The sequence below is a fragment of the Brevundimonas sp. genome (assembly GCF_035998205.1).
Classification (GTDB): domain Bacteria; phylum Pseudomonadota; class Alphaproteobacteria; order Caulobacterales; family Caulobacteraceae; genus Brevundimonas.
The window spans coordinates 56,632-113,620 of record NZ_DASYHT010000004.1; the positions used below are offsets into that span (position 1 = coordinate 56,632).

General features: G+C 70.4%; 50 protein-coding genes (2 of these 50 running past the window's edge). 28 read left to right on the forward strand and 22 right to left on the reverse strand.

The annotated features are described in order from the left end of the window. From VGN74_RS03065 to VGN74_RS03110, 10 genes are all read left to right on the forward strand, one after another. Positions 1–384, forward strand: the 3' portion of a protein-coding gene (locus tag VGN74_RS03065) for a 5'-methylthioadenosine/S-adenosylhomocysteine nucleosidase (RefSeq protein WP_327445884.1). 294 nt of this gene lie to the left of the window's left edge; 384 of the gene's 678 nt are visible here — the last part of the coding sequence; its start codon lies beyond the left edge, outside the window; it ends in the stop codon at positions 382–384. Continuing rightward, complete coding sequence (gene guaA / locus VGN74_RS03070; protein ID WP_327445885.1) at positions 381–1,934, forward strand: glutamine-hydrolyzing GMP synthase; 1,554 nt, start codon at positions 381–383, stop codon at positions 1,932–1,934. The genes VGN74_RS03065 and guaA overlap by 4 nt, the downstream gene beginning before the upstream one ends. A gap of 293 nt (positions 1,935–2,227) precedes the next feature. After that, on the forward strand, positions 2,228–3,196 hold the full coding sequence (locus tag VGN74_RS03075) for a YncE family protein (RefSeq protein WP_327446670.1): 969 nt from the start codon (positions 2,228–2,230) through the stop codon (positions 3,194–3,196). Positions 3,197–3,460: 264 nt separating this feature from the next. After that, positions 3,461–5,731, forward strand: coding sequence for a TonB-dependent receptor (locus VGN74_RS03080; RefSeq protein WP_327445886.1), 2,271 nt, complete (start codon positions 3,461–3,463; stop codon positions 5,729–5,731). Between the two features lie 3 nt (positions 5,732–5,734). Next, positions 5,735–7,054 carry an MFS transporter gene (locus VGN74_RS03085; protein ID WP_327445887.1) on the forward strand — a complete coding sequence of 440 codons (1,320 nt, stop codon included), beginning with the start codon at positions 5,735–5,737 and terminating at the stop codon, positions 7,052–7,054. Beyond that, complete coding sequence (locus VGN74_RS03090) at positions 7,051–8,694, forward strand: carboxylesterase/lipase family protein (protein ID WP_327445888.1); 1,644 nt, start codon at positions 7,051–7,053, stop codon at positions 8,692–8,694. Before VGN74_RS03085 ends, VGN74_RS03090 begins: the two co-directional genes overlap by 4 nt. Next, the gene (locus VGN74_RS03095) at positions 8,691–10,274 is read left to right on the forward strand and encodes an AMP-binding protein (RefSeq protein ID WP_327445889.1); all 1,584 of its coding nucleotides are present in this window, start codon (positions 8,691–8,693) and stop codon (positions 10,272–10,274) included. The genes VGN74_RS03090 and VGN74_RS03095 overlap by 4 nt, the downstream gene beginning before the upstream one ends. Next, a complete protein-coding gene (locus VGN74_RS03100) occupies positions 10,261–11,019 on the forward strand; it encodes a TetR/AcrR family transcriptional regulator (protein WP_414643519.1) in 759 nt (252 codons plus the stop codon). The genes VGN74_RS03095 and VGN74_RS03100 overlap by 14 nt, the downstream gene beginning before the upstream one ends. Next, on the forward strand, positions 11,016–11,915 hold the full coding sequence (locus VGN74_RS03105; protein ID WP_327445890.1) for an SDR family NAD(P)-dependent oxidoreductase: 900 nt from the start codon (positions 11,016–11,018) through the stop codon (positions 11,913–11,915). Before VGN74_RS03100 ends, VGN74_RS03105 begins: the two co-directional genes overlap by 4 nt. 143 nt (positions 11,916–12,058) lie before the next feature. Then, positions 12,059–13,576: a S41 family peptidase gene (locus VGN74_RS03110; protein WP_327445891.1), complete on the forward strand. Its 1,518-nt coding sequence runs from the start codon at positions 12,059–12,061 to the stop codon at positions 13,574–13,576. A gap of 46 nt (positions 13,577–13,622) precedes the next feature. Here VGN74_RS03110 and VGN74_RS03115 read toward each other — a convergent pair whose 3' ends face one another. The 9 genes from VGN74_RS03115 to cysG all read right to left on the reverse strand — a co-directional run bounded on the left by VGN74_RS03115 (position 13,623) and on the right by cysG (position 25,132). Then, positions 13,623–14,297: a redoxin domain-containing protein gene (locus tag VGN74_RS03115; protein ID WP_327445892.1), complete on the reverse strand. Its 675-nt coding sequence runs from the start codon at positions 14,295–14,297 to the stop codon at positions 13,623–13,625. A 33-nt stretch (positions 14,298–14,330) separates the two neighbouring features. Further along, on the reverse strand, positions 14,331–16,472 hold the full coding sequence (locus tag VGN74_RS03120) for a protein-disulfide reductase DsbD family protein (protein WP_327445893.1): 2,142 nt from the start codon (positions 16,470–16,472) through the stop codon (positions 14,331–14,333). 99 nt (positions 16,473–16,571) lie between these two features. Continuing rightward, complete coding sequence (locus VGN74_RS03125) at positions 16,572–18,818, reverse strand: hypothetical protein (protein WP_327445894.1); 2,247 nt, start codon at positions 18,816–18,818, stop codon at positions 16,572–16,574. Between the two features lie 129 nt (positions 18,819–18,947). Continuing rightward, the gene (locus VGN74_RS03130) at positions 18,948–19,721 is read right to left on the reverse strand and encodes a sulfite exporter TauE/SafE family protein (protein WP_327445895.1); all 774 of its coding nucleotides are present in this window, start codon (positions 19,719–19,721) and stop codon (positions 18,948–18,950) included. Then, positions 19,722–20,741, reverse strand: coding sequence for a cysteine synthase A (locus VGN74_RS03135; RefSeq protein WP_327445896.1), 1,020 nt, complete (start codon positions 20,739–20,741; stop codon positions 19,722–19,724). Between the two features lie 27 nt (positions 20,742–20,768). Continuing rightward, the gene (locus VGN74_RS03140) at positions 20,769–21,842 is read right to left on the reverse strand and encodes a phosphoadenylyl-sulfate reductase (RefSeq protein ID WP_327445897.1); all 1,074 of its coding nucleotides are present in this window, start codon (positions 21,840–21,842) and stop codon (positions 20,769–20,771) included. Beyond that, on the reverse strand, positions 21,829–23,496 hold the full coding sequence (locus tag VGN74_RS03145; protein ID WP_327445898.1) for a nitrite/sulfite reductase: 1,668 nt from the start codon (positions 23,494–23,496) through the stop codon (positions 21,829–21,831). Before VGN74_RS03145 ends, VGN74_RS03140 begins: the two co-directional genes overlap by 14 nt. Then, complete coding sequence (locus tag VGN74_RS03150) at positions 23,496–23,765, reverse strand: DUF2849 domain-containing protein (RefSeq protein ID WP_327445899.1); 270 nt, start codon at positions 23,763–23,765, stop codon at positions 23,496–23,498. Before VGN74_RS03150 ends, VGN74_RS03145 begins: the two co-directional genes overlap by 1 nt. Beyond that, entirely contained in the window at positions 23,762–25,132 is a 1,371-nt protein-coding gene (cysG, locus tag VGN74_RS03155) for a siroheme synthase CysG (RefSeq protein ID WP_327445900.1), read from the reverse strand. The genes VGN74_RS03150 and cysG overlap by 4 nt, the downstream gene beginning before the upstream one ends. A 290-nt stretch (positions 25,133–25,422) precedes the next feature. On the opposite strand from cysG, the gene VGN74_RS03160 reads away from it, so the two are divergent. Genes VGN74_RS03160 through cysC form a run of 3 tightly spaced genes read left to right on the forward strand, consistent with a single transcriptional unit; the run spans position 25,423 to position 29,064 of the window. Then, positions 25,423–26,244, forward strand: coding sequence for a ferredoxin--NADP reductase (locus VGN74_RS03160; protein ID WP_414643520.1), 822 nt, complete (start codon positions 25,423–25,425; stop codon positions 26,242–26,244). Beyond that, positions 26,234–27,202, forward strand: a complete 969-nt coding sequence (gene cysD / locus VGN74_RS03165; protein ID WP_327445901.1) for a sulfate adenylyltransferase subunit CysD — start codon at positions 26,234–26,236, stop codon at positions 27,200–27,202. Before VGN74_RS03160 ends, cysD begins: the two co-directional genes overlap by 11 nt. Beyond that, the gene (gene cysC / locus VGN74_RS03170) at positions 27,202–29,064 is read left to right on the forward strand and encodes an adenylyl-sulfate kinase (protein ID WP_327445902.1); all 1,863 of its coding nucleotides are present in this window, start codon (positions 27,202–27,204) and stop codon (positions 29,062–29,064) included. Before cysD ends, cysC begins: the two co-directional genes overlap by 1 nt. A 16-nt stretch (positions 29,065–29,080) precedes the next feature. Here the strand turns inward: cysC and VGN74_RS03175 are convergent, their stop codons facing one another. Then, the gene (locus tag VGN74_RS03175) at positions 29,081–29,518 is read right to left on the reverse strand and encodes an MAPEG family protein (protein ID WP_327445903.1); all 438 of its coding nucleotides are present in this window, start codon (positions 29,516–29,518) and stop codon (positions 29,081–29,083) included. 163 nt (positions 29,519–29,681) lie between these two features. Here VGN74_RS03175 and VGN74_RS03180 point away from each other — a divergent pair, with 163 nt between their 5' ends. From VGN74_RS03180 to VGN74_RS03190, 3 genes are all read left to right on the forward strand, one after another. Beyond that, on the forward strand, positions 29,682–30,071 hold the full coding sequence (locus VGN74_RS03180) for a vanz family protein (RefSeq protein WP_327445904.1): 390 nt from the start codon (positions 29,682–29,684) through the stop codon (positions 30,069–30,071). Between the two features lie 70 nt (positions 30,072–30,141). Continuing rightward, positions 30,142–31,464, forward strand: coding sequence for a UDP-glucose/GDP-mannose dehydrogenase family protein (locus VGN74_RS03185; RefSeq protein ID WP_327445905.1), 1,323 nt, complete (start codon positions 30,142–30,144; stop codon positions 31,462–31,464). Next, on the forward strand, positions 31,461–32,234 hold the full coding sequence (locus VGN74_RS03190; protein WP_327445907.1) for a WecB/TagA/CpsF family glycosyltransferase: 774 nt from the start codon (positions 31,461–31,463) through the stop codon (positions 32,232–32,234). The genes VGN74_RS03185 and VGN74_RS03190 overlap by 4 nt, the downstream gene beginning before the upstream one ends. A gap of 66 nt (positions 32,235–32,300) precedes the next feature. On the opposite strand, the gene VGN74_RS03195 is transcribed toward VGN74_RS03190, so the two are convergent. From VGN74_RS03195 to VGN74_RS03220, 6 genes are all read right to left on the reverse strand, one after another. Next, complete coding sequence (locus VGN74_RS03195) at positions 32,301–33,224, reverse strand: glycosyltransferase family A protein (RefSeq protein ID WP_327445908.1); 924 nt, start codon at positions 33,222–33,224, stop codon at positions 32,301–32,303. Next, positions 33,221–34,321 carry an acyltransferase family protein gene (locus VGN74_RS03200; RefSeq protein ID WP_327445909.1) on the reverse strand — a complete coding sequence of 367 codons (1,101 nt, stop codon included), beginning with the start codon at positions 34,319–34,321 and terminating at the stop codon, positions 33,221–33,223. Before VGN74_RS03200 ends, VGN74_RS03195 begins: the two co-directional genes overlap by 4 nt. Continuing rightward, on the reverse strand, positions 34,318–35,625 hold the full coding sequence (locus VGN74_RS03205) for an O-antigen ligase family protein (protein WP_327445910.1): 1,308 nt from the start codon (positions 35,623–35,625) through the stop codon (positions 34,318–34,320). The genes VGN74_RS03200 and VGN74_RS03205 overlap by 4 nt, the downstream gene beginning before the upstream one ends. Next, positions 35,622–36,656: a glycosyltransferase gene (locus VGN74_RS03210; RefSeq protein ID WP_327445911.1), complete on the reverse strand. Its 1,035-nt coding sequence runs from the start codon at positions 36,654–36,656 to the stop codon at positions 35,622–35,624. The genes VGN74_RS03205 and VGN74_RS03210 overlap by 4 nt, the downstream gene beginning before the upstream one ends. After that, positions 36,644–37,885, reverse strand: a complete 1,242-nt coding sequence (locus VGN74_RS03215; protein WP_327445912.1) for a hypothetical protein — start codon at positions 37,883–37,885, stop codon at positions 36,644–36,646. Before VGN74_RS03215 ends, VGN74_RS03210 begins: the two co-directional genes overlap by 13 nt. Before the next feature lie 381 nt (positions 37,886–38,266). Beyond that, positions 38,267–39,268: a transglutaminase-like cysteine peptidase gene (locus tag VGN74_RS03220; protein WP_327445913.1), complete on the reverse strand. Its 1,002-nt coding sequence runs from the start codon at positions 39,266–39,268 to the stop codon at positions 38,267–38,269. 184 nt (positions 39,269–39,452) lie between these two features. Between VGN74_RS03220 and VGN74_RS03225 the strand changes: the two genes are divergently transcribed. Further along, positions 39,453–40,040: a polysaccharide biosynthesis/export family protein gene (locus tag VGN74_RS03225; protein ID WP_327445914.1), complete on the forward strand. Its 588-nt coding sequence runs from the start codon at positions 39,453–39,455 to the stop codon at positions 40,038–40,040. A gap of 37 nt (positions 40,041–40,077) precedes the next feature. Continuing rightward, positions 40,078–41,223, forward strand: a complete 1,146-nt coding sequence (locus VGN74_RS03230) for a cell wall hydrolase (protein ID WP_327446673.1) — start codon at positions 40,078–40,080, stop codon at positions 41,221–41,223. A gap of 16 nt (positions 41,224–41,239) precedes the next feature. On the opposite strand, the gene VGN74_RS03235 is transcribed toward VGN74_RS03230, so the two are convergent. Continuing rightward, positions 41,240–42,031: a metallophosphoesterase family protein gene (locus tag VGN74_RS03235; protein WP_327445915.1), complete on the reverse strand. Its 792-nt coding sequence runs from the start codon at positions 42,029–42,031 to the stop codon at positions 41,240–41,242. Between the two features lie 136 nt (positions 42,032–42,167). Here VGN74_RS03235 and VGN74_RS03240 point away from each other — a divergent pair, with 136 nt between their 5' ends. The 5 genes from VGN74_RS03240 to VGN74_RS03260 all read left to right on the forward strand — a co-directional run bounded on the left by VGN74_RS03240 (position 42,168) and on the right by VGN74_RS03260 (position 48,370). Next, positions 42,168–42,722: a hypothetical protein gene (locus VGN74_RS03240; protein ID WP_327445916.1), complete on the forward strand. Its 555-nt coding sequence runs from the start codon at positions 42,168–42,170 to the stop codon at positions 42,720–42,722. Positions 42,723–42,841: 119 nt separating this feature from the next. After that, on the forward strand, positions 42,842–43,336 hold the full coding sequence (locus tag VGN74_RS03245) for a hypothetical protein (protein WP_327445917.1): 495 nt from the start codon (positions 42,842–42,844) through the stop codon (positions 43,334–43,336). A gap of 69 nt (positions 43,337–43,405) precedes the next feature. Continuing rightward, positions 43,406–44,713 carry an outer membrane beta-barrel protein gene (locus VGN74_RS03250; RefSeq protein ID WP_327445918.1) on the forward strand — a complete coding sequence of 436 codons (1,308 nt, stop codon included), beginning with the start codon at positions 43,406–43,408 and terminating at the stop codon, positions 44,711–44,713. Positions 44,714–44,744: 31 nt separating this feature from the next. After that, complete coding sequence (locus VGN74_RS03255; protein WP_327445919.1) at positions 44,745–47,000, forward strand: polysaccharide biosynthesis tyrosine autokinase; 2,256 nt, start codon at positions 44,745–44,747, stop codon at positions 46,998–47,000. After that, positions 46,997–48,370 carry an O-antigen ligase family protein gene (locus tag VGN74_RS03260; RefSeq protein ID WP_327445920.1) on the forward strand — a complete coding sequence of 458 codons (1,374 nt, stop codon included), beginning with the start codon at positions 46,997–46,999 and terminating at the stop codon, positions 48,368–48,370. The genes VGN74_RS03255 and VGN74_RS03260 overlap by 4 nt, the downstream gene beginning before the upstream one ends. 11 nt (positions 48,371–48,381) lie before the next feature. Here the strand turns inward: VGN74_RS03260 and VGN74_RS03265 are convergent, their stop codons facing one another. Further along, a complete protein-coding gene (locus tag VGN74_RS03265; RefSeq protein ID WP_327445921.1) occupies positions 48,382–48,552 on the reverse strand; it encodes a hypothetical protein in 171 nt (56 codons plus the stop codon). 196 nt (positions 48,553–48,748) lie between these two features. Here VGN74_RS03265 and VGN74_RS03270 point away from each other — a divergent pair, with 196 nt between their 5' ends. The 4 genes from VGN74_RS03270 to VGN74_RS03285 all read left to right on the forward strand — a co-directional run bounded on the left by VGN74_RS03270 (position 48,749) and on the right by VGN74_RS03285 (position 51,858). Beyond that, positions 48,749–49,432 (forward strand): sugar transferase, encoded by a 684-nt coding sequence (locus VGN74_RS03270; protein WP_327445922.1) that lies wholly within the window; start codon positions 48,749–48,751, stop codon positions 49,430–49,432. 142 nt (positions 49,433–49,574) lie between these two features. Continuing rightward, on the forward strand, positions 49,575–50,570 hold the full coding sequence (locus VGN74_RS03275; protein WP_327445923.1) for an NAD-dependent epimerase/dehydratase family protein: 996 nt from the start codon (positions 49,575–49,577) through the stop codon (positions 50,568–50,570). 168 nt (positions 50,571–50,738) lie between these two features. Further along, positions 50,739–51,446 carry a hypothetical protein gene (locus tag VGN74_RS03280; RefSeq protein ID WP_327445924.1) on the forward strand — a complete coding sequence of 236 codons (708 nt, stop codon included), beginning with the start codon at positions 50,739–50,741 and terminating at the stop codon, positions 51,444–51,446. A gap of 160 nt (positions 51,447–51,606) precedes the next feature. After that, positions 51,607–51,858, forward strand: coding sequence for a hypothetical protein (locus VGN74_RS03285; protein WP_327445925.1), 252 nt, complete (start codon positions 51,607–51,609; stop codon positions 51,856–51,858). Here VGN74_RS03285 and VGN74_RS03290 read toward each other — a convergent pair. From VGN74_RS03290 to VGN74_RS03305, 4 genes are all read right to left on the reverse strand, one after another. Further along, on the reverse strand, positions 51,855–52,091 hold the full coding sequence (locus VGN74_RS03290; protein ID WP_327445926.1) for a hypothetical protein: 237 nt from the start codon (positions 52,089–52,091) through the stop codon (positions 51,855–51,857). The genes VGN74_RS03285 and VGN74_RS03290 overlap by 4 nt on opposite strands. Positions 52,092–52,237: 146 nt before the next feature. Then, a complete protein-coding gene (locus VGN74_RS03295) occupies positions 52,238–52,435 on the reverse strand; it encodes a hypothetical protein (RefSeq protein ID WP_327445927.1) in 198 nt (65 codons plus the stop codon). A gap of 954 nt (positions 52,436–53,389) precedes the next feature. After that, a complete protein-coding gene (gene acs, locus VGN74_RS03300) occupies positions 53,390–55,339 on the reverse strand; it encodes an acetate--CoA ligase (protein WP_327445928.1) in 1,950 nt (649 codons plus the stop codon). Positions 55,340–55,349: 10 nt separating this feature from the next. Next, the gene (locus VGN74_RS03305; RefSeq protein WP_327445929.1) at positions 55,350–56,720 is read right to left on the reverse strand and encodes a DcaP family trimeric outer membrane transporter; all 1,371 of its coding nucleotides are present in this window, start codon (positions 56,718–56,720) and stop codon (positions 55,350–55,352) included. A gap of 144 nt (positions 56,721–56,864) precedes the next feature. Here VGN74_RS03305 and VGN74_RS03310 point away from each other — a divergent pair, with 144 nt between their 5' ends. Then, a protein-coding gene (locus VGN74_RS03310; protein WP_327445930.1) for a response regulator transcription factor crosses the window boundary here: on the forward strand, positions 56,865–56,989 show its 5' end (the start). 490 nt of this gene lie beyond the right edge of the window; the window shows 125 of its 615 coding nt (coding positions 1–125); its start codon is at positions 56,865–56,867; its stop codon lies off the right edge, out of view.

Sequence of the window (56,989 nt, forward strand, 5' to 3'; positions counted from 1 at the left end):
GCGCCGGGGGTGACGCCGCTGCTCGACCTGCCGGCCGTGCTGCCGCTGCCGTGCCTGATCCCGGGCTGGCCGACGGCCCGCCTGTCGACCGGCGCGGATGTGATTTCGGGCGCCCGCTACGGCGAGATCGACGCCGACATGGTCGACATGGAGACCTGGGCGCTGGCGCGCGCCGCCGCCGCCTTCGACCGGCCCCTGGTCGCCCTGCGCGGGGTCTCCGACGGCCGCAGCGAACTGACCCGGCTGGAGGACTGGACCTCGACCCTCGCCGAGGTCGACGCCAACCTCGCCGGGGCGCTCGACCGCCTGTTCGCCGTGCTGGATGCGCACGGCCCCGCCGCCCTCATCCCCGCCCTTTCTTCCGCCCCGGACGCCGCCGCATGACCGCCCACCAGAAAGTCCTCATCGTCGATTTCGGCAGCCAGGTGACGCAGCTGATCGCGCGGCGCCTGCGCGAGGCCAGCGTCTACTGCGAGATCCACCCGTTCGACAAAGCCGGGGCGGCGCTGGCGGCCATGGCCCCGCAGGCGATCATCCTGTCCGGCGGGCCGGCCTCCACGACCGAGGCGGAGAGCCCGCGCGCCGACCCGGCCCTGTTCGCCGCCGGCGTGCCGATCCTCGGCATTTGCTACGGCGAGCAGGCCATCTGCGCCCAGCTGGGCGGCAAGGTCGAGAGCGGCCACCACCGCGAGTTCGGCCGGGCCGAGATCGTCATCACCCGCGACAGCCCGCTGTTCGCCGGCATCGGCGCGGTCGATCACCGCGAACCGGTGTGGATGAGCCACGGCGACCGGGTCACCGCCATCCCCGAGGGCTTCGAGGTCATCGCCACCTCCGAGGGCGCGCCCTTCGCCGCCATCGCCGACGAGACGCGCAGGATCTACGGCGTGCAGTTCCACCCGGAGGTGATGCACACGCCGCGCGGGGCGATGATCCTGAAGAACTTCACCCAGGGGGTGGCGGGCCTGACCGGCGACTGGACCATGGCCGCCTATCGCGACGAGCAGGTGGCGAAGATTCGCGCGCAGGTGGGCGACGCCAAGGTTATCTGCGGCCTGTCCGGCGGGGTCGACAGCTCGGTGGCGGCGGTGCTGATCCACGAGGCCATCGGCGACCAGCTGACCTGCGTGTTCGTCGACACCGGCCTGCTGCGCAAGGACGAGGCGAAGCAGGTCACCACCCTGTTCCGCGAGCACTACAACATCCCGCTGGTGCATGTGGACGCCTCGGCCGAGTTCCTCGGGGCCCTGGCCGGGATCAGCGACCCGGAGACCAAGCGCAAGACCATCGGCCGGGTGTTCATCGAGGTGTTCGACCGCGAGGCGGCGAAGATCGAGGGAGCGGAATTCCTCGCCCAGGGCACCCTCTATCCCGACGTGATCGAGAGCGTCTCCGCCACCGGCGGCCCCTCGGCGGTGATCAAGAGCCACCACAATGTCGGCGGCCTGCCCGACTACATGAAGCTGAAGCTGGTCGAGCCCCTGCGCGAGCTGTTCAAGGACGAGGTCCGTGCCCTCGGCCGCGAGCTGGGCCTGACCGATGCCTTCGTCGGCCGCCATCCCTTCCCGGGGCCAGGTCTCGCCATCCGCATCCCCGGCGAGATCACCCCGGACGCCGTCGCCACCCTGCAGGAGGCCGACGCCATCTATCTGGACGAGATCCGCAAGGCCGGCCTCTACGACGACATCTGGCAGGCCTTCGCCGTGCTGCTGCCGGTCAAGACGGTCGGCGTCATGGGCGACGCCCGCACCTACGAGAAGGTGCTGGCCCTGCGCGCCGTCACCTCGACCGACGGCATGACGGCGGACTTCTATCAGTTCCCCTGGGACGTGCTGGCCCGCACCGCCACGCGCATCATCAACGAGGTCCGCGGCGTCAACCGCGTCGTCTACGACGTCACCTCCAAGCCCCCCGGCACCATCGAGTGGGAGTGAGCAGCCTGCTTCGGCTGGAAAAGGCGCGCTGAAGTCTGTGCCGACGGCTCCGAGCCTGGTGGCCGGCTTGTCCACATGGTGGGGGGCGAGGCAATATCGGCCAACGCCAGCACCGGTTGGGTCACGCCTTGAGACGACACGCCGGCTGGCGGAAGGAGGCTGCCTTGCCGTCTTGTCTTGTCCGCCGCGCAGGCGTTCCTGGACTGGTCGCCCTGGCCGGGTTGATCGTTGCGACGGCAGCCGGCGCGCAGACTGACAGGACGGGCGGCGTCGGCCCCTTGCCCATCGGGATCATGGCTACAGGTCCGGGGAACTCCGCCGATGGCCCGTTGCATGGCCTTGTTGCGTCGATCCCTGTTGGCGCGTCGCCCTCGGATGTGGCTGTCTCGCCGGACGGGAAGCGCCTCTATGTCGCCAATCTGGCCGCCGACACGATTTCGGTGGTCGATGCGGTGACCCATACGCTTGTCTCGACAGTGACCGTAGACGACCAGCCTGTCGCGGTGGCGCTTTCCCCGGACGGGACGCGCCTCTACGTCGCCCACGGCCGCACAGGCCTGCTGACGAGTATCGATACCTCGACCGACACGGCGACAGCGACGCTCGACGTCGGCCTCTATGCCATGGACGTCGCCGTATCGGTCGACGGCGCGACGGTCTATGTCGCCCTCGGGGCCGCCGGCCTGGCGGTGGTCGATGCGGCCAGCCGTCGTCTGCTGGCCACCGTCCCCACGGGCGGGTTCGCCAGCCAGGTCGCGGTCTCTCCGGACGGTGCGAGGGTCTATGTCGCGGTACGGGCTCCGGAGCCCACGGGGCCCGAAGTGCGACCTGCAGCGGACTCGGTCGGCGTCATCGACGCCCTTGCGAACACCCTCGTTGCATCGATCGCGATCAGCGGTGCGCCGGCCGGGATTTCCGGTCTGGCGGTGTCGCCGGACGGGGGCCGGGTCTATGCCGGCAGCGCAAGATCCGAGCACCTCTCGATCATCGACGCCGCCGCCCTCGTCGAAATCTCGCGGTCGAGGATCGCCGCCTTGCCCGCCGCCCTCGCGGTGTCCCCGGACGGGACACAGCTTTATGTCACCAACCGGATGATGGGGCCCGTGCTGGTCATTTCCACATCTGACCGGCGGACGGCCTTCATCAACGGGGTGACGCGAAGTTCTGGCGTCGTGGTCTCGCCTGATGGTGCGCTGGCCTATGTCGCCGTTCCGGGATCGGGTGTCGTGATGGCGTTCGATACCGCCAGCGTCGCCGACTGATCGGCTGTTTGCCCGCCTCATCCGACGCGCCGGGCGTCCCGATTGCTCCGCGCAGGGGCACTGAAAGCCTGAACGTGGCGATAGGCGCGCCGTAGGGCTGCAGCTCCATGACATGGGCGGTGCAATGCCGCCTGTGTGCGCGCGCCGCTCCGGGGCGAGTAAGATATTCACGCACGCGAGAGCGAGTGTTGACTCGCCCCGGGAGGCGTGGCTCACTCCCTCACGAGCGTCGGCGATCATGATCGACGCCAGGGAGGGTTCATCGTGAAGAAATCGAAGCTGCTGTGCTCTGCGTGCGTCCTCGTCCAGGCGACGGTTTTGGCGTCGGCTGCCCATGCCCAGGACGCTGACCGAGCCACGCGACAGGACCGCGAGGCGACGGTCGTCGAGGAGATCATCGTGACGGCGACGCGGCGGGCGGAACGCCTGCAGGACGTGCCTGTCAGCATCACGGCCCTGTCGCAGGAGGATCTGAACGCGCGGGGCATCGTCAACTACGATGGCCTGGCGACCGCGACCCCCGGCGTCGTGCTCAACCGGGCGTCGGCCAACTTCAACAACTTCACCGCCCGCGGCGTGGCGACCAACGGCTATGGGGCCAACCTGCAGAGCACGGTGGCGATCTACATCGACGAACTGCCGATCTCGTCGAACGGCAACTCCACGATCCTTGACCCCACCCTATACGACGTCGAGCGGATCGAGTTTCTGCGGGGGCCCCAGGGGACCCTGTTCGGCTCGGGGTCGCTGGCGGGGGCCTTGCGGATCCTGACGCACGACCCGGACCCGACCGGTTTCGATGCCTCGGCCCTGGTCGATCTGGGGACGATGAACGAGGGCGGCCTGCGCCAGCGTTACAACGCCATGGTCAATGTGCCGCTGGTCGATGACGAGCTGGCGCTCCGCATCGTCGGGTTCTCGCGTCACGAGGAGGGGTGGATCGACAACGTCGGCACGGGCATCGAGAACGCCAACTCCCTGGTGCAGTACGGCGGTCGGGCCATCCTCCAGTGGGAGCCGAACGACCGGTTCACCGGGCGGCTGATGTACTCGCACGAGATCAGCAACCCGCACGACGCTTCGCTGACCAATCCTAACCGCGGCGAATACGTCCGGTTGACCGACCGGCCGGACCTCTTCCAGAGCGACATGGCCAACTACAACCTGACGCTGGAGTACCAGTTCGATGGCGCACGGCTGACGAGCTCGACGACCTGGTCGGACTATACGGGCCTCTTCTATGTCGATCTGGCCGGCACCTTTGCGCAGGCGTTCCCCTTCGCTCTGGACGCCGACGCCTTCGACGAGACGCTGGTGCAGGAAACCCGGTTGGTGTCTGACCCGGGCGGCCGGGTCGACTGGTCCATCGGCGGCTTCTATTTCCGCAAGCGGCGGGACGTCGATTACAACTATCGCTCAAGCCCCCAATTCCTCGCCGCGCGAGGCATCACCGGCCTCCCCGACGAGTACTATCAACGGTTCGGGTCCCACTTCATCAGCCACGAGATCGCGGCCTTCGGCGAGCTGACCTATCGCTTCACGCCCGACCTGTGGGTCACCGGCGGTCTGCGCTACGGCAAGACCGACGCCCAGGGCTTCACCGAGGCCGGCGGCTATAATTCGAACTATCTGACCTTCGCCCTGTTCGGTCTGTCCGGTCCCCTGACCGTCACGCCGATCGCGGCGGCCGAGGGGGTGAAGGCCGAGGAGACGGGGACCTCCTACCGGCTCAGCGGCTCCTGGCGGCCGATGCCTTCGCTGACCACCTACGCCGCCATATCGACCGGCTTCCGTCCGCCTATCGTGAACGCCCGCGCCGGGGCGGCCAGCACGATCGATCCGACCGACATCATCATTCCGTACGGCGCCTCGTCGGACAAGCTGGTCAACTACGAGATCGGCGTGAAGGGGCGCTGGTTCGACGGACGTCTCTATGCGGACGCCGCCCTCTACTGGGTCGATTGGAATGACATCCAGGTCCAGGCCAACCGCGTCTCGGACTCGGTGCAGTTCGCCACCAACATCGGCGGGGCGACCAGCAAGGGTCTGGAAGTGGCGCTGACCGCCCTGCCGGCCGACGGCTGGACAGTCGCCTTCGCGGGGGCGCTGAACGAGGCCGAGGTCGATCAGCTGACGCCGCAGGAAGCAGCCTTCTCCGGCGCGGTGGTCGGGGCCCGGTTGGCCGGCCCGCGCGTGTCCGGTTCCTTGCGGGTCGACTATCGCTGGCAGCCGACGCCGGCCGTCGAGGCCAACGCTTCGGTCGCTGTCTCCCACGTGGGCAGTTTCCCGAACGCCTTCCCCAACACGCCCGGTCGTCCGCTGGTGCCGCTGCCGACCTACGACGACACCGACAGCTACACTTTTGTGAACGCCAACCTCGCCTTCGCCTTCGATCGCTTCGTGGTCGGGGGCTATGTCGAGAACCTGTTTGACGACCGGTCGGTCAACTACATCCATCCGGAGGCCTTCCTCGACGGGCGCTATGGTCGACTGCGCCCGCGCACGATCGGCGTGCGCCTTAGCTTCGAGTACTGATCGATGGCGACCTCCAACGTTGCAGCGCCGGGCGCCTCGGGCGCCCGGCCGGGCCCGGAAGCCTGGTTCGTCCTGGCGCTTCTGTGCTTCGTCTATGTGCTCAACTTCCTCGACCGCCAGCTGCTGTCGATCCTGGCCAAACCGATCCAGGATGAGCTGGGGGTGACGGATGGCCAGCTGGGTCTGATCAGCGGCCTCTACTTCGCCGTCTTCTACTGCGTGCTGGCCATTCCGGTCGGCTGGCTCGCGGACCGGACCAACCGGGTCAAGGTGCTGGCCTTCTCCTGCGGCCTCTGGAGCGCCGCCACGGCGGCCTGCGGCATTGCCGCCAACTATCCGCAGCTGGCCGCCGCGCGCATGGCCGTCGGGGTCGGCGAGGCGGGCGGCGTGCCGCCCTCCTACGCCATCATTTCGGACTACTTCCCCTCGGGAACGCGGGGCACGGCGCTCAGCCTGTTCAACCTCGGCCCGCCGATCGGTCAGGCCCTGGGGGTGGCGTTCGGCGCGTCGATCGCCGCCGCCTACAGCTGGCGTGACGCCTTCCTCTGGGTCGGGCTCATCGGCGTGGTCACGGCGGTGATCGTCTGGTTCTTTGTGCGCGAGCCGAAGAAGGGCGGCCTCGACCTGCCCGAGGCCGCCCCTGCCGTCGCGGCGTCGCCCGCCGAGCCCGCGCCGAGCTTCTGGGCCACCTGCCGCATGTACTTCGCCAATCCGGTGCTGCGGGGCATGGCCCTGGCCTGCGGTGCGACCCAGTTCGTCACCTACGCCCTGTTGAACTTCGCCACCCTGTTCCTGATGCGGGAGAAGGGCATGACGCTGCAGGAGGTGGCGCTGTGGTACGCCCTTGTCGTCGGCATTTGCGTCAGCCTCGGCATGTTCGCATCGGGACGGCTGATCGACCGGTGGGCCCGGCGGACCAAGGCGGCCTACGCCTGGCTGCCGGCGATCGGCCTGGCGCTGGCGGCGCCGTTCTTCGCCGGGTTCGTCTGGGCCCCGCGCTGGGAGTGGGCCCTGCTGCTGCTGACGATCCCGATGGCGCTCAACTATTTCTATCTCTCGCCGGCCGTGACCCTGGTTCAGGAAGAGGTGAAGCCGAACCAGCGGGTGCTGGCCGGGGCCCTCCTGCTTCTGGTCATGAACCTGATCGGGCTCGGGTTGGGGCCGACCTATCTCGGCGCCGCCAGCGACTGGTTCAGGGCCACTCACCCGGAGAATTCGCTGCAGATGGCGTTCTACACCCTGCTGCCGTTCTACGGGCTGGCGATCCTGATGTTCCTTGGACTGGCCCGCAAGATCCGGCGCCATGAGGAGGCCGGGGCATGACGAGGCCATCGACCCTCGGGCTCGCCGCAGCGCTGGCCCTGCTGGGCGCGGCCCCGGCTCTGGCGGACCCGGTGGCGACCCCGCCGGCGGGGGCGGTGCTCGGCGAGCGGCTGGAAACGGTCGATGTGTTCCGCGGCATCCCATATGCGCAGGCGCCCACCGGCTGGAGACGGTGGCGCGCCCCGGAGGCGATGCCTCCATGGCGCGAGCCGCGGGACGCCACCCGCTTCGGGCCGGCCTGTCACCAGCCGACCGCCCGGGGGCAGAGCATCTATGCGGCGGCCGAGCCTCCGCAGATGAGCGAGGACTGTCTGTCCCTGAACATCTGGTCTCCCCACGCGGCCAGCGGTGCGCCGGTCTTCGTCTGGATCCATGGCGGCGCGCTCAACACCGGTTCCGGCAGCGAGGCGATGTATGACGGGGCGCACCTCGCCGCGGACCAGGGGCTCGTGGTCGTCACGATCAACTACCGCCTCGGAGTGCTGGGCTATCTCGCCCACCCGCAGCTCAGCGCGGAATCGCCCGCCAACATCTCGGGCAACTACGGTCTGCTCGACCAGATCGCGGCGCTGCGCTGGATCCAAGCCAATATCGCGGCCTTCGGCGGCGATCCGGCCAATGTCACCATCGCCGGTGAGTCCGCCGGGGCGCTCAGTGTCATGTATCTGATGGCCTCTCCCGAGGCGCGGGGCCTGTTCCACCGGGCGATCGCCCAGAGCGCCTACATGCTGTCGACGCCGGAGCTGCGCTCGAGCCGTCATGGCGATCCGGTGGCGGAGCAGGTCGGCGTCTGGGTTCAGGCCCAGCTGGGGGCCGCGGATATCGACGACCTCCGGGCCATGGACGCCCAAACCCTGACCACGCGCGCGCTCGCCACGGGCTATGCGCCGATCGGCACGATCGACGGCCGTCTCCTACCGGAGCAGCTGGTGCAGGTCTTCGACGCGGGGCGGCAGGCTCCGGTGCCGCTGATGGCGGGGTTCAATGATGGCGAGATCCGAAGCCTGCGCTTCCTGCTGCCGGCGAATGCCCCGACGGACCCGGTCGTCTACGAACGCCTGATCCGGGAGCGTTACGGCGACCTCGCGGACGCCTTCCTGCGCCTCTATCCGGCGGGAGACCTGACCGAGAGCCTGCTCGCCACCCCGCGCGATGGCCTCTACGGCTGGACGGCGGAGCGGCTGGTGGCGCGGCAGGCGCGCACAGGCCAGCGGGGCTACCTCTACTATTTCGATCACGGCTATCCGGCGGCGGACGAGGCGGGGCTGCACGCCTTCCATGCGGCAGAGATCCCCTATGTCTTCGGCAATTTCGACCGGACGCCCCCCCGCTGGCCGGCCATTCCGGACACGCCCGCCGAACACGCCCTGTCCAGCGCCATGATGGCCTACTGGGGCAGCTTCGCTCGCACCGGCCAGCCGGTCGCGCCCGGCAGCCCCGACTGGCCCGCCCATGACGGGCGCGAGCCCTACATGACGTTCGACGGGACGCCGGTCGTGCGGCAGGACCTCATGCCCGGGATGTTCGAGCTGCACGAGGCCGTCGTCTGCCGTCGCCGGGCCGCGGGCGGCTTGCCCTGGGTGTTCAACTTCGGGGTCGCCTCGCCCCCCTTGCCGCCGCAGGGACCGGGTTGCTCATGATCGACGGCGCCATGCAGCCCTACGGGCTGACCCTCGACAAGTTCCTGACGCATGCTGCGCGCTGGTCTCCCGACACGGAGGTGGTCTCGGCGCGCCCGGGCGGACGCACCGACCGTATCGGCTACGCCGGCCTGATGACCCGCGCCCGGAAGGTGTCGACGGTGCTGGCGGACCTTGACGTCGGCCCGGGCGATCGGGTCGCCACCCTGGCCTGGAACGGCCAGGAGCATATGGAGGTCTGGTACGCCACCATGGGCATGGGCGCAGTCTGCCACACGCTCAACCCGCGCCTCACTGAGGCGCAGCTGGCGGACATGGTGCAGCAGTCCCAGGCCCGGGTGCTGATCGCCAGCGACGACCTGCTCCCGCTCGCCCGCCGTGTCGCCGATCGCGCCACGAGCGTCCGGACTGTCCTGTCGATCGGTGGCGCGGGGGAGGCCAACGGCAACGCCGCCCCGGGCGGCGAGCCGCTGGAGCCGCGGGTGGCGGCGGCTGCGCCCATGGCCTCGTGGGGCGGGTTTGGCGAGGACACGCCCTCCGGCCTGTGCTTCACGTCCGGGACGACCGGTGCGCCCAAGGGGGTGGTGTACACTCACCGCTCCAGCTTCCTGCACACGCTGCGGCTGCTGCAGGCCGATGTGATGGCGCTGACCGCCCGGGACACGGTGCTGGCGGCGGTGCCGATGTTTCATGCCAATGCCTGGGGCCTGCCGTTCGCCGCCCCGGCGGCGGGCGCGCGCCTGGTTTTGCCTGGCCGTGAGCTCGACGGGGCCAGCCTCGAGCGCCTGATCAACCAGGAGGGCGTGACCGTGGCGGTGGGCATCGCCACCGTCTGGCTGGGCCTGGTCGAACATCTTGAGAGAACCGGGGGGGGCACGCCGACCCTGCGGCGCATCCTGGTGGGCGGGGCGCCGCTGGCTCCGGCCCTGATGGCGCGGATCGAGGCGCGGCTGGGGGTCGAGATCCAGACCAGCTGGGGCATGACGGAGCTGTCGCCCCTCGGCACCTGCGCGCCGCCCTCGGACCCGGACCGGCTCGCGGAAGTGTCCGGGCGCGCCGCCTTTGGCATCGACCTGCTGCTGACCGACGCCGAGGGCCGCCCCCTGCCGGACCAGCACGGTGCGGAGGGGCACTTGCGTGTCCGGGGCCCGGCCGTGGTGGCGCGCTATCTGAACCACCCCGAGCCCGCGACCGATGCCGAGGGATGGTTCCCGACCGGCGATCTGGCCCGTATCGACGGCCGGGGGCGACTGATCATCACCGGACGCGCCAAGGACCTGATCAAGTCGGGAGGCGAATGGATCAATCCCGCGGAGATCGAGGCGGTGGTCAACGAGCATGAGTCTGTGTCGCTGGCCGCGGTGATCGGGCGTCAGGACGCCAAATGGGGCGAGCGGCCGGTGCTCGTCATCCAGACCCGAAACGAGGATGTATCTGACGAAGACATTCTCGCGCCGTTGCGCGGACGGGTCGCGCCATGGTGGATTCCGGACGCCGTGGTGCGGGTCGAGCAGATGCCGCTCGCGGCGACGGGCAAGATCGACAAGATGCGTTTGAGAGTGGACTATGGCGGTTGCTGACAAGACGGCCCCGAGAGAACCGGCGCAGTCGCGATCGGCTGAAGCTCCCCGGACGCGGGGCCGGCGGACCAAGGTCGAGCAGCGGCTCGACAAGATGGAGCAGATCCTCGACGCCGCCGAGTATCTGTTCTCCGTTCACGGTCTCTATGGCGTCACCCTCAAGGACGTGGCCAAGCGCGTGGGCGTGCACCACACGCTGCTGAACTACTACTTCACCGACAAGAAGAAGCTGTTCGACGCGGTCATTGCGCGTCGCGCCGAGGTGACCATCGCGCGGCGCATGAAGGCGCTTGACGACTACGATCTGGCGACGCGGGGCAAGCCAACTGTCGAGGGGGCCCTGCGCGCCTTCCTCGACACCGACCTCGATCTCTACGGCAATGGCGGCGAGAACTGGCGCAACTACGGGGCCCTCAGCGCCCAGGTGTCGAACACGACCTATGGCGCGGAGCTGATGGACTTCCACTTCGATCCGGTGGTCCTGCGGCTGATCGAGCTGCTGAAGAAGGCGCTCCCGGACTGCGCCGAGGAAGACATCTTCTGGGGCTATCACTTCGTCACCGGCGCCCTGATGCTGACGCTGGCGCGCACCGGCCGGATCAACCGACTTTCGGGCGGGCTGTGCGATTCCGAGGATTTTGAAGCGGTGAAGCAGCGCATGGCCGCCTTCATGGCCGCGGGCTTCATGTCGATCTGCAAGCCGGCGTCGAGCACGACTATCGATCCATCGGGGGACCTCTCATGAAGCTGCACGGACGGACGGCGATCGTCACAGGCGCCGGCGGCGGGCTGGGGCGTCAGCATGCGCTCTATCTGGCGCGGCAGGGCGCCAGCCTCATCGTCAACGACCTTTCGGGCGAGGCCGCCATGGCCGCGGCCGGGGAGATAGAGGCGGCCGGAGGGCGCGCGTTCGGCGTCGCGGGGTCAGTGACGGACGAGGCCGCGGTCGCCGCCATGGTCGAGGCGGGGCTGCGCCGCTTCGGGCGGATCGATATTCTGATCAACAACGCCGGGATCCTGCGCGACAAGAGCTTCGCCAAGATGGAGATGAGCGATTTTCGCCTCGTCACCGACGTCCACCTGATCGGCGCGGCGGTTTGCTGCAAGGCGGTCTGGGAGCCGATGCGCGAGCAGCGCCACGGTCGCATCGTGATGACGACCTCCTCCTCGGGACTCTATGGCAACTTCGGCCAGGCCAACTATGGCGCGGCCAAGATGGGGCTGGTGGGCCTGATGCAGACCCTGGCCATCGAGGGCGAGAAGTACGGCATTCGCGTCAACTGCCTCGCGCCGACGGCAGCGACCCAGATGACCGCCGGCGTCCTGCCGGATGAGAGCCTTCAGCGCCTTGATCCGGCCCTGGTCAGCCCGGCGTTGCTGCCGCTGGTGGTCGACGAGGCGCCGACGCGGGCCATCGTCTGCGCCGGGGCCGGCCATTTCGCCCGGGCCCATGTCACCCTGACCCAGGGCGTCTATCTCGGGGCCGGCGATGATGTGGGCGAGCGTCTGATCGCGGCCTGGGATCAGGTTTCCGATCCGGTGGGCCAGATCGTCCCGGAGTACGGGTTCACCCAGGCCGAGCGGGAGGTCGCCAGCGCCGCTATCCATCTGAAGCGATCGGCCGACGCGGGCCTGGTCTGAACTCGCGAGACGGCGCTCAGCCGGGCTTCATGGCGTCGATGAAGGCCCGCAGCGCCGGCGGCAGGTGGCGGCGCCCGGCGCCCGCCGATTGTCACCTCCTTCGCTGCCGCCTAACCTCCGGTCGCGAGCGGAGGGAGGGCGCGATGGGGATCCGGCGTTGGGCGGTGCTGGCGGGCGCGGCAGGGCTTTGGGCCGGTCTTGGGGCGGCGGCGGCGGCCCAGGAACCGGATCGGGCGTGGATGAGCGCGCCGCGCGACTGGTCGGCGACCCTGGCGGCGGACGTCGAGGCGGTGGCGCGGGCCCTCGAGGACACCCACCCGGGCATGTACGACCCCCGCAATCCGGCGTTCCGTCCGCAGGCCGAGGCGATGCTGGCGCAGGCCCGGGCGCGGGCGCAGGACACGACCGACGCCGGCGGCTGGTGGTGGGCGCTGCGGGGGCTCGTCGCCGGGTTTGACGACGGCCACGTCCAGATCGGGCTCGTCCCCTCGGGCGGCATGCCCTCGCGCTGGCCGGGTTTCCTGACCGTCTATCGCGGGGCGGACCAGATCGTCGCCAGCCGCGACGCCGCGGACGAGACGGCCCCGCCGCTCGGGGCCCGGCTGATCGCCTGTGACGGCGTCGCGGCCGACGCCCTCGCCGAGCAGCGGGTCGGGACCTTTCGCGGCCGCTGGTTCCTTGAGGCGCAGCGCGTCCAGCTGGGCGACTGGGTCTTCATGAACGCCACCAACCCCTGGATTGCGGAAATGTCGGCCTGCAGCTGGGACGTCGACGGCCTGGCAAGGACCTATCCGTTGACCTGGCGGGACATCCCCGCCGCCGACCTCGCCGCGCGGCGTTCGGCGTTGGCGGCGGGCGCGCCGGGCGACTTTGGTCTGAAGCGTCTCGACGACGGCGGTTACTGGCTGTCGATGCCGTCCTTCAACGGCGATCCGGACTCCGACGCCTATCGCGCCCTCACCGATCTGCTGGGGGAGGCGGGGCGTCGGCAGGACGAACTGCGGGCCGCGCCCTATCTCGTTCTCGATGTGCGCGGCAATGGCGGCGGCTCCTCGCGCTGGAGCTACGACCTGGCGCGGATCCTGTGGGGCGAGGCCTGGCTGGCGGCGCGACCGATGGCTCCGATAGAGAGCGTCGACTGGCGCGCCTCCGAGGGCAACATCGCCATGATCCAAGGGTTCCGCGACCAGCTGGCTGCGGCCGAGGGCGACCCCTCTGTGATCGCCTGGGCTGACGAGGCCATCGCCGGCATGCGCATGGCGATGGCGGCCGGCGAGCCGCTGTGGCGGGACATGGCCGCGCCGGCAGGGTCTGCGGAGACCGGGCCGGCGCCGGAGCCCGGCCGACTGCCCGGCGGCCCGGTCTATGTCCTCACCGACGCCAGCTGCGCGTCGGCCTGTCTGGATGCGGTGGACCTCTGGAAGACCCTCGACGCGGTTCAGGTCGGCCGGGAGACCAGCGCCGACACCCTCTACATGGAGCTGCGCCAGATCGACCTGCCCAGCGGCCTCGCCCGGGTGTGGCTGCCGATGAAGGTCTATCGCGGCCGGGCGCGCGGCAACAACGAGCCCCAGCGACCGGTCCATCTGTTCGCCGGGGACATGGCCGACGAGGCGGCGCTGCACGCCTGGATCCGCGCTCTCGCCGCCGGCGGGGCCTGAAGGCCGGCCTGCCCGGGTCGCCCCGGGGCGGCCGGCCCGGACCGCCTCAGGCCGCGGCGTCGGCCGGGGCGGCGTCCTGTTCGTCGGCGTACTTGATCGAGCAGCCGTAGGGCTGGGCGAAGGGGGTGGCGACCGGGCGGCCGGCGGCGTGGTCGGCCAGGGCCGCGCGGACGAAGTTGGTGGCCCCTTCCAGGTCCTCCGGCCGGTTGGTCGGGCGGTCGTCGATGCCGCCGGTGAAGATGACCCGGCCCTCCTCGTCGATCACCCGCATGTCCGGGGTGGTGACGGCGCCATAGGCGCGCCCCGTCTCGCCGGTCGGATCCAGCAGCAGGTGCGAGAAGCCAGCCGAATACTCGTCACGCCAGCCGCGGGCGTCGGCGCCCTCGACATAGCCCTGGGCGCCCGGGGCGGAGGAGATGATGGTCAGCCAGACCACGCCGTCCTCGACCGCCTCGCGCTGCAGGGCCTGCATGGCCCCGGCGCCATAGTGCTTGCGCACATAGGGGCAGTCTTCATTGGTCCATTCCAGCACCACGACCTTGCCGCGGAAGTCCGCCAGCGACACCGGCTGGCCCTCGGCGTTGGTCAGGGTGAAGGCCGGGGCGGCGTTGGCGGCGGCCACGGCCGCTTCCGTGGCGGGGGCGCCCTCGCCGGCGGGCTGGCCGCAGGCGGCGAGGGCGAGGGCCGAGGCGGCCAGCAGGGTCAGGACGCGAAGCTTCATGGTCGGGGTCTCCTCTCGTGGTCGGCGGTGGGGTCAGGCAGGCGGGGCGTCAGCCGCGGTCCGGACGGCCTCGGCGACCAGCCCGGGGGTCAGCAGCTGCGGCAGCAGGCGGGGGGCGTCCTCGCCGGGGGTGTACAGCAGATAGAGCGGCACGCCGCTGCGGCCATGGCGGGCGAGCTCGGCGGCGATGGCGTCGTCGCGCAGGGTCCAGTCGCCGACCAGATAGACGGCGTTGGCCTCCTCGAGCGCCGCCTGCACCGGCGACGTCGACAGGGCGACCCGTTCGTTGATCTTGCAGGTCACGCACCAGTCGGCGGTGAAGTTGACCAGCACCACCTTGCCGGCGGCGCGGGCCTCGGCCACGGCTTCCGGGGACCAGGCGGCGGCGGCGAGGCCGGCCCCCGCCGGCGTGTCGGCGCCGGCAGGGGCCCGCGCCGCGCCGGCGGCCAGGGCCGTCAGCCCCAGCGTCAGGACAAGGGCGAGGCCCGCGGCCGCGCCCGGCAGGCGGGCGGTGCGGCCGGCGGCGTGCGCCTGCTGGGCCCAGCCCCACAGCTGAAGGCCGAGCGCCAGGGCCACCGCCGCCGCCAGCAGCAGGGCGAGGGCGTCTGCGCCCGCCTGACGGGCGAACACCCAGCCGAGCCAGCCGGCGGCGCCGTACATCGGAAAGGCCAGCAGCGCCTTGAACCGGCTCATCCACGGGCCAGGCCGCGGCAGGCGCCTGAGCAGGGCCGGCGACAGGCTGACCAGCAGATAGGGCAGGGCCAGCCCCAGCCCCAGCATCAGGAACACCCCGACCGCCAGAGGGGCCGGCATGACCAGGGCCGCGCCGAGGGCGGCGGCCATGAAGGGGGCGGTGCAGGGCGCGGCCACGACCACGGCCAGCACTCCGGTGAAGAAGGCCCCCGCCCCGCCGGGCAGGCGCGTCAGGCGGCTGCCGGCGCCCTGGGCCGACAGGCCGATCTCGAACAGGCCCGAGAGGTTGAGCCCCACCGCCAGCATCAGCAGGGCGAGGGCGGCGATCACCGGCGGCGCCTGCAGCTGGAAGCCCCAGCCGAGCGCCTGCCCGGCGGCGCGCAGCGCGATCAGGACCAGCGCGAGGACGAGGAAGGTGGTCAGCACGCCGGCGAGGAAGGCCAGCCCGTCGCGGCGCGCCTCGGCCCGGTCGTGCGCCGAGGCCGACAGGGCCGCCGCCTTGATCGCCAGCACCGGGAAGACACACGGCATCAGGTTCAGGATCAGCCCGCCCAGCAGGGCGAACAGCGCCGCCTGCGCCACGGCGGCAAGGCTTGGTCCCGAGGCGGCGCCGGAGGCGCCCGGCAAGGGCTCGCCGATCTCCGCCGTGATCTCCCACGCGCCGTCCGGCGTCGCCAGCACCCCGGCCAGGGGCGCGTTCAGGCCGCCGGTGAGGACGGCGCGGCCGGCCGGCAGCACCAGCGTCAGGCCGTCAGGTCCCCGCGACAGGACCTGCTCGCCCGGATGGTCGATGACCCCGCCGGTGAACGGGAAGAAATACACGTCATCCCCGGCGCGCCCGGCCCCCTCTAATCCGGCGACCTCGGGCCCCGTCACGGTCAGGCGCAGGGTCTCGCCCTCGCGCGTCACCCGCGCCACCAGGGCGGCTGGCCGCGGGGCGCTTGTCAGGACCCGTTCGATCGCCGCGCCATGGCTGGGGTCGAGCGGCGCTGCGCCGGCGGCGACGGGCAGGTCGAGCCGCAGGGTCAGCTCGTCCGGCACGCACATCTCGTCGCTGCACACCATGAACAGCCCCTCGACCGCGAGCGGCATGACGTCGCCGGGGCGGGCGCTGGCCGGGACCTCGATCGGCACGGGCAGATAGACCTCGTCCGAATAGCCGTAGTTCATCAGCCCCTGCAGGCGCTGGCGTTCGGGCAGGGGCCAGACGATGTCCCCGGCGCTGACGCCGGAGGGGAGGGTCCATGACAGGGTCGTGGCGCCGCCGGAGTCGCCGGGATTGCGCCAGTAGGTATGCCAGCCGGCGGCGATGTCCTGGCGCACCGCGACCACGGCGGTGGAGCCGGGTGAGGCCCAGGCCGACATCGGGACCAGCTCGGCGGCGATGCGCTCGGTGCGCTGCACCTGCGCATCCGCGCGCCCGGCCCACAGGCCGGCCGTGGCCAGGACCAGAAGCAGCGCCAGCCGCAGGACCGAACTCACAGGCGTCTTCCCCCTCCGCCGAGGGGCGGACCGTAACCGCTCGTTGCGCGGGAACAAGCGGAGCCTTAGCAGCTGCGACGTTCGGCCCGGTCGCGCCGCCTAGCCCGGGACGGTGGTGGTGCGCCGCCGCGCCTGGCGACAGGCGGCGTCCAGCGGGCCGTCGGCCTCGCAGTCCGCCACCATGAAGCGGGACGGCGCGCCGTCGTGGGGGCCAAAGTCCGCATCGATATCGAAGCGACCGAGATGCAGACGCCAGTCCCAGCGCTTGGACCAGACCTTCAGATCGAAGGTGACATACAGCTCCATGAAGGGCGCCAGTCCGACGGTGAGATCGAGGCGCGGGTCCGTCAGCCGGACCGAGGCGTCGCGGCCGGCGTCGGGGATGACGCGCAGACGCATGGGGTCGGCGGTCTCCCGGGCGAACAGCAGCCGGCACTCGCCGGGGCCGACGGGCGTGTTGGCCTGCATCTGCGCCATGCCCTGACACGAGCCTGGCCCGGAGGGGGTGAACTCCCCCGACACGGCTTCGGCCAGCAGGCTCAGCCGGGTGTCGATGGCCAGCGCCTCGATGCCCGGATCCGCGCCGGCGCGCAGGAAGCCGGCGTTGAGCTCGAGCCCATGGATCGAGGCCGGGATGGTGATATCGCCCATGCTCCACGGTCGGGCCTGCAGCCGGGGCGTGAAGTTCTCGCAGAACGGACTGTTGCGGCAGTCGTCCGGGCTGGGCGAACAGCCTTCCGGACCGCACCCGCGGGGGATGCTGAAGCTCGGGCAACGGACGCCGAAGCTGCCGGCGATCGGAACGCGACCGTAGAGCCGGCAGCCGGCGTAGGCGGCCAGGAACATCTCGGCGTCCCCGGCATGCAGCCGCGCCGGAAGGCCGGCGTCGGCATAGGGAGACCGGCCGTCTCGGGTGCGGGCGATCCCGGCCACGGCGACCTCAACGTCCAGCGCTTCGGTGAACAGCGGCGTGTCGGTGCGCCCGGTGACCGTCGCGCCGCTGCGGAACGTCTCGCGGCTGGAGGTCGCCAGTTCGAACGGGAAGCGCAGGCCATAGCCATAGCCCGCCCACCACTCGAAGCCGACGTGCCAACGGCCGTTCCGACCGAACGAGACCCGGTAGTCGTCCCCGAAATGCTGCAGCACCGTACGGCCCATCAGCAGGGTGCGGTAGCGCTCGTCCAGCACCTCTCCTGTGCGCCGCCGCGCCTCCATCTGTGGCAGGGGCCTCGCGCCGCTCTCCAGCCCGCCGGCGGGGCGGCCGGGGTTGGTGAGCGGATTGTCCGGGGCCTCGAGGGTCCGCCCCATCAGCCCCAGCTGCGCGGGGGTGAGGCGGGTCTGGATGCGGGCGTCATACGCCGCGAGGCGCGGCGACGGCTGGATCAGGTACTGCCGAAGCTGCGACGACAGGGGCGCAGGGGGTGGGGACGTGCGGGCGATATCGGGCGCGACGGAGACGACGAACTGTCCCAGCGGCCCGGCGCTGGCCGGGCTGTTCGCGGCGGGCGCGACGACGCGCGGCCCATAGGGCAGCACGCTGGTCTGGACGATCAGCCGGGGCGACCCGTTCAGCTCGGCCTCGAGCAGGGCCTCGTCCGACAGGCCGCGGGCCGTCCTGACGGTGACGCCGGGCAGCCATTCCGCGTCGGCGGGGGCCGCCGCGAGCTCCGACCGGATGGCGGCGATCTCCGCCTCGAAGGCGTCCTCGACCTCGATCGTCTGGACCACCGCCCCCGCATCCGCTCCGCCATCGGGGCGGAACACGCGGTCTGGTCCCGGCGCCACCCGCGCGGCGCGCCAGGTCTCGCGCGGCGACAGCCCGAAACACTCCTGGGCGAGGAACTGGCGCAGGGACGGGCGGAAGGCCCGGCCGGGACGCTGCCGGCAGGTGCGGGGCGAGAACGGCACCCGTGCTTCACGGACGACGACGAGCCGATCCTCCAGCGCGAAGATCGCCGTCTCGAAGGTCGGCAAGGCGCCGAGGACCGAGCGGGCGACGGCCGGATCCAGCGCCTCGAGGCCGGTGGAGCGCTCCAGACTGGTTTCCCGCACCAGCGCGGACAGGTTGACCCGGACCTCGCTCGACAGGGCGACGACGACGTCCTGTCCGGCCTCGGCGACGGCGCGGGCGTCGATCTCCGCCAGATAGAGCGGGGAGCGCCGGATCTCGTTGCGGACATCGGCGATGCGGGGCGTCGCCGTGGGGCCGAGGAGGCGCATCTGCGGCGGCGCGCCGATGGCCTGGGCGCCCTGCAGCGGCGGCGCCTGCACGCCCTGCGCGGCGGCGGCGGACCCCAGCAAGGCGCCGAGCGCCGCAGCCAGCCCGATGATCCTGAACGACCGCATCCGTCCCTCCCCCGAAGGCCCGTTTGCCCGACAGTGTTCGGCCAACCGGGCTGCGCGCAAGCGAAAACGCATCGCCGGGCGAGCGACATTGACGCGGACGGGGCTGCAGGTGGGCGCGAGCCCGGCCGGTCAGCCCCGCAGCAGCGCGTAGAGCTGCAGGCCGGCGAGGATCAGGATCAGCAGGCCGATCAGCCACGCGAAGCGGCGCACCGGCAGGATGCGCGTGAAGAAGGCGGCCAGCGGGGCGGCCAGCACGCCGCCGGCGATCAGGCCGGCGACCGAGGCGGCGTACTGTTTCAGGTCTGTGACGTCCTGCCAGTGGCCGGTCAGCAGGGCGGTGATGAAGGTGGTCGACACGGCGATCGCGACGACCGCCTCGGCGGCGTTGCCGGAACCGACAGCCTGTCGCGGCGCCTCGCCGGCGCTCACGAGGGTGGTGGTGACGGTGGGCCCCCAGCCGCCGCCGCCGAGGGCGTCGAGGAAGCCGCCGACCACGCCCAGCGGCGCGGCGCCTCCCATGGGCACCTTGCGCAGCCGGACCTCGCGGGTGGCGCGCACGAGGATGACGACGCCCATGACGGCGAGACCGCCCAGCACCCAGGGCTTGATCAGGTCGCCATCAATGCTGGTCAGCAGCAGACCGCCCGGCATGCCGCCGATGACGCCGCCGACCGCCAGCGGCCAGAACAGCCTCGGCCGGATGTTGCCGTGCGCCAGATGGGACACCGCCGAGGCCGTCCCGGTGAAGACCTTGGCCGCGTGGACGCTGGCGGAGGCCACGGCCGGGGGTGTGCCCATGCCCAGCAGAAGGGTCGAGGCGATCACCCCGAACGCCATCCCCAGCGTGCCGTCCACCAGCTGGGCGGCGAAGCCGACCGCCGCGAACAGCAGGAACTCCTCCATTCAGGCGGCCGCCGGGCCGGGGGCCAGCCACGGCGGGACCGGCAGGCCGCGGGCCGTCAGGAACTCCGGGTTGAACAGGCGCGAGGCGTAGCGGCTGCCGGGGTCGCACAGGAAGGTGACGATGGTCTTGCCGGGGCCCAGCTCGCGCGCCAGCCGCACCGCCCCGATCAGGTTCACGCCGCTGGAGCCGCCCAGCGACAGCCCTTCCTCGCGCACGAGGTCGAACAGGGTCGGCAGGAACTCGGCGTCCTCGATGCGGAAGGCGTGGTCGGGGGTGAAGCCCTCGAGGTTGCCGGTGATGCGGCCGACGCCGATCCCTTCGGTGATGGACGAGCCCTCGGCCTTCATCTCGCCGCGGGTGAACCAGCTGTAAAGCGAGGCGCCCGCCGGGTCGGCCAGCGCCACCTGGATGTCGGGGTTGCGTTCTTTCAGGAAAGCGCTGACGCCGGTCAGGGTGCCGCCCGAGCCGACCACGCTGACAAAGCCGTCGATCCGGCCCTCGGTCTGGGCCCAGATCTCGGGACCGGTGCCGTCATAGTGGGCGAGGCGGTTGGACAGGTTGTCGAACTGGTTGGCCCAGAAGGCGCCGTTGGGCAGCTCGGCGTCGAGCTCGCGCGCCAGCCGGGCCGAATGGTGCACGAAGTGGCCGGGGCTGGAGAAGGGGGCGGCGTCGACCTCGACCAGCCGGGCCCCGAGGGCGCGCACCGCCAGCTTCTTCTCCTCCGACTGGGTGCGCGGCATCACCACAACGACCGGGTGGCCCAGCGCCGCGCCGACGAGGCTGAGGCCGATGCCGGTGTTGCCGGCCGTGCCCTCGACGATGGTCCCGCCGGGGCGCAGCTCGCCGGAGGCGCGGGCGCGCCGGATGATCGACAGGGCCGCCCGGTCCTTGATCGACTGGCCGGGGTTGAGGAACTCGGCCTTGCCGAGGATCTCGCAGCCGGTCGCCTCGGACAGGCGGTTCAGGCGGATCAGGGGCGTGTTGCCGATCAGGTCGATGACGGAGCGTCGGGCGGTCAAGGCGGTCTCGCGCAAGGAGAGGGGAGGTCAGAGGGCCGGGGCGACCCGGCGGCCAAGATGGATGCCGCACTCGGTCTTGTCGACGCCGGCCCAGCGACCGTCGCGCGCATCGGCGTCGGGCGCCACGGCCCGGGTGCAGGGCCAGCAGCCGATCGAGCGGTAGCCCTGGTCGGCGAGGGGATGGGGCGGAAGCCCGCGCCCGGCCGCCGCCGCCTGCACCTGCGCCTCGCTCCAGTCGTGCAGCGGATTGACCCGCACCCGCCCTTCGAACACCTCGAACGGCTGCAGGGCCTGCCGGTCGGGGGTCTGGTGGCGCTTGCGGCCGGTGACGACGAGGTCGATACCGCTCAGGGCGCGAGCCAGCGGCCTCACCTTGCGCAGGTCGCAGCAGGCGTCAGGGTCCGTCTGCCACAGGGCGCCCGCGGCGTCCTCGGCGGCAAGGTCATCGGGCGCAGGCGTGATCAACCGCACGTCCTGCAGGCCCAGCCGCTCCGTGAGCGTGCGGCGGTAGGCGAGGGTCTGCAGGAAGTGCATGCCGGTGTCGAGGAACAGCACCGGGGTGGCCGGCGCGACGTCCGCCACCAGCGCCAGCAGGACGGCGGACTCCGCTCCGAACGACGACAGCACCGCGGGCCGGGCGCCGAGCGCAGGATCGAGCGCCGCCCGCAGGATGCCTTCGGCGTCCGCCTCGCCGGCGACGGCCTCTAGCTGCGCCGCCAGCGTCTCCGGGGGCCGGCGTGCCGCCCGGCGGCGCCAGACCGGCGCCTCGGCGTCGGCGCCGGGCTGGTAGACGGCGCTGAAGGCGGCCGCCATCCGGCGCCAGGCGTCCGCATCTGCGTCCTCCGGCAGGACCACGGCGTCGAACCCCGACCGGGCGAGATGGCGCGCCTGGTCCGGGATCAGGCGGCCAGCGGCGACCAGCCGGCCGCGGTAGCCGCCGGCGCGCAGGGCGGCGGCCAGCGAGAAGCCGCGTCCGTTGCGAAAGGCCCCGAACTCCAGCACCAGGGTTCCGGCGTCCGCCGCCGCGGCCGTGATCGTCTCCAGCGGGGTGTCGACCGGCAGACGGACGCCGTCGTCGGGGACGCGCTCAAGCCACTGCATCGAGCGCTCCATAGATGGCCTCGCGGAACGGGCCGACGCCCAGCCGGCGCACCGCCGCGAGGAAGGTCTCGCCCTCGGCGCGCACCTCGAGATAGCGCTCCAGCGCGCGCGAGACCGCCGGAGCCACTTCGTCCGCGGCGAGGCTGCGGCCGACGATCTCGCCCAGCGCCGCGGTCTCGTCCGGCGAGCCGCCGAGGGTGATCTGGTAGTATTCCTCGCCCTTCCGGTCGACGCCTAGCACGCCGATGTGGCCGACGTGGTGGTGACCGCAGGCGTTGATGCAGCCGCTGATGTTGACCCGTACCGGCCCCAGCCGCTCCTGCAGGTCCGGGTCCGCCAGGGCGGCGGACAGGGCCTGGGCCACCGGGATGGACCGGGCGTTGGCGAGGCTGCAGTAGTCCAGCCCCGGGCAGGCGATGATGTCGGTCACGAGGTCGGCGTTGGGCGTGGCCAGACCGGCGGCGGCGAGCGCGCGCCAGACCTCCGGCAGGTCGTCGAGCCGCACGTGGGGCAGGACGAGGTTCTGTTCATAGGCGGCCCGGACCTCGTCGAAGCTGAAGCGTTCGGCCAGATCAGCGACGACCTCCATCTGCGCCGCCGTGATGTCGCCGGGCACGCCGCCGGGCGGCTTCAGCGAGATGATCACGCTGGCGTAGCCCGGCTGGCGGTGCGGCCGGACGTTGCGCCGGGCGAAGCGTGCGAGGTGGGAATTGGCGCCTTTCGCCGCCTCGAAGGCCGCGCTGGTCGCCGGCAGATCGGCGAAGGGGGGCGGGGCGAAGGCGGCGCGGATGCGCGCCAGTTCCGCCTCGGGCACGCGCAGGTCCTCGCGGCGCAGGGCGGCGAAGTGGCGCTCGACCTCGGCGCGGAAGGCCTCGATGCCCATGGCGGCGACAAGGATCTTGATGCGCGCCTTGTGGATGTTGTCGCGTCGGCCCAGCAGGTTCCAGGCGCGCAGGATGGCGGTCAGATAGGCCAGCAGGTCCTGGCCCTTCACCGCCGGGGCGATCTCCTGCGCCAGATGCGGCAGCCGGCCCTGGCCGCCGCCGACGAAGACCCGGAAGGCGGTCTCGCTGTCCGCGTCGCGGACCAGCTGCAGGCCGACGTCGTGCGTGCGGATGGCGGCCCGGTCGGCCTCGGAAGCGATCACCGCGATCTTGAACTTGCGCGGCAGGAAGGAGAACTCGGGGTGCAGGGTCGACCACTGGCGGATCAGCTCGCACCACGGCCGCGGGTCCTCGATCTCGTCGGCGGCGCAGCCGGCGAAGACGTCGGTGGTGACGTTGCGCACGCAGTTGCCGGAGGTCTGGATGGCGTGCATCTCGACTTCGGCGAGGTCGGTCAGGATGGCGGGCATGTCCGCCAGCGCGGGCCAGTTGAACTGGATGTTGGTGCGCGTGGTGAAGTGGCCGTAGCCACGGTCGTACCGCCGCGCGATGTGCGCCAGCTGGCGCATCTGACGACTGCCCAGCACGCCATAGGGAATGGCCACGCGCAGCATGTAGGCGTGCAGCTGCAGATAGACCCCGTTCATCAGCCGCAGGGGCTTGAACTCATCCTCGCTCAGCGCCCCGGAGACGCGCCGGGCGACCTGGTCGCTGAACTCGGCGATGCGCTCGCGCACGATGGCGGCGTCGAACTCGTCGTAGCGGTACATCAGGCGGCGCCCAGGCTGTGGCCGACGGTCGGGCCGGTGGCGCGGATGGTTTCCCGGAAGCGGTCGCGGCCGGAGGGGCGACCGTCCTCGACCTCGACCAGATAGGGATTGACGAACAGGTCCGGTCGGCCGGCCGCCGCCGCGAGGGCGGCGTCGGCGTCCGCGGCGTCGAAGCGTCCGGCTTGGGCCAGCGACAGGACCGGCGCGCCATCGGCGCCCAGATAGAGGACGCGGCCGTCCGACAGGCGGTTGGCGGTGACGATCTTCACGCCGCAGCCTCCGCGATCTCGGCGGTCCCGCTGGCGGAAGCCCAGGCCGCGACCTCGCCGATCACCAGCAGCGCCGGGCTGACCACCCGTTCGCGACGGACCAGCCGGGCCAGGCCGTCCAGCCGGCCGGTGACCACCCGCTGGTCCGGGCGCGAGCCGTTCTCGATCACCGCCACCGGCGTATCCGGGGCGCGCCCCGCCGCCAGCAGGCCGGCCTCCACGTCGCCGGCGGCGACCACGCCCATGTAGACGGCGATCGTGTGGTCGGGCTCGCCGAAGCGGCTCCAGTCCGGGCCCGGGGCGCCCGGCCGGGTCTCGGCCGTCACGAAGCTGACGGCGCGAGCCTGGTCGCGATGGGTCAGGGGGATGCCGACGGCGGCGGCGCAGCCGAGGGCGGCGGTGACGCCGGGCACCACGACGACCTCCAGCCCGGCGGCGCGCACCGCCGCCAGCTCCTCGCCGCCGCGACCGAAGATGAAGGGGTCGCCGCCCTTGAGCCGCACCACGCGGTGACCGGCGCGGGCCTCGGCGATGATCAGCTCGGCGATCTCGTCCTGCGGCACGGCGTGCTCGCCGCGGCGCTTGCCGACGTAGATGCGGCGGGCGTCGCGCCGGGCGCGGGCCAGCACCTCCGGCGGGGCCAGTCGGTCGTGGATGACCACATCCGCATCCTGCAGCACCGACAGGGCCTTCAGCGTCAGCAGCTCCGGATCGCCGGGGCCGGCGCCCACCAGGTGGACGACCGCCGGACCTGCGGCCTCGGGCCGGGCGAGCAGCCGCAGCATCTCGCGCCGCGCCTCGGTCATGCGACCGGCGACGGCGAGATCCTTGGGCGCGCCGCGGAAGGCCAGCTCCCAGAAGCGCCGGCGGGCGATGAAGTCGGGCAAGGCGGCGATCACCGTGTCGCGCAGGTCGGCCGACAGCCGCGCGAGGCGGTCGAGGCCTTCGGGCAGGGCGGCCTCGATGCGCGAGCGCACCTCGCGGGCCAGCACCGGGGCCACGCCGCCGGTGGCGATGCCCACCACCACGCCGTCGCGGTCGATAAAGGAGGGGGTGTGGAAGTCGCTCAGCGCCGGCTGGTCGACGACATTGACCTGGGCCCCGGCGGCGCGGCCGGCCCGGGCGAAGCCGGCCGCCGCCTCTGGGTCGGCCAGGGCGATGAACACCAGGCGGCTGCCGGCGAGGTCCGCGGCCTCCGGCCAGCGGTCCTGGCAGCGCGGGTCGGCATGCCCGCCGGGGCCGGCGTACCAGACCAGGTCGGTGCCCGAGCCGTCGAACAGCCGGGCCTTGGCGGCGGCGGCGTGGCCGTCGCCGATGATGACGACCTTCGTCCCCGGCAGGGGAATGGAGGCGAGAAAGACGCGCATGGAGTTGCCCTCGGCGGCTTTCTCTCGGCCGCCCGCCTCAAGGCCTAGGCAGCGGCGCCTCCGGCGACAAACCAGATTGTCTTCGGCGAGGCATCAGCTTTTCTATCGCCGCTGCGTTGGAGCTCGCCTGCGCCGCCTGCTTGGCGGGGTTTCTCTGAAGTCCCTCGGCGTCGCATGCAGATTTTCTGATCCCCGGATGCAGTAGAAGTCGTTCGCCCGGTCCGGGGGCTGGCGCCTAAGTGCCGGGCTCGCCCCGGCTGTCCGCGGGGCCTCGCTCCGGAGGGATCGCCTTGACCGACGTCGCCATCGCCCCCGCACGCCCGGCGGTCGCCGGGGCGTGGGACACGCCGGCGCTGTTGTGGACCCGGCGCTGGACCGACCGGCTATTCAGCTTCGCGGTGGAGCGGCCGGAGAGCTTCCGCTTCCGCTCCGGCGAGTTCGTCATGCTGGGGCTGCCGGCCGCCGAGCCCGGCGGCAAGCCGGTGCTGCGCGCCTATTCCATCGCCAGTCCCGCCTGGGCCGACGAGCTGGAGTTCTTCTCCATCCAGGTGCCGGACGGCCCCCTAACCTCGCGGCTGGGGCGGCTCGAGGCGGGCGATCGCATCCTGCTGGGGCGCAAGCCCACCGGCACCCTCGTGCTGGACGCCCTGCGCCCCGGGCGGCGGCTGTATCTGATCGCCAGCGGCACGGGCCTGGCGCCCTGGCTCAGCGTGCTGCGCGATCCGGAGACCTGGGAACGCTTCGAGCAGGTCATCGTGACCCATACGGTGCGGGAGGCCGGGGACCTGGCCTATCGCGCCTTCCTCGAAGGCGGCATCCACGACGACCCGCTGGTCGGCGAGGCCGCGGCGGCGCGGCTGGTCTACTATCCGACCGTGACCCGCGGGCCGTTTGCCCGAACAGGCCGGATCACCGATCGTATCGCTGACGGCCGGCTGTTCGCCGACCTCGGCCTGCCGGCGGGCTTCGACCCCGCCGGGGACCGGGTCATGCTGTGCGGCTCCATGGCCATGATCCGCGACGTCGCCGCCCTGCTGGAGGCCGCGGGCCTCGTCGAGGGCTCCAACGCCGCCCCCGGAGACTATGTGCTGGAGCGCGCCTTTGTCGGCTGACCTGATCGACCACCCGGCGCATCGCGCCCGCGCGGCGCGCCCCGCTGCGCCGTCCGCCGGCCTGTCGCCGCACCTGCGCCGCCTCGAGGCCGAGGCGATCGAGATCTTCCGCGAGGTGGCCGCCACCGCCAAGAATCCGGTGCTGCTCTACTCGATCGGCAAGGACTCCGGCGTGCTGCTGCACCTGGCGGCCAAGGCCTTTCATCCGGCTCCGCCGCCGTTCCCGCTGCTGCACATCGACACCACCTGGAAGTTCCGGGACATGATCCGGCACCGCGACACGGTGGCGGCGACCTATGGCGTGCGGCTGCTGGTGCACACGAACGCCGAGGGGCTGACGCGCGGCGTCAGTCCGATCGCCTCGGGCTCGTCGGAGCACACCCGGGTGATGAAGACCGAGGCCCTGCGGCAGGCGCTCGACGCCCACGGCTTCGACATGGCCATCGGCGGGGCCCGCCGCGACGAGGAGAAGAGCCGCGCCAAGGAGCGCATCTTCTCCGTGCGTGGCCCGGGGCACGCCTGGGACCCGCGCCGGCAGCGGCCCGAATTGTGGAACCTCTGGAACACCCGCCTCGCGCCCGGCGAGACGCTGCGGGTCTTCCCCCTGTCCAACTGGACCGAGCTCGACGTCTGGGACTACACGCGCGCCGAAGGCATTCCGGTGGTGCCGCTCTATTTCGCGGCTCCGCGACCGACGGTCGTGCGCGACGGGGCGCTGATCGTCCGCGACGACGAGCGCCTGCCTCTGGCCCCGGGGGAGACGCCGCAAATGCGCCGCGTGCGCTTTCGCTCGCTGGGCTGCTACCCGCTGTCGGCGGCGGTGGAGTCCGACGCGGACACGCTGGACGCCGTCATCGCCGAGCTGCGCGCCAGCCGCGCCTCCGAGCGCCAAGGCCGGCTGATCGACGCCGACGAGACCGCCTCGATGGAGCGCAAGAAGCGCGAGGGCTACTTCTGATGGACGGGACCTGGCCTGCGCCGGCCGCGCGCGACCACCTGCGGTTCCTGACCTGCGGGTCGGTGGATGACGGCAAGTCGACCCTGATCGGCCGGCTGCTGCACGATACGGGACAGGTGCCCGACGACCAGCTGGCCGCCCTGGCGCGCGACAGCCGGCGCTTCGGCACGACCGGAGACGAGCTCGACTTCGCCCTGCTGCTGGATGGCCTTGAGGCCGAGCGCGAGCAGGGCATCACCATCGACGTGGCGCACCGCTACTTCTCCACGCCGCGACGGCACTTCATCGTCGCCGACACGCCCGGCCACGAGCAGTACACGCGCAACATGGCCACCGGCGCTTCGGGCTGCGACGCCGCGGTCCTGCTGGTCGACGCCACCCGCGGCCTGACGCCCCAGACCCGCCGTCACGCCCGCATCGTCGCCCTGTTCGGCATCCGCCAGGTGATCCTGGCCGTGAACAAGATCGACCTCGCTGCCGACGCCCGCGCGGCCTTCCCGGCGATCGTCGCGGACTTCGAGGCGGCGGTGGAGGGGCTGGGCCTGGAGACGGTCATCGCCCTGCCGATCAGCGCCCGTCACGGGGACAATGTGGTGCGGCGCGGGCCGCGGCTGGACTGGTTCGACGGGCCGACCCTGATCGGGGCGCTGGAGCGCCTGCCGGTCGACGACCGGCGCCTGGCCCGGCCGTTCCGCTTCCCGGTGCAGTATGTGAACCGGCCGGACCACAGCTTCCGCGGCTATGCCGGCACCGTCGCCTCGGGCCGGATCGAGGTGGGCGACCCGCTGGTGGTCTGCCCGTCCGGGCGTCTCGCCACCCTGGCCCGCATCGTCACCCGCGACGGCGACCAGCCCTCGGCGGCGGCCGGCGAGGCTGTCACCCTGGTGCTCGAGGAGGAGGTCGATGTGGCGCGGGGCGACGTGCTGGCCGCGCCCCAGGCCCGGCCCGCCGCTGTGGACCGGTTCGCCGCCACCCTGCTGTGGATGGACGAGCGGCCGTTCGATCCGGCGCGGGCGCTGCAGCTCCGGCTGGGCACGCGCGTCACGCCGGTGCGCGTGCGGCTCACGCCGGAGGCCGACCCGGAGCCCGGGCGCGCGCCGCAGCTCGCGCTCAATGGCATCGGGGCGGCGGAGCTGGTCGTGCCCTCGCCGGTGGCCTTCGACCCGTTTGCAGATGATCCCGCCCTCGGCGGGCTGGTGCTGATCGACCGGGACAGTGGCGCCGTGGTGGCCGCCGGCGTGGCCCAGGCGCCCCTCGGCCAGGCCGGACACATCTACCCCGGCGCCGGCGAGGTCTCGCGCCATGACCGGGCCCGGCTGAACGGGCATCAAGGCGGCGCCGTCTGGCTGACCGGTCTGCCCGGCGCGGGCAAGTCGACCCTGGCCCGGGCGGTCGAGGCGCGCCTGCACGCCCGCGGCGTCCGCGCCGTGGTGCTGGACGGCGACAACCTGCGCCATGGCCTGAACCGCGACCTTGGCTTCTCGCCCGAGGACCGGGCCGAGAACGTGCGCCGCACCGGCGAGGTCGCCCGGCTGTTCGTCGAGAGCGGCCTGATCGCCCTTTGCGCCCTGGTCTCCCCGGCGCGGGCGGCCCGTGACGCCGTGCGCGAACGCCTGCCGGCCGAGAGCTTCGTCGAGGTGTTCGTCGACGCCCCGGTCGAGACCTGCCGCGCCCGCGACCCCAAGGGGCTCTATGCGCGGGCCGGGGCCGGCCAGCTGTCCGGCCTGACCGGGGTCGGGGCGGACTATGAACCGCCCGAGGCGGCGGACCTCACCCTCGACACGGCCGCCCTGCCGCCCGAGGCCGTCGCCGACCAGATCCTGTCCCTGCTGGTCCGGCGCGGGTGGATCCCGGCGCTGTAGCGGGGCGGCTTGCGCCTCAGCCGGTCGGCAACAGCCGGCTCAGCAGGGCGGGATCCACCGCACGGAAGGCGGCCAGCGCCAGGCTGACCAGCGCGGCATAGGACACGGTCCAGACCAGACCGCGCAGATAGGGCGCGCCCAGCATGTAGAGCGGCAGATAGACGATGCGGGCGGCGGCGAAGACGATCGCCGCCCACTGCGTCGCCGGGGTGCTCACCCCGATCAGCGCCAGCAGTACGACCAGACCGAGGAAGAAGGGCAGGGTCTCGTGCAGATTGCGCAGGGCCCGGGTCAGCCGACCGAGCAGGATCGAGTCCTTCGTGGCCGGCGGCGCATCCTGGGCCGAGTTGGCGTAGGCCACCCCGTGCACCCGGCGGTACTCGGCCGCCTGGAGCAGCACCTGCACCAGCCCCAGGGCGATGACGACGAGGGCGGCGAACAATTCGACGGTCATGGCAGGCCTTGCGGGCTAGGGGCGTGGAGGAAGCCGCACTATGGCACGCCCACACGCCGCCGCGAGGGCTGCCGGCGTCGCGGGGGGGGCGCTTGCCTATGTTGCGGCGCAGCAAATCGTGTCAGGGTTCGCGCGCAGGTTCAGTGGCCCGGGAGCGCGTCTGATGAGTTCGAGCGAGATGAGCGCGCCCTTGACTGGCAGGCTGGCCGTCTTGATCGACCGCCTGCGCCCGTGGCTGCGCGCCGGGACGACGGTCGGGGCCGTGATGCTGATCGGGCTCATGCTCGGGCCGTTCCAGGGGCTGGAACGGCGGGTCGGGATGACCGATGTGCTGGCCCATGCGGTCGGTTTCGCCATCATCACCGTCGCGATCCTGCTGAACCTGCCGCGGCTGGGACGGCTGCCAGCCGCCGGCCTGGCGCTGGCCATGGGTCTTGCGATTGAGGGGCTACAGGCGATGCTGGGGCGCAGCGCCAGCCTGCCGGACCTGGCCGCCGATCTGGTCGGCATTGCCCTGGTGGCGGTTCTGTGGCCCCGTCGTCGCGCGATGTGATCATCCTGTGATTGCTCTGCTGCATCGCAACACGTAAGGCTAACCTCGGGTAAGTGAGAGGGGACCCTGAATGCGCGTCGCGATGATCGGCACCGGCTATGTCGGCCTGGTGTCCGGAGCCTGTTTCGCCGATTTCGGTCACGTGGTGACCTGTATCGACAAGGACCCGTCCAAGATCGAACGGCTGGAGCGCGGCGAGATCCCGATCTTCGAGCCCGGCCTCGACGACCTGGTGGCGCGCAACGTGCGCGAGGGCCGGTTGTTCTTCACCCTCGACGGCGCCGAGGCGATCCGTCAGGCCGACGCGGTCTTCATCGCCGTCGGCACGCCGTCGCGCCGCGGCGACGGCCACGCGGACCTGTCCTATGTCTACGCCGCCGCCGAGGAGATCGCCGGCCTGATCGAGGGCTTCACCGTCGTCGTCACCAAGTCGACCGTGCCGGTCGGCACCGGCGACGAGGTCGAGGCCATCATCCGCCGGGTGAACCCCCAGGCGCAGTTCGCCGTCGTCTCCAATCCGGAGTTCCTGCGCGAGGGCGCCGCCATCGGCGACTTCAAGCGACCCGACCGCGTCGTGGTCGGCGTCAACGACATCGACAGTCCGACCGGCCAGCAGGCTCGCGCCGTGATGAACGAGCTCTACCGCCCGCTGAACCTCAACGAGAGCCCGCTGCTCTACGTCGGGCGGCGCACCTCGGAGCTGATCAAGTACGCGGCCAACGCCTTCCTCGCCATGAAGATCACCTTCATCAACGAGATGGCCGACCTGAGCGAGGCGGTCGGCGCCGACGTGCAGCAGGTCGCGCGCGGCATCGGCCTGGACAAGCGCATCGGGTCCAAATTCCTGCACGCTGGCCCTGGCTATGGCGGCAGCTGCTTCCCCAAGGACACCCTGGCGCTGGTGCGCACGGCCCAGGACGCGGGCGCCCCCAGCCGGCTGATCGAGACCACGGTCGAGGTCAACGCCGCGCGCAAGAAGGCCATGGCCGGTCGCGTGGAGAAGGCCCTCGGCGGCTCGCTCAAGGGCAAGACCGTCGCCCTGCTGGGCCTGACCTTCAAGCCCAACACCGACGACATGCGCGACGCCCCCAGCCTCGACATCGCCCCGGCCCTGGTCGCCGCCGGCGCCACGGTGCGCGCCTTCGACCCCGAGGGCATGACCGAGGCCGCCCACCTGCTGCCCGACGTGCAGATGACCGACAGCGCCTACGCCGCCGCCGAGGGCGCCGACGCCGTGGTCATCGTCACCGAATGGGACCCGTTCCGCGCCCTGGACCTCGACCGGCTGAAGGGCCTGATGGCGCAGCCGGTGCTGGTCGACCTGAGGAACATCTACCGGCCGGAAGACATGGCCGCGCGGGGCTTCCAGTACAGCGGGATCGGGCGGGGATGAGCGGGGGGGACGTCCTTCCCCGGGTCAGGATCGGCGGCTTCGACACGGTCGCCGTCACCCGCGCCCGACTGGCCGAACAGATGGTCGAGGACTGTTTCGCCGCCCGCGCCGGCCAGGTCGCCGGGCCGAAACTGGTGTTCTCGTCCAACGGCCAGGGCATCGCCCTGGCCGGCAAGGACCCGGCGTTCCATGAGGTGATGACGAGGGCGGAGATCGTCCACGCCGACGGCATGTCGGTGGTCACCGCCTCGCGCCTGCTGACCCGCCGCCCCCTGCCGGAGCGGATCGCCACCACCGACTTCTTCCACGACGCCGCCGAGGCCGCCTGCGCCCACGGCCTCAAGTTCTACATTCTCGGCGGGCGCGAGGCCCAGAATGCCGCGGCGGTCGCGGCCATGCGACGCCTCTACCCGGACCTGCAGATCGTCGGCCGCCGCGACGGCTACTTCGGCCGCGACGAGGACGCCGCCGTCTGCCGCGAGATCGTCGCCAGCGGCGCCGACGTCCTGTGGGTCGGGCTGGGCAAGCCGCAGCAGGAGTTCTGGAGCGCCGCCAACCGCGAGCGCCTGAAGGGCCTCGGCTGGATCAAGACCTGCGGCGGCCTCTACGCCTTCCTCGCCGGAGACGCCCCGCGCGCCCCCGCCTGGATGCAGGCTGCCGGCCTAGAGTGGCTGTTCCGCGCCCTCAAGGAGCCCCGGCGGCTGGGCTGGCGCTATCTGACGACCAATCCGCAGTCGATCTACAGAATGGTACGGCTTACCAAGCTCTAAATCTTCTCAGGCCGAGTGCGTGCATTTGGTGGCTGCATCTGCTTGAGCGGGCGTAGAACTAAAATCTCACTTCAAGTACCCGCGCATGCGGATCAAGCTATCCGCCAGCGTTCGATACAAAATGGGGTCTATTAAAATCTGCGCCAACACGACAATCGAGAGGCGCGGCGAGTACGCGCCTTCGATTAACGCCTTGATATAAAGAGCTATTGCTCTGATTGGTTTTCCCTCACGGGCGTAAGCCTTGGCTGCAACCCAGCCTGCATCTGCGACAAGTGCGCGTTTTGGAATCTTGTTGGCTAGGGTTCGGTGCCAGTCGAGCCGCGATTTCGCGTTGAGGTTTGTCGAAACGCGACTTGAGCGGGGAAGATCTCTCCAAAATGCGCTCGGGTTAGGCTTCATGATAAAGCGTGCACCGGCCAGATAGAGGCGGATGGCAAAGTCGGTGTCTTGACCAAAGGGCAGGCCCTCAAGAAACAAGACCGTGCGAGCGAGTTCAGTGGGAACAACAAGAGAAGATGGCTGAACAAATCCTCTGTCGCATAGAAGATACTCCGCCATATGCTCATCTTCCCGAATGGCTCTCGGCGGCTTGAGGAACGTTAAGCCGCTCCCTCTGTCCACAATAACTTGAGAGTAGACGCATGTCTTGGGCGGTCGGCCATCGAGCGCCTTGAGGGAGGATTCGAGGTGGCTGGCTTCAAAGGCGTCGTCGGAATCTAGAAATGCTACGAACTGCCCGGACGCGCGCAAGATGCCTGTGTTTCGGGCGGCGCTGCCCCCACCATTCTCGCGGCGAACGTATACGAATCGATGGTCCCCCAATTTTTCGATGACATGTCGAAGTGATTCGCCGTCGGATGATCCGTCATCGACCACGATACATTCAAAATCCTCAAAAGTTTGACGACGAACCGACTCGAGCGTCGCTGCAATTAGGTCTGCCCGATTGTAGGCGGGGATCACAACCGAGACGGTGGGGTGACTCATGATGCTTTCTCTTTGGCCGTCCGGACTGTAAGGCGATTTACCAGCCATTCTAGGACTGCCCGGGTTTCACGCTTCCGCCGCTCGCCAGCTTCGGCGAGCAGGAAAAGACATATGAGTGTCGTGATAAGGCCCCCGGGGCCGGACAGCCAAGCTGACGGATGCCGCTCGTTGATCGCGGCCATGGCGACGATAATGGGCTGATGCATGAGGTAGATTGTGAATGTCGCGCCGGCGGCCCAACGGATGGCGGCCTCGACCCTCGCGGGGACGAAATTCCCTCGCTTCATGATGATCGCACAGCCGACAAAGTGTAAGGCCACGAGCAGGCCGATCATCAAGTAATAAACGTAGGCAACAGCCCACTGTGAAATTGATTCAAACCGCATTGGAGAGCCCAGAGGCGGAAAGACAATATACTTGAAGATCGGATACAGCGCAGGAGACGCCGTGAGCGATATTGCTATCCAGAGGGCGGGCCTCGGTGAACGATTGCTGGCCTTCTGGCACACATCGTAGGCAACGATGCCGAGGCCCCAAAGGGCTCCATACGCGAGAATCTGGGGCCCGAAGAGAGCTGTCCACGCCAAGAAAAATGCAATTTGCAGGCGTCGCCGCTTTATAAATGTGACCAAAAAAAGAATATAGTAGGCCACTTCATAACCGAGAGACCAGAAGGGATCATTAGTCCCCATGGTGACGCGCGCGCCCCAAGCCTCATTTAGAAAGGAAAGCGACTGCGCAATCTCAAAGTAGTTTGCAGGCCCGTTCCAGAACTCAAGTGACGCATAGTATGCGGGATTGTATGTGAACCCGACCGCATCAAACAGAGCCGTGACGGCGACAGCAGGTATGGCAACGGACCACATCCGGCTCAAGCGTGCTAAGGCATACGATCTTGCGCCGACGCCCCGATTGACAGTCGCGTGCCGGATGACGAAGCCCGAGAGGACGAAGAACAGGGCGACGCACTCAGGTCCGTGCGTTGATATGAGTTTTGACAGATCAGGGTCTACGAAGCGCTTGGCGTGGGACAGAAACACGCCGATAGCAGCGGCGAGACGGACAAGGTCCAGATAGATAGATAGGTTGCGGTTCATCGCTTTTGGCGGGGCCCGGCTGGCCCTCTCTCCATCGACCTCAGAACTCCCAGCGCCAGAACCAGTAGCATCCAGACCGGGCGATCCCGGTCGGCAAGTCCGGACTCGGTTAGCGCCTGGACCATCGCGAAAACGACGATGCCGACCAAAACCGGGGCTTCAACGAACCTAGTCGCAGTTAGCCCTCTGAGGGGACCGAAAATCGAGGTGATCAACGCGCACAGCAGCAATCCCAATCCGACCAGCCCCGTAGACACGGCGATTTCAACGTAGCCGTTGTGTGCGTGTGCAAGTGTCTGAAAGAACGGGTTGGCGGTGAGATCGGTCATGACCCCGTCAACGCCTGTCTGAAAGACTGACTGGTAACCGACGCCGCCTAGCGGGTGCTCGGCGATGAGTTGCGCCATCATTTGCCAGATGCGACCACGGCCAGTGAGGAGCTCTGGATCTGAGAGCCACTGGATTCCAGGTCCGGTGAACCACCAGACTGCGCCGGCTATCGACAACGGCGCCGTGGCAAGGGCAGCCTTGGCCCAAATCGCACGATACTGACTTCCGTGCGCCCACTGCACTGCGAGCATGATCGTCGCCGCGAGAAGCCCGACGCCAAGCGACGTCTTCGAGCCGCTCATCCATAGGGCAAACAGGGCTGAGGTGAGCAGAGTCCACGATGCCAGCCGCCTGTTCTGCAGTGCGGAGAAGAGGTTTAGCAGGACTGCGATCGCAGCCACCGAGCCGAAGATGTTCTTGTGATAAAAGACGCCGCGCCAGTCGCCGATGATCCCTTTCTCAGGATCTCCGGGCTGGTGGATCGCCAGAGCCGGCAAGGCGACGCAGGCAACCAGACTGAGCAGGATTAGCGCATTCAGCGTCTTCGTCGTGATCGCCAGCGAGCGCTGCGGCGACAGATTCGCTGCGACGATGAACAGGGTGGCCACGATGATGAACGTGAGTGTCAGTCGCCTCATGGCGATATCGGGTACTGGCGACCAGAGGAGCGTGACGGCGCACCACGCAAAGAAGATCAGGAAGGCCGCCGGTACGGCGCTCATCACGCGCCCTGGCCGATAGATGATGGCCGGGAGCAGCGCCGCAACGAACAGCGCCACGTAACCGACTTGCTTGATGACGTCGCCGCGCATGCCGACGTCCAGAGAGGCCGTCACGCGAGGTTCCAGCGGCGAGAACCGCGTCAGAGCGAGGGCAAGGAACACGGCGAGGAAGGCCGCGAAATATCGTTCGACAGCCTCAGCTGCGGGGGCAGTGCGTCGGATTGGCAGGGCGAGCCCGGTACTTGTCATCATCGAACTCCGGCGTAGAGGGCCGCGTGATCCCGTCCCACGGCGTCCGGTGAAAGCTTGTCCAGGGGAGCTAGCAGATCGGCGGAACGCGCGGCGATGAAATCCTCGGCGCAATCCAGAATCCAGTCGGCGGTGACCGGTCGCATGAATGTCCGTAGCCATTGCGGGCCAACCTGTTGGCCGAGCGCATCCAGCGCCGGAGCACTCGGACATAGGACAGGGACGCCAGCGGAGAGCGCGGCAAGAACGCTGCCGGAGTTCAGGATCCGCTCGAAGTTGAATGCCGCGGCGTCCGCTACGCGGAGCGTGGTGACGACCTCGCCATGCGTAAGTGCGCGGGCGTTAAGGCGGAACCGGGTATCGTTGCGGACTGCTGACGCGATCGCGCGAACGTGGTCTGCTGGCCCGTCGCCGGCGATGGTGAGCTCGAAGTCACGATCGACCTTCCCGAGTTGCTCGACGAGCTCAAGCACGCCCTTGTAGGGGCGCAGCTTGCCAACGCAGGCAAGGCGGATCGGACCGGGGGCGCGCGGCAGAGCCGAGAGGTCGGCGTGGCGCGCGAAGAACTCGCGGTAGTGCGGATGTGGCACCTCGTGGACTTTGGCGCCCGCAACCTGCGGATAGAGCCTTTGGACCTCGGGGGTGGTATCGGGCGACATCAGGATCACGTCCGTGACCAGCGGGAGAAACGCCTCGCACAGCAGACTCCAAACGGCCGCGCGTGATGAGGAAAGCGCTTCGTGGGGAAGCAGATTATGCACCGTCCAAACGACCCGGCCGCCCGACGCGCGGGTTCGCGTGGCCTGTTCTATCAGCGCCCGGGCCCGAAGGCTGGCCACTAGCGAGACGCGGCCCGCGACACGCCCCCAGAAAACACCTTCAAGCCAATGCACATGAAAGGCGTCGAAGCCATCGCGAGGGCGGTAATCGAAGTGCTCGACTTGCGCTCCGGCGGATCGAATGCCGGATACGAGGATCGAGATGAAGGGGTTGTCGTCGTCTGCTGTCTTTGCTGGACACATCAGGACGCGCATTGGGGCCCCTCCTGCGCCAAGGGCGTGCGGCTGTTCAGGTGTGCGTGCCACGTCCTGCGGATCAAAACACAGGTAAGCGTCTCACCCGCGAGAATACCCAGCAGCGACCAGACAACAGCGCCAGGCACAATCGCTACGATCACCCCGACGACCAGCAGTGACAGGGGGGCCGTGACGACCGTGATCCATGCCAGGGGCCGGAAGAGGCCAGCGGCTTGCAGAGCGGCGCTCTCCGCGCCCCTGAGGCTGCGGGCCAGATAGATGGCCCCGAGCAGGATCGCTGCAATCTGGATGTCGCCTGAGGCGTAGTCGGCGTTGCCGATAAGCCCTGTCAGCCAGAAGGCCAGCATCAGCACCAGCGCCAGGTTTCCGGCCCATGCCAGCGTCGAGGCGACGGTGAACTGCCGGACGTCCTGCTGAACGGCGGCGGCGTCGCCCTGGGCCAGAGCCTTCGCCATCCGAGGCCGCTCGTACTGGGTCAGGGCCTGCGCCACGATGGTCAGGGGTCGATAGAACAGGGTGACCGCCGCAATGGGGGCGAAGGCGGCCGGGCCGAGTATGGCGCCGATGATGTAGGGATGGGCGTTCGCTGTCGCCTCCGTGGTCGCGACGCCCAGCACGGCCCACCGCCCGTGCTTGCGAAAGGACTCGTTGAAGGGCGCGGCGGGGGCCCGGAACGCGCCCCTGAACGCCGCAAACGCCGACCCGGCCATGGCCGCAAAGGCCGCAATGCATCCGGCGGTCTGTACAGCGAAAGCCGCGTGAAGCGTATCGATCTTGAGGAACATCATGCCCGCCACGCCGAGGCAGACTATGACGCTGTAAAGGACATCCGCGCTGGCGGGGCGCAGCACGTGGCCGTTCGCCAGTTCGACGGAGCGAAAGAACCAGCGGGTCCAGCTGCCCAGGCCATAGATCGCGGCCAGCAGGCCGACCCCGGGGTCGGCGGTCAGGGCCAGCACCGCGGCGTAAAGCGCGGCTGCGCCGACCAGCGACGCCAGCAGGCTGACGCGGGCGAAGCTAGCGATCACCTGCTGCCGGCGACGGCCGGTCTCGGACTGGATGGCGAGGATAATGGGGGAGCAGAAGAGCCCATTCGACACGCTCATGCCGAACTGGACATAGACCTGCACGAGCGCGAACAGGCCGAACGCGGCGAGGCCGGTGGTCCGTTGGAGGTAGAAGGCGAGAAGGAAGTTCGCCCCGGAGTAGGCGAACGCCGCGCCCACGCCCGAGTATCGCTTCGCTGAATGCCAAAGTTCAGATTGGGCTGAGGAATCAGCCATTTGGTCTGCCGCTCAGAATGTGAGTTGGCGCGTTCGTGCGCGAGGCGCGCAAAAGGTGCCCATCGAAGGTCGGCGTGTTTCCAATGCTCCTACAGTTCTGTGTTATGCGGGTGAAGTGCGGCTTGCTCACCGAGGCGATCGAGCCGACGATCGGCGCAATAGTTAGTTCCGCCGTGGCTTCCCCGGACGCTGTACGCATAGATCCCCCGACGCACGGCCCTCCGCCTGCGACGGGTTGCAACCTATCATCGCCGGATCACGGGGGCGAGCCCCCATGTTGCACTGCAACCGGGCTTGATCGCCCGGCCTGTGCGGGTCGCCCCCCTACGCCCCCACCGCCCGCCAGGTCAGCGGGTCGCCGGGGGTCTGGCGGGCGATCCAGGTGTAGGGGGTCTGGTCCCAGCGGCGGATCCAGGGGCTGAGGTTGTCCAGCACCAGGGCGCCCTTGTCGGTGTCGATCAGCAGCACGGCGTGGGACTCGCCGCGGCGGGTCTCGACCAGGGCGATGGACAGGGCGCGGGCTGGAACCCCCGCTTGAATAAGCGCGGCGCGCTTGGCCAGGGCGTAGTCCTCGCAGTCGCCGACGCCGGCCTCGCCCAGGGCCCACTGGTCCGGGCGGCCATAGACGGCGCTGTCCTCGCGGTGGCGGATGGCGCGGTTGACCTCGCGGTTGATGCGCTGGACGCGGCGCCAGTCGGCGCGATCCAGGGTCAGGGGGGCGGCCTCCGGGGCGCGCACCCGGGCCACGGCCGGGCGGGCCAGGTCGGCGGCGGCCAGGGCTTCAACGGGCGTCGCGACACGGGCGGGGGCGGGCCCCTCGAGGGCGCTGGCCGCGGCGTCGGCGGCGGCGATGGCGTCCGCGGCGGCCGGGGCGTCCGTCACGCTCGGAGCCGGCGCAGGGGCGACGCGGCCGAAGCCGGCGCCAAGGCCCGAGCCCGGGCGCAGGGCGGTGAAGGTCTTGGTCAGGGCGATCTGTGTCAGCGCGCTCTGGGTGAGGGCGCTTTGGGCGGCGATCGCCGGGCCGGCGGCCGGGGCCTCGCGCGGGGGCGGGGCGTCGGGCAGGGGCCGGCCGAAGGCGAGGCTGAAATAGGCGCGGCTGGCCTGCTGGCGCAGCACGTCGAGGTCGGTGGCCGAGGGGGCGGCGGCGGCGGTGCAGTGCTCCGGCTGGCGGCTGCACAGCTCCAGGAAGCCGCGCGGCGGCGCCTCGATCGCGCCCAGCCGCATGGCCGGTCCCGCCTCGCTGGCCACGGCCGGTCCGGCCGCCAGCAGGCCGGCGGCGGCGAGGGACAGGACGCGGGTCGGGGTGGCCTTCGGCATGGAACGCATGTCTCCGTTCGACATGCGATGACTACCGGGCCCCGCCTAAAATCTGGCGTACAGACAGGATGTACTGAAACCTTACGAATGTGATTGACCGGCGTTAAGCATAAGTCTGCTGCGGCGCGGTATCTGCTTGGCTTTCGGGCGTCTTTTCGGCTATGGGGACGGGGCTCGCTCAAGGAGAGGTTTCATGGCCGTCGCGTTCCGGCTGTTTCTGGTCGCCCTGGTCGCCCTGGTGGGGGCGTCGCTGTCCGCCTGCGCCGCCGGCCCGGCGGCGGGTCCCCTGTCCGAGGCCGAGCTGCTGAGCGACCGGGTGGTGCCCGAGTATCGCCTCGGTCCGGCCGACAAGGTGCGGGTCACCGTGTTCGGCGAGGAGGCCCTGACCGGCGAGTTCACCGTCGGCGCCAGCGGGGCCCTGGCCTTTCCGCTGGTCGGCGAGATTCGCGCCCAGGGCCTGACCACCGCCGAGCTGCAGGAAGCCATCGCCACGGCCCTGCGCCAGGGCTACATCCTCGAGCCGCGCGTCAGCGCCGAGGTGCTGACCTACCGGCCCTTCTACATCCTCGGCGAGGTCGAGAAGCCGGGTGAGTATCCCTACACCAACGGCCTTACGGTGCTGAACGCCGTGGCCACGGCCGAGGGCTTCACCTATCGCGCCGACACCCGCCGGGTGTTCATCCGCCGCGCCGGCGAAACCGGCGAAACCGCCTATCGCCTGACCTCCACCACCCTGGTGGCCCCGGGCGACACGGTCCGCATCGGCGAGCGCTTCTTCTGAGGCGTGGACCCGTGTCCAGGTCCGGAGGCCTGATGTGATGCCCCTTTCCGAGATCGCCGCCCGCGCCTCGGCCCTGGCCGGGCGCCTGCGCGCGCGGCTGGCGCCGTGGGTGGCGAAGGTCTGGCCCGAGCGCGCCTGGTCGAGCCCGCACACCGCCTCGGTGACGGGCTGGATTTCCTGCGCCGCCATCCTCGCCGCCAGCGGGGCGGTCGGGGTGCAGGCGCGGCTGGATGAGCTCGCCGCCGCGCGCGGCCCGGCGCCGGTGCTGCAGCCGGTGGCGGCCACCAGTCCGGCCGATGTCACCGACTTCGTGCTGACGCCCGAGGCGCTCAACGCCCTGACCGAGGACGAGGCCCGGGCGTGGAACGCCGCCCTGCCGGTCTCGACCCTGCCACTGCTGGCGGCCAGGCCCTTCATCATGGACACGACCGACTGGGAGTCCTACTCCCGGGCGCTCGACTGCCTGACCGCCGCCGTTCATTACGAGGCGGCCAACGAGCCGGCCGTCGGCCAGGCCGCCGTGGCCCAGGTGGTGCTCAACCGGGTGCGCCACCCGGCCTATCCCAGCACCGTCTGCGGCGTGGTGTTCCAGGGCTCGGAGCGCGAGACCGGCTGCCAGTTCACCTTCACCTGCGACGGCTCGCTGGCGCGGCCGCCGCGGCCGGAGGCCTGGGCCCGCGCCCGCGCCGTGGCCTCGGCCGCGCTGAACGGGCTGGTGATCCCCAATGTGGGCATGGCGACCCACTATCACGCCGACTATGTGGCCCCGATCTGGGCCACCAACCTGGTCAAGCTGGGCCAGATCGGCGTGCACATCTTCTATCGCTGGACCGGGGCCTGGGGCCTGCCGGGCGCCTTCAATGTGGCGCATCCGGGGACCGAGCCCCTGCTGCCGGACATGGCGCCGATCCTGACCCTGACCCCGACCCCGGAGGTCGAGCCGGTCCCGATGCTGATCGAGGTGGCCGAGGTCGAGCCGCTGCGCCCTGCCGCGCCCGAGGCCGCCGCGGCCCCGGTGCTGGTCACCGCCGTGGCCCCGCCGCCGCCGGTGGCGCCGGTCGCCGAGCCGGTGCGCGCCGCCGCCCCGGCCCCCGCCGCGCCGGTGCTGGCCGATCCGCTGGCCCGGCCCGAGGCCCAGGCCGAGCGCCGCCGTCCGCGCATCGCCGCGCCGAGCAGCTGGTAGGGCCTCAGGCTGGCGTTCAGGCCGGCGTCCAGTCGCTGACCCGCACGGTGCCGCCCCCGGCCCGGGCCTGGACGAAGCGACGCGTGTCCCGCTCCAGCCGCAGGGCCGTCAGCACCCCGGTGGCGTAGGCGCCGGTGTCGAGATTGATGCGGCGGGCGTCGACGTGCGGCTGGTCGACCGGGGTGTGGCCGTGCACCACCACCTTCTCGAACGGCTTGCGGTCGCTCAGGAACGGCTCGCGGATCCACATCAGGTCCTCGGCGTCCTGCTCGGCCAGGGCGACGCCCGGCCGGGCGCCCGCATGGGCGAAGAAGTAGTCCCCGTGCTCGGCGAAGCTGCGCAGGCCGTTCAGCAGGCGCCGGTGCGACTCCGGCAGGGCGTCCGCCAAAGCCTGGGACGTTTCCGCCCAGCCCTCGGCGTCGGTGCGCCCGGCCGGGGAGGCGACCTTGTAGGAGGCCAGCGCGTCGCGTCCGCCGTAGTCGCACCAGGACGGTCCGATCTGCGGCTCGGTCAGGAAGGCGAGCATGCGGTCCTCGTGATTGCCACGCAGGGCGGTCAGCTGCACCCGCCCGCGCGCCTCGAGATCGCACAGAAGCTGCAGCGCGCCGCGGCTGTCGCGGCCCCGATCCACATAGTCGCCCAGCATCACCAGATGGGTCGGCAGGGGGCCGGCGTCGGCCTCGATGGTCTCCAGCAGCGGGGCCAGCAGATCGGCCCGGCCATGCACATCGCCGATGGCCCAGACCACCCGGTCGGGCGGAACTTCGGCAGGACGGCTTGCGGAAGACTTGAAAAGGCGGCCAAACATCGCCGCAACATTGGCCGTCCCGCGCCGCCGCGCAACGGGGGAGGGGGCCGGAGCTTCAGGAGACGGCATGGCGCGTGACGCCGGGACATCGCAGCGGACGGCTTCAGCGCGGGGGCGCGGGCAGGTGGGGGCGCGTGTGCGCGCCTTCGCGCCGCTGGCGTTGGCCGGGGCGCTTGGCGCGCTGACGCTGGCGACCGGGCTGGGCTTCGCCGTGGCCCTGGCGCGGCCGGATCTCGATCTCGGCCCGGCGTCGAACCTGCTGGCGGTGCACGAGGCCCGGGCCGAGGCGGCGCTGGCCGCCGGTGATCTGGAGGCGGCCGAGGCCTCAACGCGGGCGGCTCTCGCCGAGGCCCCGCTCACCTCCCACGCCTGGGCGCGCCAGGCGGTGCTCGCTTACCGCCGTGAGGGGCGGCTTGGACCGGATACGGTCGCGGCGCTTGAGCGCTCCTATGCGGTCGCTCCCTATGGTCCGGACATCACGGCGTGGCGCCTGGCGCTGCTGCTGGAGCATTGGGGCGAGCTGCCGCCGGAGTTGCGGGCGTCAGCGCTGGATGAGCTGAAGGTCTTCGCGACCTACCGGCCGGGGCCGGCCCAGGCGCTTCGGGACCGGGTAAGCCTTCCCGCCGGCCGGCTCGCCGCAACCGCCGCGCTCCGGCTGGCCCGGCTGGAAGCGCGCCGCGCCGCCGCCTGACGGCCGGGCTGTTGCCGTGAGGTCACCCCCGGGCATCATAGTTTAATGAAATCCTGCCGGCGGGCTTCCCCTTCGCAGGCGCACAATGTACATTGTTGGTTGAAACTCTGGAGGGGTTCATGCGCAAGTCACTTTCCGCCCTGGCCGTGTCCGCGAGCCTCGCCGCTGTCGCGACGGTGGCCGGCGTCGTCGCCGTCCCGTCGATCGCTCTCGCCCAGGACTCGGTCCAGGCGCTGGCCAACGCCATCGCTGCGGCGGCCCAGACGGCCGCGTCCGAAGCTGCGGCGGCCGGTCTCACCCCCGATCAGGCCGCCGAAGCGGTCGAAGCTGCCATCCAGGCGGTGATCCTCAGCAGCGGCGCGGCCCCGGCCACCGTCACGGCGGCCCTCTCCGCGGCCCAGTCCAGCCTGCAGGCGTCTGGGTCTCTGACCCCGGCGATCTCGTCGGCCATCAGCTCCACCAGTGCGGCGGTCAATGCCGGCACGTCCGGCCCGGCGGCCGGTGGCGGCGCGGGTGGTGCGGGCGGGGCTCCGACCGGCGGTGCGCCGCTCGGCAGCGGCGGTTCGGCCGGCGGCGGCGGCGGCGGCGGCTCGGACTACCGTCCGAACACCTGATTTCGCGGCCGGGCATCGCCCGGCCGTTGAGTTTAAGCTTATCGACTTTCTCTCTGGAGCGGGCGCATCATGCGGGTCTCGTTGAAAAGTGGCGTGGTTCTGGGCGCCCTGACGGCGGTGGTTGCGGGCCCCGTCTTCGCGCAGTCGGCTTCGGGCAGCCTGCGGTCGGCCCAGGCCCAGAATGCCGATCTGTTCGCCCGCGACCGCTCGGTGGCGGTGCGCGAGCGCTCGCGGCCGGAGTATGAAGCCCTCGGCGTCCGCGCCGGGACCTTCATGGTCTATCCGAAGGTCGAGTGGGCCGCCGAGAACAACGACAACGTCTTCGCCGTCGCTACCGGCGAGGAGAGCGACGTCATCCTCCGCGTCCGCCCGGATGTGGCGGTGGAGTCGACCTGGTCGCGTCACGCGGTGGCGGCCTACGCCCGCGCCAGCCTCGACCGCTACCAGGACTTCGACAGCGAGGACTCCGAGACCTGGGGCGTGGGCGCCAGCGGCCGGCTCGACATCGTGCGCGGCTCGGCCGTGAACTTCGGCGCCGACTTCGCCAGCCTGGTGGAGCCCCGGACCTCGTCGAACACCCCGGGCTTCGCCGCGGAGCCGGTGGAGTACGAGGTTGGCCAGGCCTTCCTCGCCGCCAGCCGTACCATGGGCCGCGTCCGCCTGTCGGGTCGGGGCGATGTGCGCACCTTCGACTACAATGACGTGCTGAGCACCACGGGCACGGTGATCGACCAGGATGACCGCGACCGCGAGATTCGCAGCCTGACCGGCCGCGTCGACGTGGCCCTGAGCCCGGCGACGGCCCTGTTCGCCCAGGTCACCGGCAACGACCGCGACTACGACGTCGCCTCGACGCCGGTGTTCGCCGCCCGCGACTCCTCGGGCTACGAAGCCCTGGCCGGCGTCAACTTCGAGCTCGGCGCGGTGGCCCGTGGCGAAATCGCCGCCGGCTACATCTCGCAGGACTATGACGACGCCCGCTTCGAGGACATCGACGGTTTCGGCGCCCGCGCCCAGGTCGAGTGGTTCCCGACCGAGCTGACCACCTTCACCGCCACCGGCAGCCGCACCATCGAGGACGCCGGCATCGCCGGCTCGAATGGCTACCTGTCCTCGAGCGTTGGCCTGCGGGTCGACCACGAGCTGCTGCGCAACCTGATCCTGACCGCCTCGGTCAGCCGTGCGGTGGACGAATATGAGGGCATCGATCGCGAGGACACCCGGATGGACGCCAGCGTCTCGGGCACCTGGCTCGTCAACCGCAATTTCGGCGTCAATCTGGCCGCCAGCCGGTTCGAGCAGGAATCCGACGGTGTCGCCGGTGGGCCGGACTTCACGGTCAACCGCCTGATCGCCTCGATCGTCACCCAGTTCTGATCAGAAGGCGCCGCGGCGTAAGGTAGACGTGTTGAATCGACAAGCGGGCCCGCACGATCTCGGGGCGGACAGTGACGCTCATTTCGGGCGTGTAGAGCCCGGGCTTCCTCAGCTCGACCTGAAGCGGCTGCTGGCGGTGTTCCGCCGGCGGCTGCGTCTGTTTGCGGCGGTGGCGCTGCTGGTGCTGGTCGCGACGGTCATCCTGACCCTGCGCGCCACGCCGATGTACACGGCGACGGCCAATCTGATCATCGACCGCCAGCAGCAGCAGGTGGTGGACACCCAGGCCGTGCTGTCCGGGCTGCCGGCCGATTCCTCGACCGTCGATACCGAGGTCGAGGTGCTGCGCTCGCGTCAGCTGGCCGAGCGCGTCGTCGACACCCTGAACCTGACGCAGGACCCGGAGTTCAACAGCCGCCTCGCGCCCCCCGGTCCGATCGGGTCGGTCATTGGCGGGATCGCCGTGTTCCTCGGGGCCGCCACGCCGGATGCGGCGCAGGAGCAGCTGAGCGCCGAGGCTGCCGCCCTGGAGAAGGAGCGGGTCGTCGACGCCGTGCTGAGCCGCCTGTCGATCCGCCGCGCCGGCCTGACCTACGTCATGAACGTGGGCTTCACGTCCGAGGACCCGGCCAAGGCGGCGCGCATCGCCAACACCTTCGCCGACCGCTACATGCTGGAGCAGCTGGAGGCGAAGTTCGACGCTACGCGTCAGGCCAACACCTGGCTGAACTCGCGCCTCGCCGAGCTGCGCGTCGAGGTCCAGGCTGCCGAGGCGGCCGTGGCGCAGTACCGCGCCGCCAACAACCTGCTCAGCGCTTCGGGCTCGACCCTGACCGAGCAGGAGATCTCGACCTACAATCAGCAACTGGCGACGGTGCGGGCCCAGCAGGCCGAGGCCGAGGCCCGTCTGCGCACGGCGCGGGCCCAGCTTGCCCGCGGCTCGACCGGCGATGACGTCGGCGAGGCCCTTGGCTCCATCGTGGTGCAGCGTCTGCGTGAGCAGCGCGCCACCGTCAGCCGCGAGGTCGCCGACCTGTCGGGCCGCTACGGTCCCAATCACCCGGAAATGGTGCGGGCCCAGCGCCAGCTGGTCGACATCGACGCCCAGATCCAGGCCGAAATCCAGCGCATCATCTCCAACCTCGAGGCCCAGGCCCAGGTGGCGCGCGAGCGCACCGGCTCCATGGCCGGCAGCCTCGGCGCCGCCCGCGGCACCCTCGCGGCCAACAACGCCGCGGCCGTTCGCCTGAACGAACTGGAGCGCAATGCGGAGTCCGTGCGGGCCCTCTACGAGAGCTTCCTCGGCCGCTTCCAGGAGACCAGCTCGCAGGAAGGCATCCAGGAGAGCGACGCGCGGATCGTGTCGCGCGCCAAGGTGCCCGTCAGCCAGAGCTCGCCGAATGTGCCGCTGAACCTGATGCTGGGTCTGGTGCTGGCGCTGGGCGGCGGTCTGGCCGCCGTGGTACTGGCCGAGATGCTCGACTCCGGCCTGACCACGGCCGAGGACGTCGAGCGTCGCCTCGGTCTGCCGGCCCTCGGCGCCGTGCCGATGATGGCGTCGGTGGCCGATGCGGTCGATCGCGACATGACGCCCGTCGACTATGTAGTGAACAAGCCGCTGTCGGCCTTCGCCGAGGCCGTGCGCGCCCTGCGCGCAGCGATCCTCTATTCGCGCATCGGCGCCACGACGCGGGTCGTCGCCCTGACCTCGGCCCTGCCGGCCGAGGGCAAGACCACTACGGCCGTGTGTCTGGCCCGCGTCTCGGCCCAGGCTGGCGCCAAGGTGCTGATCATCGACTGCGACCTGCGCCGCCGGAACGTCAACCGCCTGCTGGCGCTCGAGCCGACCGTCGGCCTGATCGAGGTCCTGAACGGCTCCGCCAAGCTCGACCAGGCCATGACCCACGATGCGCCGTCGGGCGCCTGGGTGCTGCCGCTGACGTCGGGCGGCTTCACGCCCAAGGACGTGTTCGGCAGCGCGGCGATGGACAATCTGCTGGCCGAGGCGCGCCAGCGGTTCGATCTGGTGATCCTCGACACCGCGCCGACCCTGGCCGTGTCCGACACCCGCATCCTCACCGCCAAGGCGGACGTCACCGTGTTCCTGGCGCGCTGGCGCAAGACGCCGGAGAAGGCCATCGCCACGGCGCTGAAGGTGCTTGAGCAGTCCGGCGCTCACGTCAGCGGCCTCGCCCTGACCCAGGTCGATATGAACGCCCAGGCCAAGTACGGCTACGGCGACGCGGGCTACTACTACGCGGACTACAAGAAGTACTACACCGCTTGAGCCGTCGACGTCGGGTAGGGGGCGCGCCGCGCGCGTCGGGTTTCGGCCCGTCGCCGTCGCGGCGGGGCCAGATCGGCTGGCGGGGCACCGCGCTGCTGGCGGCGGCCGTGGCCCCGCTCTATGGCGCGCACCTGCTGTTCGGGGCCAACCAGCCCATGGCCGCCCAGGCCCTCACGGCGTTGTGCGGGCTGATCCTCATCGTCGGCCTGGCGTTCCCGCGGTTGCGGCAGGCCCTGCCGCAGCTGAAGGGCCTCTGGCCGGTCGCCGCCCTGTTCGTCCTGACCCTTGTCCTCGCCGCCGTGACCCTCGGCCCTGGCCCGGCCGGGGCCGCCCACCCCATCTGGGAATGGGCCGGCCTGCCGCCGACCATCAGCGTCAATCGCAGCGCCACCCTGCTGGCCATGTCCCAGCTGCTCGGCCTGGCGGCCCTGTTCCTGTTCGGGGCGATGGCCGGGAGCCAGCGGGCCTGGGGCGTGCGCCTCGGGTCCGTGATCCTCGTCGGCGGGGCGATCTGGGCGGCGATCGCCCTGATCATCTTCCTGTCGGGCGCCCAGATCGGGCAGGCCGGGCGTCTCGGCGGCGGCCTGCTGTCGGCCAACAGCGCCGCGACCATGCTGGGCATCCTCGCCTTGCTGGCGACCGGCTGGCTGCTGCGGGCGCTGCGTGAGAGCCGTGAGCTGGCCGGACCCGACCGCTGGAGCCGCATCTCGCTCGCCGTCGCGCCTCTGGCCCTGCTGGTGTTCGCCCTGATCCTGACCGGGTCGCGCATGGGGACCCTGGCGACACTGGCAGGCGTGCTGACCCTCGGCGTCTGGCAGGCCTTCGCCGAGCCGGGGCGCTCATGGAAGACGCTGGGCGTCGCCGCGGGCGTGACCCTGATCGCCGCGATCGTCGTGGGGCTTGGCAACGACCTGGTGCTCCGCCGGGTGGCGGCGCTGGATCAGGATGTCGACGTGCGCTCGGTGATCTTCGCCGTGCACTGGCGCGCCTTCCTCGATGCACCCCTTTGGGGCTCGGGACTCGGCAGCTTTATCGATGTGAACAGCTATCTGATGTCGGCGGAGACCTATCGCGAGCTCTGGAACATCCGGGCCACGCACAATGTCTATCTACAGTGGCTGCAGGAGGCCGGCCTGATCGGGTCCGCCCCGATGTTCGCCCTCATCGGCCTTGCCATCATCGCCTCAGCCCTGCGCGCCGGGACCCTGTCGCGCGGCGGTTGGGCCTTGAGGGCCCTGGTGGCGGCCAATGTGGTGGTGCTGGTGCATGGCCTGACCGACTATGCCCTGCAGGTGCCGTCGATTGCCGCCATGTGGGCGCTGCTGCTGGGCCTGCAGTTCGGCTTCGGCCAAGTGCGCGGACGGGGCTGACGCCCGCCGGATCAGCCGATCAGGCGGCCGACGGCCACAAAAATGCCGGCCCAGATCGTCGCCGACAGGGCGGCGGCGAGGCCATAACCGAGCAGGGGGCCTGGCCGCACGCCGCGCCGCGTCGCGGCCTTGGGAGCCCGTGGGGCTTGCGACAGGGCGGAGGGGGAAAGGCCGATGCTCATACCGTCATCCTGGCGCCCTAGGCTGAGCAGACCGTGAAACGACGCGGTTAATCGACCGCTAACTGTGGCGCCGGGGCCACCGTGACAACTTCTGGGTGGTGTTTTGGCGCTGTTACAGCCGTTTCATGTTGCGGTGCGATATGGGCTGGGCTTTACCTTCAGTTAAGTGCGTTATCGGGGCTTGGTGGGGATAACGATGTTTGACAGCTTCCATGGAGCGACTGGCGCGACGACGTCGTCCGACGTCGTTACCGGCGCAGGCTGGCGACCGACCTTCCGCCGCACTGCCGTGTGCCCGGCGCTGAAGCGGGCCTTTGACATCGTCGTCGCCGCCTCGGTGCTGGTGGCGCTGATCTGGGCCTACGCCCTGATCGCCCTGGCCATTGTGCTGGAGAGCCGGGGGCCGGTGCTGTTCCGCCAGCGCCGCACCGGGCTGAACGGCAAGGTCTTCACCATCTACAAGTTCCGCAGCATGACCGTGGCCGAGGACGGCGACGTCATCGCCCACGCCACGAAGAACGACCAGCGCGTCACCCGGGTCGGGGCCTTCATCCGCCAGACCAGCCTCGACGAGCTGCCGCAGCTGCTGAACGTCATCCGCGGCGACATGTCCCTGGTCGGGCCGCGTCCGCACGCCCTGGCCCACGACGCCCACTATGGCGCCCTGCTGCCGCGCTACGCTGACCGGTTCGCCGTGCGGCCCGGTCTGACCGGCCTGGCGCAGGTCCAGGGCCATCGGGGCGAGATCCATCAGCTGGAATGCATGGCCCGGCGCGTCCAGGCCGACGCCGAGTACGCCGCCCGCTGGTCCTTCCTCGGCGACCTGGCGATCATCGCCCGGACCGTGCCGCTGCTGCTGGCCCGCACCAACGCCTACTGAGGCGTCGTCTGAAGGCGGACGTTCCAGGTTTTCTCCGATCCTGACACGGCGCCGGGTATCAGCCCTTGCCGTTTCCCCGGGACTGTCGCGCGAGACCGGGCCGCGCTATGCGGCGTCCGAGGGACGCGTGACGGAGGCAAGTGTGAGCGCTGCAGACGGCAAACCGGTGATCGTCACGGGGGCGGCGGGGTTCGTCGGCCTGCACGTGGCCGAGCGCCTGCTGGACCGCGGCGAGGCGGTGATCGGCGTCGACGAGTTCAACGCCTACTACGACCCCGCCCTGAAAGAGGCCCGCGCCGCGCGGCTGGAGGGCCGGCCGGGCTTCCGCATGGTGCGGATGGACATCGCCGACCATCAGGCCTTCCGCGCCCTGGTGGCCGACAGCGGCGCGCGCCGGGTGGTGCACCTGGCCGCCCAGGCGGGGGTGCGCTACTCGCTGGAGAACCCCTTCGCCTATGAGCGCTCCAACCTGGCCGGCCACCTGTCGGTGCTGGAGGCCTGCCGCCACGGCGGGGTCGAGCACCTGGTCTACGCCTCGTCCAGCTCGGTCTATGGCGACCGGCCGCTGGCGGTCGCGGGCGGCGCCGGCGGCTTCCGCGAGGACGACCCGACGGTCAGCCCGGTGTCGCTCTACGCCGCCACCAAGCGGGCCTGCGAGCTGCTGAGCCAGAGCTACGCCACGCTTTACGGTTTCCCCCAGTCGGGCCTGCGCTTCTTCACGGTGTATGGCCCCTGGGGCCGGCCGGACATGGCCTACTTCAGCTTCACCGAGAAGATCATGCGCGGCGAGCCGATCGAGGTGTACGGGGAGGGGAAGATGGCGCGCGACTTCACCTTCATCGACGACATCGTCGACGGGGTGGTGGGGGTGCTGGACCATCCACCCGCACATGGCGGCCACGAGGTCTACAACATCGGCGACAGCGCGCCCGTCGGCCTGATGGAGATGATCTCGACCCTGGAGGGCCATCTGGGCCGCGAGGCCATCAAGATCATGCGCCCCATGCAGCCCGGCGACGTCACCGCCACCTATGCCGACGTCAGCAAGCTGAACGCCCTGACCGGCTATGCGCCGAAGGTGCCCCTGTCCGAGGGGCTGGGGCGGTTCGTCGCGTGGTGGCGGGGGTGGAAGGGCTGACAGCCCCCCGTGCAATCCGTTGCAGCGCCTTGGAAACCGAGGCCCTTGCCTGATCCTGGCTGGCGAGGGCATGCTCGCCAGGGTTTGGGTGCCTACTCCTGAAGGGTGTTGCTGGCGTGCGGTCGTGCTTGAGGGTGATGGCCTCTGAAGAACTTTCGGAGGCTGGGCGTGGATGAGAGAACACCCGGGGCCGTGCGGCACCGGACACGCGCGTCGCGCGGGGCTTCGCCCGCGGAGACCGAACCCGCACCCGACGGCGGAAATGCATCCGAAGCGCCTCCGGAAGACGCGCCTGCTGCCGAAGCCCCGCAGCAAGCCCAGGGCGACGAGGCAGATGATATCCCGCCCGAGGTCGCGGAGCGGATCCGGCGGTTTGCCCGCATGGCGGTCTACGAGGACCGGCAGCATTTGGCGAACACCACGCTGGCGCTTTACGACCGCTACCTGCCTGCCTCCGTGCTCGACTGGATGCTTGTGGAGGAACTGGCCTTCAACGAGTTGCAGACCGAGCACTACAGGCTGGCGCGCAAAGCGGTCCTGGGCAACGCGATCGGCAGCCAAGCCGTCGCCAGAAGGTTTACGACGCAAGATGCCATAAGGGCCAACGAGTTGGTGCACGTGCCCGGCGCAGACCAACGCGTGGCCAGCAGCATGGTGCGCTCGGGCATGACGGAGGAACACCAATTCATGAACCTGACGCGGCACTATCGAGAGGCTCACGAAGACGGGATCGCCGATGCCCTGCGGGATCTTGTGGCCATCGACGCCATCCTGATGTCCCTCGGCAAGCGCGCCCAGTCGCTGACGGCCACTCTGGACCGGCGCCTGCTTCCGCCGCAGGACAGCCAGCGCGATGGTGGCCAGAGACGTGACTGATACGGGCGAGGACCCTGCCCGGACCCGGCGTTCAAGAGCAAACCGCGCCAACGCGCGTCACAGCACGGGCCCCCGCTCGCCCGAGGGGCGGGCCAGATCCAGCCTCAACGCTCTCAGACACGGTATCCATGCGCGCATCACCGAGGAGGAGATCGCGCAGATGCTGCGTGAGCGCGCGGCGGGACAAGACCAGCCGCTTGGGGTCGCGGCCGATGAGGTGGAGGTCTTCCTCGTCAATCTCGTGGTGCTGGAGCGGGCGCGGCGGGCCTACGCCCAGACCATGAGCGAGACGTTGGCCAGCCTGAACGCGCAGCGCCCCGCATCCATCCAGTCCCTGAGACGTATCCATGAAGCCCAGGCCAGGGCGCTGGGGAGCCTACTCAGGCTTCAGAGAGTAGGACCGCGAGCTTAAACCAGGCCGCTGCTGATCTGGCTGGCGTAGGCGTCCGGCGCGAAACAGACGGGCAGGACCTCTTCGGGCCAGAGCTCCCAGACCAGATCCAGGTGGGGCCGCAGCATGCGGTCGACGGGATGAAAGCTGCGCATATCCTCGTCGGTTCGCCCGGTCGGGATCAGGAGCTGCCCCACGGGCAGCGCAGGGTCTTCCCCGCAGGGGTCGCGATATCCGGTGAAGGCGAAGATCATTGAAGGCTCCCAAAGTGGTGTTCGCCGCGGCCGAACGGACCGCGTGCAACGGGTTGCAGGCCAAGCTGGCACGCCAGGTCTTGGATGCGCCCCTCTGACGGGGCGGCCGGATCTGATGGCCTCGTGGTCGGATCCGGCTGTGGCGCTCAGACGGGTGTCGTGAACGGGGTCGTCTGATCCCGCACATGCGGCTGGGCGAACCGCACGGCGGTCACGGCCTCAAGGTCAACGAAGACCTGCCGGTCGAGCTGCGGCCGGAGCTGCGCGTCAACAAGGCAGAACAGACCGGGGGTCACATCCGGATCAGACAGCCTCATCAGCATCTGTCCGGCCGGCAGCAGCAATTTGCGCACCCTTGCGCGCACGCCTGGCTGAGGCGCTCCGGGCCTGGGCTCTGCAAAGTAGTCCCGCGTCAGGGTGTAATACGGATATGTCATTGCACACCTATGGGTTCAATTTTTTTCCAGAGTGAGGTGATTCTCTCCGTCAGCGCAATCTTGGTTCTTGTTAAAATGCCGAAAAAAGTAGCGCGCTTTTTTGTCGTCTACACATGTTGAATTTGCGAGATAAGTAAAAGGGGCGAGCGAAGGCAGTCCGCATGCTTGAGTTTGTTGATTTGTGGGTGGCGTCATTGATGTCTCCGCCCCTGGATTTGTAAGGCCGGGCTTGTACGGGCGACCCACGAGGCGGGCGCGTGGGCTGGGTGCAACCCGTTGCAAGCTCCGCGGCTCCACCAAAGCTGGCGCAAGAATTCTGCGAAACGAACCCATTCGCTGTGGCTGCGGGGCACAGTCGGCGGGTCGATGCGCATGCGCCACGTGTCTGGTGTCAGGCGTCCGTGGGAGATGCCCGGGCGAGGCGAAGTGCGTGAAGCCAAGGGGCGGGCGGTCGCGGTGCAACCGGCTGCAAGGGTGGGGGCGTCCCTTCGGAAGACAAATTCTGCGAAACGAACCCATTATCCGCGGGCGGCGGTCTGAGCCCCTGCCGGGCCGATGCTGACCATCCCAGACGTGTTGGCAGCCGCGCGCGCTGCGCCGCCCAGTCTCCGCCGGGGCGCCCTGCGGGCTTTACGATCATCAGACCAGAGTGGAGGAGAGCCTCATCCCCGGAAGACGCCGCCGGGGTGGCGGCACGGGCGATGCCGACGTCGCCGTGCAACCGGTTGCACGGCGCCTGACGGGTCGCGCCAGCCGAGGGACATCGGCTCTGGGAGTATGAGCTCTGTCGAGGCCGCTACGTGGTCGCGGAACTCGGCAGCGGCGGCGTCTCTGCCCGCCCGCTGGCTCCATCAGTCCCGATCAGCCCTGGCTCGCCCCCGCACGTTCCCGGACCAGGTCGTCGACCACGGCGGGGTCGGCGAGGGTGGAGGTGTCGCCGAGGCTGGAGAGGTCGTTCTCGGCGATCTTGCGCAGGATGCGGCGCATGATCTTGCCGGAACGGGTCTTGGGCAGGCCGGGGGCGAACTGGATCACGTCCGGGGCGGCGATCGGGCCGATCTCCTTGCGCACGAAGGCCACCAGCGCCTTGCGCAGGTCCTCGCTGGGGGCCGCGTCGCTGTTCAGGGTGACATAGGCGTAGATGCCCTGGCCCTTGATGTCGTGCGGAAAGCCGACCACCGCGGCCTCGGCCACGGCCTCGTGGGCGACGAGCGCGCTCTCCACCTCGGCGGTGCCCATGCGGTGGCCCGAGACATTGATGACGTCGTCGATGCGGCCGGTGATCCAGTAGTCGCCGTCGGCGTCGCGGCGGCAGCCGTCGCCGGTGAAGTACTTGCCCGGGAAAGTGCTGAAGTAGGTCTCGAAGAAGCGCCGGTGGTCGCCCCAGACCGTGCGCATCTGACCCGGCCAGCTGTCGGTCAGCACCAGCGCCCCCTCGGCGGCGCCGTCCTGGGGCCGGCCCTCGGCGTCGACGATCTGCAGCTCCACGCCGGGCAGGGGCCGGGTGGCCGAGCCGGGCTTCATGTCGGTGGCGCCGGGCAGGGGCGAGATCAGGGTCCCGCCGGTCTCGGTCTGCCACCAGGTGTCGACGATCGGCCGGCGCCCCTCGCCGACCACGTCGAAGTACCAGCGCCAGGCCTCCGGATTGATCGGTTCGCCGACGCTGCCCAGCAGCCGCAGGGAGGCCCGGGAAGACGCCTTCACCGGCCCGTCGCCCTCCTTCATCAGCGCCCGCAGGGCCGTGGGGGCGGTGTAGAAGATCTCGACCTTGTGCTTGTCGATCACCTGCCAGAAACGGCGGGCGTCCGGGTAGTTGGGCACGCCCTCGAACATCAGGGTGGTCGCGGCGTTGGCCAGGGCGCCATAGACTACATAGGTGTGGCCGGTGACCCAGCCGACATCGGCGGTGCACCAGAACACCTCGCCGGGGCGATAGTCGAACACCAGCTGATGGGTCAGCGACGCCCACAGCAGATAGCCGCCGGTGGTGTGCAGCACCCCCTTGGGCTTTCCGGTCGAGCCGGAGGTGTAGAGGATGAACAGCGGGTCTTCCGCGTTCATCGGCTCGCACGGACAGTCGGCGGAGACCTTCGCCGCCTCGACGCCGTAGTCGAGGTCGCGGCCGGGCTCCATGGGCACATCGGCGCCGGTGTGGCGCACCACAATGACCTTGCGCACCGAACGGGTGCGGGCCAGGGCCGCGTCGACATTGGCCTTGAGCGGGATGCGCTTGCCGCCGCGCACGCCCTCGTCGGCGGTCACCACGATCGTCGAGTCACAGTCCTCGATCCGCCCGGCCAGGCTGTCGGGCGAGAAGCCGCCGAACACCACCGAATGGATGGCCCCGATGCGGGCGCAGGCCAGCATGGCGTAGGCGGCCTCGGGGATCATCGGCAGATAGAGGGTGACGCGGCTGCCGCGGGTGGCGCCGGCCGCCTTCAGCACATTGGCCATGCGGCACACTTCGGCGTGCAGCTCGGCATAGGTGATGTGGCGGCTGTCGGCCGGATCGTCCCCCTCCCAGATGATGGCGGTCTGGTCCGCCCGCTCGGGAAGATGCCGGTCGACGCAGTTGTGGGCGACGTTCAGCACCCCGTCCTCGAACCAGCGGATGCGGAAGTCGGCCTCGTGGAAGCTGACGTCCTTGATCCGGGTGGGGAAGGACATCCAGTTCAGCCGCCGGGCCTGCTGCGCCCAGAAGGCGTCCGGGTCGCGGCGCACGGCCTCCCACGCGGCCTGGTACCCTTCCCGGGTCATGTGGGCCCTTGCAGCGGCCTCGGGGAAGACCGGATAGACGTCGCGATCCGACATGGCGTTGTCCTCAGAAGCCGTATTTCACGAAACCCTGCAGCCGGGTCAGCTCGCCCGAGGCGCCGCTCTGAAGCTCGCGCTCGCCGCGCATCAGCTCCAGTCCGATGTCCACCGGCCGGACCGGGGTCCAGATCAGGTTGGCCCGCAGGCTCTGGGCCCAGTCGTTGGCCGAGGCGCCGGTCAGGCTGAGCGTGTTGTCCACCTGCTGCGCCGACCAGACGAGGTTCGAACGCCAGGCGTCACTCCACACCCGCCGGTAGGCGAGGAAGCCGGCGGTGATGCCGATGGTTTCGAGATCGCCGGTGGCGGTCAGAACCGCGTCATTGCTGAAGTTCAGGCCCACGTAGCGCCCGATGCCCTCGCCGACGGTCAGCATGGCCCGCACGTCGTCCCGCGCCCCTACCTTGAGGCGCGCGGCGGCCGACACGCCCCAGCCGGTGGCGGTGGCGTCGATGGCGGCGACCGGGCTCTCGTAGGCGAGCGACCGGGCGAGGCCGGCGATCGACACCTCGCCCCACGGCCCGGTCCGGGTCCAGCGGGCGGTCAGGTCGGGCAGGGCGTTGTCGTCAGCCACGATGCGGGCCCCGCCGCCGAGGGGCGTGACCGTCGTTTCGGGGTTCTCTACCGAGATCGAGAGGGGGCCGCGGGTCCAGCGGATCTGGGCCTGGCGGGCGAACACCGTGCCCTCGGACACGCCGACGTAGTCGGCGGACTCGGGCAGCACCGACAGGTTCTGGAAGTTGGTCCACTCCTGACCGATCAACCAGCCGTCGATGGTGACGAAGGCGCGCCGCAGGGACAGGTTGGCCGGGCTGGTGGTGCGCTGGTCCCCCGCACCTGGGAGGACCTGGAAGTCCATCTCGACCCGCCCGCCGACCGTGCGTTCGCCGAAGCGGCCCTGGGCCGCCAGCCACAGGCGGGTCTGGCGGGCGTTGAAATCCAGCGCCGTGCCTTCGTCGGCGCCGCCGACGGGGATCGCGCCGGGGAGGTAGAAGTCGCGCAGGGCGTCGCCGTTGGCCGGGTCGCCCCCGTCATAGCGGCTGGCCAACACATCCGCCTTGATGAAGCCGCCGAAGGTCAGGGTCTGGTCGCCCATGCGGAAGCCATTGGCGGGGGGCGCCGGCGGGGCCGGGGGCGAGGTCGGACGCCCCTCCAGCCGGATCACATCCGGCGCCGGGGACGCCGCCGCGGCCGCAGGCTGGGCCCGGCTGGCGGCCATCTCGGCCCGGAGCTCGACCAGCGCCGCCTCGAGCTGGGCGATGCGGGCCTCCAGCGCCGCCGTATCCTGGGGACTGCCGGCGGACTGGGCCGAGGCGGGAGCCCCTGCCGCCGCCGCGATCACCAGCGCCGCCAGCGCCACACCGCCCTTCGCCCACGCCATCTTCGCCTCCCGGTTTCGCCGTCTGCGAACCCTGCCATGATTCAGGGTGCGCCACGGCAGGCGGGCGGGCCATTAGCCAATGGTCGAGACTCGACCAAAGTCGATATGATGGGCGTGAAGCGACGCAGATCGCCGGGAGGCTCCATGGACCCCATCGTCATCGCTGACGATCATCCGCTGTTCCGCGCAGCCCTGCGCGCGGCGGTCGAGCGCGCCGCGCCCGGGGCCCAAATCCTCGAGACCGACAGTCTGGCCGGTGCGCTGGCCCT

Excerpts from the sequence above, each read along its gene's own strand:
- VGN74_RS03270 (WP_327445922.1), top strand. The coding sequence starts at position 48,749 with ATGTTTGACAGCTTCCATGGAGCGACTGGCGCGACGACGTCGTCCGAC.
- guaA (WP_327445885.1), top strand. The coding sequence starts at position 381 with ATGACCGCCCACCAGAAAGTCCTCATCGTCGATTTCGGCAGCCAGGTG.
- VGN74_RS03230 (WP_327446673.1), top strand. The coding sequence starts at position 40,078 with ATGCCCCTTTCCGAGATCGCCGCCCGCGCCTCGGCCCTGGCCGGGCGC.
- VGN74_RS03105 (WP_327445890.1), top strand. The coding sequence starts at position 11,016 with ATGAAGCTGCACGGACGGACGGCGATCGTCACAGGCGCCGGCGGCGGG.
- VGN74_RS03305 (WP_327445929.1), bottom strand. The coding sequence starts at position 56,720 with ATGGCGTGGGCGAAGGGCGGTGTGGCGCTGGCGGCGCTGGTGATCGCG.
- VGN74_RS03225 (WP_327445914.1), top strand. The coding sequence starts at position 39,453 with ATGGCCGTCGCGTTCCGGCTGTTTCTGGTCGCCCTGGTCGCCCTGGTG.
- VGN74_RS03145 (WP_327445898.1), bottom strand. The coding sequence starts at position 23,496 with ATGTACCGCTACGACGAGTTCGACGCCGCCATCGTGCGCGAGCGCATC.
- cysC (WP_327445902.1), top strand. The coding sequence starts at position 27,202 with ATGGACGGGACCTGGCCTGCGCCGGCCGCGCGCGACCACCTGCGGTTC.
- VGN74_RS03130 (WP_327445895.1), bottom strand. The coding sequence starts at position 19,721 with ATGGAGGAGTTCCTGCTGTTCGCGGCGGTCGGCTTCGCCGCCCAGCTG.
- VGN74_RS03290 (WP_327445926.1), bottom strand. The coding sequence starts at position 52,091 with ATGATCTTCGCCTTCACCGGATATCGCGACCCCTGCGGGGAAGACCCT.
- cysG (WP_327445900.1), bottom strand. The coding sequence starts at position 25,132 with ATGCGCGTCTTTCTCGCCTCCATTCCCCTGCCGGGGACGAAGGTCGTC.
- VGN74_RS03090 (WP_327445888.1), top strand. The coding sequence starts at position 7,051 with ATGACGAGGCCATCGACCCTCGGGCTCGCCGCAGCGCTGGCCCTGCTG.
- VGN74_RS03140 (WP_327445897.1), bottom strand. The coding sequence starts at position 21,842 with ATGCAGTGGCTTGAGCGCGTCCCCGACGACGGCGTCCGTCTGCCGGTC.
- VGN74_RS03235 (WP_327445915.1), bottom strand. The coding sequence starts at position 42,031 with ATGTTTGGCCGCCTTTTCAAGTCTTCCGCAAGCCGTCCTGCCGAAGTT.
- VGN74_RS03115 (WP_327445892.1), bottom strand. The coding sequence starts at position 14,297 with ATGAAGCTTCGCGTCCTGACCCTGCTGGCCGCCTCGGCCCTCGCCCTC.
- VGN74_RS03110 (WP_327445891.1), top strand. The coding sequence starts at position 12,059 with ATGGGGATCCGGCGTTGGGCGGTGCTGGCGGGCGCGGCAGGGCTTTGG.
- VGN74_RS03195 (WP_327445908.1), bottom strand. The coding sequence starts at position 33,224 with ATGAGTCACCCCACCGTCTCGGTTGTGATCCCCGCCTACAATCGGGCA.
- VGN74_RS03265 (WP_327445921.1), bottom strand. The coding sequence starts at position 48,552 with ATGAGCATCGGCCTTTCCCCCTCCGCCCTGTCGCAAGCCCCACGGGCT.
- VGN74_RS03100 (WP_414643519.1), top strand. The coding sequence starts at position 10,261 with ATGGCGGTTGCTGACAAGACGGCCCCGAGAGAACCGGCGCAGTCGCGA.
- VGN74_RS03220 (WP_327445913.1), bottom strand. The coding sequence starts at position 39,268 with ATGCGTTCCATGCCGAAGGCCACCCCGACCCGCGTCCTGTCCCTCGCC.
- VGN74_RS03175 (WP_327445903.1), bottom strand. The coding sequence starts at position 29,518 with ATGACCGTCGAATTGTTCGCCGCCCTCGTCGTCATCGCCCTGGGGCTG.
- VGN74_RS03125 (WP_327445894.1), bottom strand. The coding sequence starts at position 18,818 with ATGCGGTCGTTCAGGATCATCGGGCTGGCTGCGGCGCTCGGCGCCTTG.
- VGN74_RS03190 (WP_327445907.1), top strand. The coding sequence starts at position 31,461 with ATGAGCGGGGGGGACGTCCTTCCCCGGGTCAGGATCGGCGGCTTCGAC.
- VGN74_RS03285 (WP_327445925.1), top strand. The coding sequence starts at position 51,607 with ATGCTGCGTGAGCGCGCGGCGGGACAAGACCAGCCGCTTGGGGTCGCG.
- VGN74_RS03075 (WP_327446670.1), top strand. The coding sequence starts at position 2,228 with ATGGCTACAGGTCCGGGGAACTCCGCCGATGGCCCGTTGCATGGCCTT.
- VGN74_RS03095 (WP_327445889.1), top strand. The coding sequence starts at position 8,691 with ATGATCGACGGCGCCATGCAGCCCTACGGGCTGACCCTCGACAAGTTC.
- VGN74_RS03210 (WP_327445911.1), bottom strand. The coding sequence starts at position 36,656 with ATGCGCGTCCTGATGTGTCCAGCAAAGACAGCAGACGACGACAACCCC.
- VGN74_RS03200 (WP_327445909.1), bottom strand. The coding sequence starts at position 34,321 with ATGAACCGCAACCTATCTATCTATCTGGACCTTGTCCGTCTCGCCGCT.
- VGN74_RS03180 (WP_327445904.1), top strand. The coding sequence starts at position 29,682 with ATGAGTTCGAGCGAGATGAGCGCGCCCTTGACTGGCAGGCTGGCCGTC.
- VGN74_RS03205 (WP_327445910.1), bottom strand. The coding sequence starts at position 35,625 with ATGATGACAAGTACCGGGCTCGCCCTGCCAATCCGACGCACTGCCCCC.
- VGN74_RS03185 (WP_327445905.1), top strand. The coding sequence starts at position 30,142 with ATGCGCGTCGCGATGATCGGCACCGGCTATGTCGGCCTGGTGTCCGGA.
- acs (WP_327445928.1), bottom strand. The coding sequence starts at position 55,339 with ATGTCGGATCGCGACGTCTATCCGGTCTTCCCCGAGGCCGCTGCAAGG.
- VGN74_RS03085 (WP_327445887.1), top strand. The coding sequence starts at position 5,735 with ATGGCGACCTCCAACGTTGCAGCGCCGGGCGCCTCGGGCGCCCGGCCG.
- VGN74_RS03250 (WP_327445918.1), top strand. The coding sequence starts at position 43,406 with ATGCGGGTCTCGTTGAAAAGTGGCGTGGTTCTGGGCGCCCTGACGGCG.
- VGN74_RS03245 (WP_327445917.1), top strand. The coding sequence starts at position 42,842 with ATGCGCAAGTCACTTTCCGCCCTGGCCGTGTCCGCGAGCCTCGCCGCT.